62 protein-coding genes (1 of these 62 only partly in view) are annotated in these 54,204 nt (G+C 59.0%); 38 read left to right on the forward strand and 24 right to left on the reverse strand.

Features of this window, described 5'->3' with window-relative positions; all coding sequences use genetic code 11:
- The 8 genes from JQF37_RS22275 to JQF37_RS22310 form a co-directional block, all read left to right on the forward strand.
- The coding region (locus JQF37_RS22275) for an NAD(P)(+) transhydrogenase (Re/Si-specific) subunit beta (protein ID WP_204149763.1) at positions 1-315 on the forward strand (315 nt) is incomplete at its 5' end.
- Between the two features lie 213 nt (positions 316-528).
- Positions 529-2,022 (forward strand): acetyl-CoA hydrolase/transferase family protein, encoded by a 1,494-nt coding sequence (locus tag JQF37_RS22280; RefSeq protein WP_130207918.1) that lies wholly within the window; start codon positions 529-531, stop codon positions 2,020-2,022.
- A 319-nt stretch (positions 2,023-2,341) separates the two neighbouring features.
- On the forward strand, positions 2,342-2,557 hold the full coding sequence (locus tag JQF37_RS22285; RefSeq protein WP_130207920.1) for a DUF1127 domain-containing protein: 216 nt from the start codon (positions 2,342-2,344) through the stop codon (positions 2,555-2,557).
- A gap of 256 nt (positions 2,558-2,813) precedes the next feature.
- Positions 2,814-3,023: a DUF1127 domain-containing protein gene (locus tag JQF37_RS22290; protein ID WP_130207922.1), complete on the forward strand. Its 210-nt coding sequence runs from the start codon at positions 2,814-2,816 to the stop codon at positions 3,021-3,023.
- Positions 3,024-3,168: 145 nt separating this feature from the next.
- Positions 3,169-3,489, forward strand: coding sequence for a DUF2388 domain-containing protein (locus tag JQF37_RS22295; protein WP_130207924.1), 321 nt, complete (start codon positions 3,169-3,171; stop codon positions 3,487-3,489).
- Positions 3,490-3,588: 99 nt separating this feature from the next.
- On the forward strand, positions 3,589-3,906 hold the full coding sequence (locus JQF37_RS22300; protein WP_130207926.1) for a DUF2388 domain-containing protein: 318 nt from the start codon (positions 3,589-3,591) through the stop codon (positions 3,904-3,906).
- A gap of 28 nt (positions 3,907-3,934) precedes the next feature.
- Positions 3,935-4,255: a DUF2388 domain-containing protein gene (locus JQF37_RS22305; protein ID WP_047535930.1), complete on the forward strand. Its 321-nt coding sequence runs from the start codon at positions 3,935-3,937 to the stop codon at positions 4,253-4,255.
- A complete protein-coding gene (locus tag JQF37_RS22310; protein WP_204149764.1) occupies positions 4,252-6,213 on the forward strand; it encodes a DUF4105 domain-containing protein in 1,962 nt (653 codons plus the stop codon). Before JQF37_RS22305 ends, JQF37_RS22310 begins: the two co-directional genes overlap by 4 nt.
- Before the next feature lie 74 nt (positions 6,214-6,287).
- Here the strand turns inward: JQF37_RS22310 and JQF37_RS22315 are convergent, their stop codons facing one another.
- From JQF37_RS22315 to trpB, 3 genes are all read right to left on the reverse strand, one after another.
- The gene (locus tag JQF37_RS22315) at positions 6,288-6,722 is read right to left on the reverse strand and encodes an anti-virulence regulator CigR family protein (protein ID WP_130207930.1); all 435 of its coding nucleotides are present in this window, start codon (positions 6,720-6,722) and stop codon (positions 6,288-6,290) included.
- A 121-nt stretch (positions 6,723-6,843) separates the two neighbouring features.
- On the reverse strand, positions 6,844-7,656 hold the full coding sequence (gene trpA / locus JQF37_RS22320) for a tryptophan synthase subunit alpha (RefSeq protein WP_130207932.1): 813 nt from the start codon (positions 7,654-7,656) through the stop codon (positions 6,844-6,846).
- Positions 7,656-8,876, reverse strand: coding sequence for a tryptophan synthase subunit beta (gene trpB, locus JQF37_RS22325; RefSeq protein WP_047535921.1), 1,221 nt, complete (start codon positions 8,874-8,876; stop codon positions 7,656-7,658). The genes trpA and trpB overlap by 1 nt, the downstream gene beginning before the upstream one ends.
- Before the next feature lie 123 nt (positions 8,877-8,999).
- Between trpB and JQF37_RS22330 the strand changes: the two genes are divergently transcribed.
- A complete protein-coding gene (locus tag JQF37_RS22330; protein WP_130207934.1) occupies positions 9,000-9,893 on the forward strand; it encodes a LysR family transcriptional regulator in 894 nt (297 codons plus the stop codon).
- Here JQF37_RS22330 and JQF37_RS22335 read toward each other — a convergent pair.
- The gene (locus JQF37_RS22335) at positions 9,890-10,216 is read right to left on the reverse strand and encodes a DUF883 family protein (RefSeq protein WP_047535917.1); all 327 of its coding nucleotides are present in this window, start codon (positions 10,214-10,216) and stop codon (positions 9,890-9,892) included. The genes JQF37_RS22330 and JQF37_RS22335 overlap by 4 nt on opposite strands.
- Before the next feature lie 157 nt (positions 10,217-10,373).
- On the opposite strand from JQF37_RS22335, the gene JQF37_RS22340 reads away from it, so the two are divergent.
- Together JQF37_RS22340 and JQF37_RS22345 are read left to right on the forward strand one after the other, a co-directional pair.
- On the forward strand, positions 10,374-10,589 hold the full coding sequence (locus JQF37_RS22340) for a dodecin (RefSeq protein WP_047535914.1): 216 nt from the start codon (positions 10,374-10,376) through the stop codon (positions 10,587-10,589).
- 121 nt (positions 10,590-10,710) lie between these two features.
- Positions 10,711-10,932, forward strand: coding sequence for a DUF1161 domain-containing protein (locus JQF37_RS22345; protein WP_130207936.1), 222 nt, complete (start codon positions 10,711-10,713; stop codon positions 10,930-10,932).
- Between the two features lie 62 nt (positions 10,933-10,994).
- Here the strand turns inward: JQF37_RS22345 and JQF37_RS22350 are convergent, their stop codons facing one another.
- The gene (locus JQF37_RS22350; RefSeq protein ID WP_103405394.1) at positions 10,995-11,996 is read right to left on the reverse strand and encodes an LLM class flavin-dependent oxidoreductase; all 1,002 of its coding nucleotides are present in this window, start codon (positions 11,994-11,996) and stop codon (positions 10,995-10,997) included.
- A gap of 240 nt (positions 11,997-12,236) precedes the next feature.
- On the opposite strand from JQF37_RS22350, the gene JQF37_RS22355 reads away from it, so the two are divergent.
- On the forward strand, positions 12,237-12,668 hold the full coding sequence (locus JQF37_RS22355) for an OsmC family protein (protein ID WP_103405393.1): 432 nt from the start codon (positions 12,237-12,239) through the stop codon (positions 12,666-12,668).
- A gap of 155 nt (positions 12,669-12,823) precedes the next feature.
- Positions 12,824-13,057, forward strand: coding sequence for a DUF1161 domain-containing protein (locus JQF37_RS22360; RefSeq protein WP_103405392.1), 234 nt, complete (start codon positions 12,824-12,826; stop codon positions 13,055-13,057).
- 6 nt (positions 13,058-13,063) lie between these two features.
- Here the strand turns inward: JQF37_RS22360 and JQF37_RS22365 are convergent, their stop codons facing one another.
- Together JQF37_RS22365 and JQF37_RS22370 are read right to left on the reverse strand one after the other, a co-directional pair.
- Complete coding sequence (locus tag JQF37_RS22365; protein WP_130207938.1) at positions 13,064-13,483, reverse strand: hypothetical protein; 420 nt, start codon at positions 13,481-13,483, stop codon at positions 13,064-13,066.
- 40 nt (positions 13,484-13,523) lie between these two features.
- Positions 13,524-13,946, reverse strand: a complete 423-nt coding sequence (locus tag JQF37_RS22370) for a hypothetical protein (protein ID WP_130207940.1) — start codon at positions 13,944-13,946, stop codon at positions 13,524-13,526.
- A 59-nt stretch (positions 13,947-14,005) separates the two neighbouring features.
- Here JQF37_RS22370 and JQF37_RS22375 point away from each other — a divergent pair, with 59 nt between their 5' ends.
- Entirely contained in the window at positions 14,006-15,097 is a 1,092-nt protein-coding gene (locus tag JQF37_RS22375; RefSeq protein ID WP_130207942.1) for an aminopeptidase, read from the forward strand.
- 39 nt (positions 15,098-15,136) lie between these two features.
- Here JQF37_RS22375 and JQF37_RS22380 read toward each other — a convergent pair whose 3' ends face one another.
- Both JQF37_RS22380 and JQF37_RS22385 read right to left on the reverse strand, forming a co-directional pair.
- A complete protein-coding gene (locus tag JQF37_RS22380) occupies positions 15,137-15,787 on the reverse strand; it encodes an HAD family hydrolase (protein WP_130207944.1) in 651 nt (216 codons plus the stop codon).
- A gap of 44 nt (positions 15,788-15,831) precedes the next feature.
- Complete coding sequence (locus JQF37_RS22385; protein ID WP_130207946.1) at positions 15,832-16,377, reverse strand: gamma carbonic anhydrase family protein; 546 nt, start codon at positions 16,375-16,377, stop codon at positions 15,832-15,834.
- An 88-nt stretch (positions 16,378-16,465) separates the two neighbouring features.
- On the opposite strand from JQF37_RS22385, the gene prlC reads away from it, so the two are divergent.
- Positions 16,466-18,517 carry an oligopeptidase A gene (prlC, locus tag JQF37_RS22390; RefSeq protein WP_130207948.1) on the forward strand — a complete coding sequence of 684 codons (2,052 nt, stop codon included), beginning with the start codon at positions 16,466-16,468 and terminating at the stop codon, positions 18,515-18,517.
- Positions 18,514-18,801, forward strand: coding sequence for a YheV family putative zinc ribbon protein (locus JQF37_RS22395; protein WP_130207950.1), 288 nt, complete (start codon positions 18,514-18,516; stop codon positions 18,799-18,801). Before prlC ends, JQF37_RS22395 begins: the two co-directional genes overlap by 4 nt.
- 45 nt (positions 18,802-18,846) lie before the next feature.
- Here JQF37_RS22395 and JQF37_RS22400 read toward each other — a convergent pair whose 3' ends face one another.
- From JQF37_RS22400 to JQF37_RS22410, 3 genes are all read right to left on the reverse strand, one after another.
- Positions 18,847-19,491 (reverse strand): tyrosine-protein phosphatase, encoded by a 645-nt coding sequence (locus JQF37_RS22400; protein ID WP_103405385.1) that lies wholly within the window; start codon positions 19,489-19,491, stop codon positions 18,847-18,849.
- Positions 19,492-19,609: 118 nt separating this feature from the next.
- Positions 19,610-20,140: a hypothetical protein gene (locus JQF37_RS22405; protein WP_130207952.1), complete on the reverse strand. Its 531-nt coding sequence runs from the start codon at positions 20,138-20,140 to the stop codon at positions 19,610-19,612.
- Between the two features lie 98 nt (positions 20,141-20,238).
- Positions 20,239-20,538, reverse strand: coding sequence for a hypothetical protein (locus tag JQF37_RS22410; RefSeq protein WP_130207954.1), 300 nt, complete (start codon positions 20,536-20,538; stop codon positions 20,239-20,241).
- A 205-nt stretch (positions 20,539-20,743) separates the two neighbouring features.
- On the opposite strand from JQF37_RS22410, the gene JQF37_RS22415 reads away from it, so the two are divergent.
- The 3 genes from JQF37_RS22415 to JQF37_RS22425 all read left to right on the forward strand — a co-directional run bounded on the left by JQF37_RS22415 (position 20,744) and on the right by JQF37_RS22425 (position 24,392).
- Positions 20,744-21,802, forward strand: a complete 1,059-nt coding sequence (locus JQF37_RS22415) for a PA0069 family radical SAM protein (RefSeq protein WP_130207956.1) — start codon at positions 20,744-20,746, stop codon at positions 21,800-21,802.
- Between the two features lie 242 nt (positions 21,803-22,044).
- On the forward strand, positions 22,045-22,776 hold the full coding sequence (locus tag JQF37_RS22420; RefSeq protein WP_130207958.1) for a carbonic anhydrase: 732 nt from the start codon (positions 22,045-22,047) through the stop codon (positions 22,774-22,776).
- 89 nt (positions 22,777-22,865) lie between these two features.
- A complete protein-coding gene (locus tag JQF37_RS22425; protein ID WP_130207960.1) occupies positions 22,866-24,392 on the forward strand; it encodes a SulP family inorganic anion transporter in 1,527 nt (508 codons plus the stop codon).
- Between the two features lie 118 nt (positions 24,393-24,510).
- On the opposite strand, the gene JQF37_RS22430 is transcribed toward JQF37_RS22425, so the two are convergent.
- Positions 24,511-25,152, reverse strand: coding sequence for a hypothetical protein (locus JQF37_RS22430; RefSeq protein WP_130207962.1), 642 nt, complete (start codon positions 25,150-25,152; stop codon positions 24,511-24,513).
- A 370-nt stretch (positions 25,153-25,522) separates the two neighbouring features.
- Between JQF37_RS22430 and coxB the strand changes: the two genes are divergently transcribed.
- The 4 genes from coxB (at position 25,523) to JQF37_RS22450 (ending at position 29,916) form a co-directional block, all read left to right on the forward strand.
- Positions 25,523-26,650: a cytochrome c oxidase subunit II gene (gene coxB / locus JQF37_RS22435; protein ID WP_130207964.1), complete on the forward strand. Its 1,128-nt coding sequence runs from the start codon at positions 25,523-25,525 to the stop codon at positions 26,648-26,650.
- 82 nt (positions 26,651-26,732) lie between these two features.
- Positions 26,733-28,319, forward strand: a complete 1,587-nt coding sequence (gene ctaD / locus JQF37_RS22440) for a cytochrome c oxidase subunit I (RefSeq protein WP_047535857.1) — start codon at positions 26,733-26,735, stop codon at positions 28,317-28,319.
- 129 nt (positions 28,320-28,448) lie between these two features.
- Positions 28,449-29,003, forward strand: a complete 555-nt coding sequence (locus JQF37_RS22445; protein ID WP_047535851.1) for a cytochrome c oxidase assembly protein — start codon at positions 28,449-28,451, stop codon at positions 29,001-29,003.
- Between the two features lie 25 nt (positions 29,004-29,028).
- Positions 29,029-29,916 carry a cytochrome c oxidase subunit 3 gene (locus tag JQF37_RS22450; protein WP_130207966.1) on the forward strand — a complete coding sequence of 296 codons (888 nt, stop codon included), beginning with the start codon at positions 29,029-29,031 and terminating at the stop codon, positions 29,914-29,916.
- 3 nt (positions 29,917-29,919) lie between these two features.
- Here the strand turns inward: JQF37_RS22450 and JQF37_RS22455 are convergent, their stop codons facing one another.
- The gene (locus JQF37_RS22455; protein WP_008064738.1) at positions 29,920-30,123 is read right to left on the reverse strand and encodes a twin transmembrane helix small protein; all 204 of its coding nucleotides are present in this window, start codon (positions 30,121-30,123) and stop codon (positions 29,920-29,922) included.
- 70 nt (positions 30,124-30,193) lie between these two features.
- On the opposite strand from JQF37_RS22455, the gene JQF37_RS22460 reads away from it, so the two are divergent.
- From JQF37_RS22460 to JQF37_RS22480, 5 genes are read left to right on the forward strand one after another with little or no spacing between them, the layout of a single operon-like run.
- Positions 30,194-30,934 carry an SURF1 family protein gene (locus tag JQF37_RS22460; RefSeq protein WP_130207968.1) on the forward strand — a complete coding sequence of 247 codons (741 nt, stop codon included), beginning with the start codon at positions 30,194-30,196 and terminating at the stop codon, positions 30,932-30,934.
- Positions 30,900-31,493, forward strand: coding sequence for a hypothetical protein (locus JQF37_RS22465; protein WP_130207970.1), 594 nt, complete (start codon positions 30,900-30,902; stop codon positions 31,491-31,493). The genes JQF37_RS22460 and JQF37_RS22465 overlap by 35 nt, the downstream gene beginning before the upstream one ends.
- Before the next feature lie 10 nt (positions 31,494-31,503).
- Positions 31,504-32,577, forward strand: a complete 1,074-nt coding sequence (locus JQF37_RS22470) for a COX15/CtaA family protein (RefSeq protein ID WP_130207972.1) — start codon at positions 31,504-31,506, stop codon at positions 32,575-32,577.
- Entirely contained in the window at positions 32,565-33,464 is a 900-nt protein-coding gene (gene cyoE, locus JQF37_RS22475) for a heme o synthase (RefSeq protein ID WP_130207974.1), read from the forward strand. The genes JQF37_RS22470 and cyoE overlap by 13 nt, the downstream gene beginning before the upstream one ends.
- The gene (locus tag JQF37_RS22480; RefSeq protein WP_130207976.1) at positions 33,461-34,096 is read left to right on the forward strand and encodes an SCO family protein; all 636 of its coding nucleotides are present in this window, start codon (positions 33,461-33,463) and stop codon (positions 34,094-34,096) included. Before cyoE ends, JQF37_RS22480 begins: the two co-directional genes overlap by 4 nt.
- Positions 34,097-34,290: 194 nt before the next feature.
- Here JQF37_RS22480 and JQF37_RS22485 read toward each other — a convergent pair whose 3' ends face one another.
- The 3 genes from JQF37_RS22485 to JQF37_RS22495 all read right to left on the reverse strand — a co-directional run bounded on the left by JQF37_RS22485 (position 34,291) and on the right by JQF37_RS22495 (position 36,820).
- Complete coding sequence (locus JQF37_RS22485) at positions 34,291-35,064, reverse strand: MetQ/NlpA family ABC transporter substrate-binding protein (RefSeq protein WP_130207978.1); 774 nt, start codon at positions 35,062-35,064, stop codon at positions 34,291-34,293.
- Positions 35,065-35,138: 74 nt separating this feature from the next.
- Positions 35,139-35,813: a methionine ABC transporter permease gene (locus tag JQF37_RS22490; RefSeq protein WP_047535826.1), complete on the reverse strand. Its 675-nt coding sequence runs from the start codon at positions 35,811-35,813 to the stop codon at positions 35,139-35,141.
- Positions 35,813-36,820, reverse strand: a complete 1,008-nt coding sequence (locus tag JQF37_RS22495; protein WP_103405375.1) for a methionine ABC transporter ATP-binding protein — start codon at positions 36,818-36,820, stop codon at positions 35,813-35,815. Before JQF37_RS22495 ends, JQF37_RS22490 begins: the two co-directional genes overlap by 1 nt.
- 209 nt (positions 36,821-37,029) lie before the next feature.
- On the opposite strand from JQF37_RS22495, the gene katE reads away from it, so the two are divergent.
- Positions 37,030-39,168 carry a catalase HPII gene (gene katE / locus JQF37_RS22500; RefSeq protein WP_130207980.1) on the forward strand — a complete coding sequence of 713 codons (2,139 nt, stop codon included), beginning with the start codon at positions 37,030-37,032 and terminating at the stop codon, positions 39,166-39,168.
- Positions 39,169-39,272: 104 nt separating this feature from the next.
- Here the strand turns inward: katE and JQF37_RS22505 are convergent, their stop codons facing one another.
- Genes JQF37_RS22505 through zur form a run of 4 tightly spaced genes read right to left on the reverse strand, consistent with a single transcriptional unit; the run spans position 39,273 to position 42,078 of the window.
- Positions 39,273-39,992, reverse strand: a complete 720-nt coding sequence (locus JQF37_RS22505; RefSeq protein ID WP_130207982.1) for a PA5502 family lipoprotein — start codon at positions 39,990-39,992, stop codon at positions 39,273-39,275.
- 37 nt (positions 39,993-40,029) lie between these two features.
- Positions 40,030-40,818, reverse strand: a complete 789-nt coding sequence (gene znuB, locus JQF37_RS22510) for a zinc ABC transporter permease subunit ZnuB (protein WP_090327107.1) — start codon at positions 40,816-40,818, stop codon at positions 40,030-40,032.
- On the reverse strand, positions 40,811-41,596 hold the full coding sequence (gene znuC, locus JQF37_RS22515) for a zinc ABC transporter ATP-binding protein ZnuC (RefSeq protein ID WP_090327104.1): 786 nt from the start codon (positions 41,594-41,596) through the stop codon (positions 40,811-40,813). The genes znuB and znuC overlap by 8 nt, the downstream gene beginning before the upstream one ends.
- Positions 41,596-42,078 carry a zinc uptake transcriptional repressor Zur gene (gene zur / locus JQF37_RS22520; protein WP_130207984.1) on the reverse strand — a complete coding sequence of 161 codons (483 nt, stop codon included), beginning with the start codon at positions 42,076-42,078 and terminating at the stop codon, positions 41,596-41,598. Before zur ends, znuC begins: the two co-directional genes overlap by 1 nt.
- A 57-nt stretch (positions 42,079-42,135) precedes the next feature.
- On the opposite strand from zur, the gene JQF37_RS22525 reads away from it, so the two are divergent.
- On the forward strand, positions 42,136-43,065 hold the full coding sequence (locus tag JQF37_RS22525; RefSeq protein WP_130207986.1) for a zinc ABC transporter substrate-binding protein: 930 nt from the start codon (positions 42,136-42,138) through the stop codon (positions 43,063-43,065).
- A gap of 46 nt (positions 43,066-43,111) precedes the next feature.
- Here the strand turns inward: JQF37_RS22525 and JQF37_RS22530 are convergent, their stop codons facing one another.
- A complete protein-coding gene (locus JQF37_RS22530) occupies positions 43,112-44,062 on the reverse strand; it encodes a homoserine kinase (protein WP_130207988.1) in 951 nt (316 codons plus the stop codon).
- A gap of 57 nt (positions 44,063-44,119) precedes the next feature.
- Positions 44,120-44,410, reverse strand: a complete 291-nt coding sequence (locus JQF37_RS22535; protein WP_130207990.1) for a DUF2782 domain-containing protein — start codon at positions 44,408-44,410, stop codon at positions 44,120-44,122.
- Positions 44,411-44,484: 74 nt separating this feature from the next.
- Here JQF37_RS22535 and polA point away from each other — a divergent pair, with 74 nt between their 5' ends.
- Positions 44,485-47,289, forward strand: coding sequence for a DNA polymerase I (gene polA, locus JQF37_RS22540; protein ID WP_130207992.1), 2,805 nt, complete (start codon positions 44,485-44,487; stop codon positions 47,287-47,289).
- 291 nt (positions 47,290-47,580) lie between these two features.
- On the opposite strand, the gene yihA is transcribed toward polA, so the two are convergent.
- Entirely contained in the window at positions 47,581-48,222 is a 642-nt protein-coding gene (gene yihA, locus JQF37_RS22545; protein ID WP_047535804.1) for a ribosome biogenesis GTP-binding protein YihA/YsxC, read from the reverse strand.
- A 191-nt stretch (positions 48,223-48,413) separates the two neighbouring features.
- Between yihA and JQF37_RS22550 the strand changes: the two genes are divergently transcribed.
- From JQF37_RS22550 to JQF37_RS22580, 7 genes are all read left to right on the forward strand, one after another.
- Positions 48,414-48,704, forward strand: a complete 291-nt coding sequence (locus tag JQF37_RS22550) for a cytochrome c5 family protein (protein WP_103405366.1) — start codon at positions 48,414-48,416, stop codon at positions 48,702-48,704.
- A 46-nt stretch (positions 48,705-48,750) separates the two neighbouring features.
- Complete coding sequence (locus tag JQF37_RS22555) at positions 48,751-49,374, forward strand: c-type cytochrome (protein ID WP_198132148.1); 624 nt, start codon at positions 48,751-48,753, stop codon at positions 49,372-49,374.
- Between the two features lie 199 nt (positions 49,375-49,573).
- Entirely contained in the window at positions 49,574-50,215 is a 642-nt protein-coding gene (gene dsbA / locus JQF37_RS22560) for a thiol:disulfide interchange protein DsbA (protein WP_130207998.1), read from the forward strand.
- Positions 50,216-50,229: 14 nt separating this feature from the next.
- On the forward strand, positions 50,230-51,108 hold the full coding sequence (locus JQF37_RS22565; RefSeq protein WP_103405363.1) for an endonuclease/exonuclease/phosphatase family protein: 879 nt from the start codon (positions 50,230-50,232) through the stop codon (positions 51,106-51,108).
- Complete coding sequence (locus JQF37_RS22570; protein WP_130208000.1) at positions 51,105-53,165, forward strand: diguanylate cyclase; 2,061 nt, start codon at positions 51,105-51,107, stop codon at positions 53,163-53,165. The genes JQF37_RS22565 and JQF37_RS22570 overlap by 4 nt, the downstream gene beginning before the upstream one ends.
- Positions 53,166-53,268: 103 nt before the next feature.
- Positions 53,269-54,048, forward strand: coding sequence for an N-acetylmuramoyl-L-alanine amidase (locus JQF37_RS22575; RefSeq protein ID WP_130208002.1), 780 nt, complete (start codon positions 53,269-53,271; stop codon positions 54,046-54,048).
- A 76-nt stretch (positions 54,049-54,124) separates the two neighbouring features.
- A protein-coding gene (locus tag JQF37_RS22580) for an EAL domain-containing protein (RefSeq protein ID WP_130208004.1) crosses the window boundary here: on the forward strand, positions 54,125-54,204 show its 5' end (the start). Its footprint extends 1,534 nt past the window's final position; only the first 80 of its 1,614 coding nucleotides appear in the window; the start codon lies at positions 54,125-54,127; the stop codon falls past the right edge of the window.

Raw genomic sequence — 54,204 nt, forward strand, 5'->3', positions numbered from 1 at the left:
GCCGAGGCCGAAGTGCCTTACGACCAGGTGTTCGAGATGGAAGACATCAACTCCGAGTTCGGTCAGGCCGACGTGGTCCTGGTGTTGGGCGCCAACGACGTGGTCAACCCGGCCGCGAAGAACGATCCGAAATCGCCGATTGCCGGCATGCCGATCCTCGAAGCGTTCAAGGCCAAGACCATCATCGTCAACAAACGCTCGATGGCCAGCGGCTATGCCGGCCTGGACAATGAACTGTTCTACTTGGACAAGACCATGATGGTGTTCGGCGACGCTAAGAAGGTCATCGAAGACATGGTGAAGGCTGTCGAGTAATCCTCTCCGGCAACGCAAACGCCCCGACTTGTCGGGGCGTTTTCATTGGTGAAGATCGTCGGACAAACCGTCGCTTTGTTACCGATTCAGTAACAGTGTTTTGTTTAAAGCATCCGGAATGGACGGCCCTTTTGCGACCTTGGTAGCGGGACGTGAACCTTCAAAATTCACTAGACTGCACATCCTGCTACCCGTTTCCCGAGATAACAATCCATGTACCGTGACCGTATTCGCCTGCCTTCGTTGTTGGATAAAGTGATGAGCGCCGCCGACGCCGCCGCTCTGATTCAGGACGGCATGACCGTCGGCATGAGCGGCTTCACCCGCGCCGGCGAAGCCAAAGCCGTACCCCACGCATTGGCCGAACGGGCCAAGGTCACGCCGCTGAAAATCAGCCTGATGACCGGCGCCAGCCTGGGCAACGACCTCGATAAACAGCTTACCGAAGCCGGCGTATTGGCGCGGCGCATGCCGTTTCAGGTGGACAGCACCCTGCGCAAGGCGATCAACGCCGGCGAAGTGATGTTCATTGACCAACACCTCTCGGAAACCGTCGAACAGCTGCGCAACCAGCAACTGAAGCTGCCGGACATTGCCGTGATCGAGGCGGTGGCGATCACTGAACAAGGGCATATCGTGCCGACCACCTCGGTGGGCAACTCGGCCAGCTTCGCGATTTTCGCCAAACACGTGATCGTCGAGATCAACATGGCGCACCACTCGAATCTCGAAGGCCTGCACGACATTTATATCCCGACTTATCGTCCGACCCGCACGCCGATTCCGCTGGTCAAGGTCGACGATCGCATTGGCAGCACCGCCATTCCGATCCCGCCGGAAAAAATCGTCGCGATCGTGATCACCAACCAGCCCGACTCGCCATCCACCGTGCTGGCGCCGGACGCTGAAACCCAGGCCATCGCCGACCATCTGATCAGCTTCTTCAAGCAGGAAGTCGACGCCGGGCGCATGACCAACAAGCTCGGCCCGCTGCAGGCCGGCATCGGCACCATCGCCAACTCGGTGATGTGTGGCTTGATCGACTCACCCTTCGAAGACCTGACGATGTACTCCGAAGTGCTGCAGGATTCGACGTTCGACCTGATCGATGCCGGCAAACTGAGCTTTGCTTCGGGCAGCTCGATCACCTTGTCGAGCCGTCGCAACGCCGATGTGTTCGGCAATCTGGAACGCTACAAGGACAAACTGGTGCTGCGCCCCCAGGAGATCTCCAACCACCCTGAAGTGGTGCGTCGACTCGGCATCATCGGTATCAACACCGCGCTCGAATTCGACATCTACGGCAACGTCAACTCCACCCACGTCTGCGGCACGCGGATGATGAACGGCATTGGCGGCTCGGGCGATTTCGCGCGCAACGCGCACCTGGCCATCTTCGTGACCAAGTCGATTGCCAAGGGCGGAGCCATTTCCAGCGTAGTGCCGATGGTCAGCCACGTTGACCACACCGAACATGACGTCGACATTCTCGTCACCGAAGTCGGCCTGGCGGACTTGCGCGGCCTGGCGCCTCGGGAGCGAGCTCGCGTGATCATCGATAACTGTGTGCATCCGGACTATCGCGAAGCGCTCAATAACTACTTTTCTGCCGCTTGCGCCCTTGGCGGCCACACGCCACACATCCTGCGTGATGCCCTGAGCTGGCACATCAACCTGGAAGAAACCGGGAAAATGCTCCCGGCGTAATGGATACAGATAGCCGCTGACGCAAACACAGTTTCGTCAGCGGACTACCTTCACGCACTATCCCTTCAAAAACTGTACTGCTGTACCGGTCATTTCCTACCGAATCGGCCTACTCCCCCGCTCAAAATCAGCAAAATCGCGCCACAATGGTGCAGACAAGTACAGTTGCCTCAATTTAGACCAGTACACCCCCCTTAAACAGTTAACTGAGCCATCACAATACAGGTGAACTGTATCTACAGAGACTAGGCAAACGAGAGGATCATGGGCACCAGTTAAACCACTACCTAATGCCGCCACAAGCGGAAGGATGAGCACCATGGAACGTACAATCAGTTCCGATCTGTTTCTCGAAAACACTGCTGCAAAAACCCAGGCTTCCATGCCTCTGCGCGTTATCGCCAACCTGATGCTGTGGCAGCGCCGCATCTCCAGCCGCCATCAACTGGCTCGTCTGGATTCGCGTCTGCTGGCCGATGCCGGGATCAGCGAAGCACAACGCTACGAAGAGCTGAGCAAGCCGTTCTGGCGCTAAGTTAGCGTCGCTGGCTCTGACCTGCAGGGTCCACCGCCAGCAACCCGAATTGAAAAAACAAAACCCGTCGTGGGAAACCACGACGGGTTTTGTCGTTTAGGGTCATTAAATACGGCCACACAGTAGAGGTAGCGTCAGACAAGTACAGTTATGTAAAAACCAAAACTGAACCAGTACAATTTAGGCGCATTGTGTCTGTCATGGAAGCAGCCTCGGTATCACGCTAGGGCCTCTATTCAGCACAAGGGACTGCGCCATGAATCACTTGGTAGATGCGCCTGCTTCCACGCTTCAATCAACCCCACGTTCACACGGGTTTCGTAGACTCTTGAGAGGGCTCTGCAATAGCCTTGAAAGGGCCAGAACCCGGCGATTACTCGGCCAACTCGATGATCGGCAACTCTCGGACGCGGGGATCAGCCATGCCGATCGTGTCAGCGAACTGGACAAACCGTTCTGGCGCTAATGCTCCACTCGAACGGACAGCACTGTGCTAACTGCCCCTCGCGGGCCTAATATCAAACCAGAACGTGGCGAACGCCGAATGCCTGGCGTCTGACTATTCAGGCACCGCGCCATCTTTCAATCGATTTACCCAAAGGAGTTACACCATGTCCCGTCTTCGTCTGCTCAGCGCTGCAGCCCTGCTTGCCGTGGCTGCCAATTCCCACGCCACCAGCTTCATCGTGACCACCGATGCGGTCGTCAACGCGCTCAAGGCCACGTCCGATGCGACCACCGATGTCGTCTCGTCGTCGTTCAAGGATAACAAGATCGTCCTCGCTGCCCGTGACGACGCGGCGAGCTTTGTTGCCACTGAAGGCGCGATCCGCGGCGTAAAACTGGAAAGCGCACTCGACTACATTCGTCATCAGGCGCCACAACTGAATGCAACCGACGCGCAACTGGCGCAAGCGATTCTGACTATCTAAGCGGGAGCGGGACACGCCAGTCGTGTCCCAATATTTCGAAGCTGGCTCTGGACCGGGGCTTACGCTAGCCTTGGGACTCACATTCGACTGTCGAGTCTCATGCGTTTTCTTTCAAATCTGTTTATCTCTCCGGTACTTCTCGCGGCCATCTACTCAGGTTCGGCCCAGGCTTTTGACGCCTTTAACCTGTCTACGCAAGGCACGGTCGCCAGCGGTTACGCCACAAGCATGGTGACCTCCGCGCCCTTCGACCATAAACTGCTGCTCGCCGCCCGGGATGACGCTGCAGCATTCATCGCCAGTGACGGCCAACTGAGAGGCGCACAGCTGGAATCGGCCCTGAATTACCTGCGCCGGACCCAGCCAAAACTTCATGCCAGCGACCTTGAACTGGCACAAGCAATTCTCGTCCAATAGCTATCCCAAGTTTCTCCGGAGTCGTTCCATGCGTAACCCGCTGATTGCCGCCACCCTTGGCCTGCTGCTGCTCGCCGACGTGGCCCAGGCCCATACCCTGGTTGCCACCAGTAACATGCTGATTCGTGCCACCCAGCGCACACTAGATTTCACATCCGATACCACCACCTCCATCCGGGATTCGAAAATCGTCCGCGATGCCCAGGACGATGCCGCCAGTTTCGTTGCCAGCAACGGCGACATTCGGGGTGCACACCTGGAAGCAGCCCTGGGTATGTTGCGCACCCGCGTACCGGAGGCCCGTGACGCCAGTGATCAGGTTCTCGCCGAAGCCATTCTCGCGCTGTGAGGTTTCCAGCTGCCTGGCTGTGGGCCGGGGCGTTGTTGCTGTTCGGCAACGCCGCCCATGCCGGCCTTGAATTACATCTCAAGAGCGACGGCCTGAGTCCCGCCCAACAGCAAGCCAGCCAAGCCTTGCTCGATGAAGCCATACAGGCTCTGCCGCCGCGCTTCATCGAGCAACTCGACCGGCGCATCGACGTCGGCTGGACTGACGACATGCCCGGCAACGCCTACGGCCAGGCGTCTCTGGTGTCGGAACTCGACCTGAATCGCAACCTGCTGGCCAGCCTCACCGACGGCAGCGCCGCAAGCAAAAAGACCTATCGCCCCCATGGCACCGTGCGCCGCGAGATGCTGGCGACGGTGCTGCACGAACTGACTCACATCTATGACCGTTCACGCCTGTGGTCGAAGGCGGAACGCCAACTGATTCAGCGCTGCACCCGGCACCAAAACAGCTCGGGGCTGATCGGTATCCCGGACGAATGCCGCGGTCAGTCCGATCGCCGTTTTACCCTCAGCGATGACCCACGCCTGCTCGACCTCGCCGGATGGCAGCAATACGTCGGCCGTCGTGGCGAACGCGAACAGCACAACCGCCAGATCGCCCGCAGTCCGGATATTTACGAGACCAGCAGCCCCAAGGAGTTCGTCGCGGTCAACATGGAGTATTTCCTCCTTGACCCGAGCTATGCCTGTCGCCGCCCGGCGCTGTACCGCTACTACAAAGAGCACTTCGGCTGGGACCCCAATACCAAGGGTGCTTGCAGCAAAACCTTCGCCTTCCTGAATGCCGGTAACGACTTCGCCAAAACACCCCTGGGGCAGGTCGATCCGGAGCGGGTCTATGCCGTCGACTACCTGCTGGCGGAGGCCAACCAGAACTGGGTCAGCCGCTGGGGCCATAGCATGTTGCGGCTGGTGATCTGTGCACCAGGCCGACCGCGCGGGCCGGACTGTCGACTGGACCTGGATCAGCACCTGGTACTGTCCTACCGCGCCTTCGTCGGCGACGTTCAGCTGTCGAGTTGGGACGGCCTGGTCGGTAAATACCCGTCGCGCCTGTTTGTCCTGCCGTTGGCTCAAGTGATCGACGAATACACCAAGACTGAATTGCGCAGCCTGGCCTCGGTCCCCCTGAACCTGTCGCGCCGCGAGATTGAAGATGTCGTGGAACGCGCCGCTGAAATGCACTGGAGCTACGACGGCAACTACTTCTTCCTTTCAAACAACTGCGCGGTGGAGGAGTTGAAGTTACTGCGTGGCGGCACCAACAATCCCAAGTTGGTCGCTCTGGACAACATCATGCCAAACGGTCTGCTGGAAGTGCTCAAAGGGCGCGGACTGGCGGATACCAGCGTGCTGGACGACCCTCGGGAAGCATTGCGTCTGGGCTATCGCTTCGACTCCTTCCGCGATCGTTATCAAGCCATGTTCGAAGTGTTGAAAAAACACTTGCCGGTCAAACAGGAAACCGTAGAGGACTGGCTGGACTTGAAAGCCGAAGAGCGCCGCAAATGGTTCGAACAGGCTGATTTGCGTACAAGCGCAGCGTTGCTCCTGCTGGAACAAGCCAGCTTTCGCCGCCAGTTGCTGTTGGCCCAGGACGAGGTCAAACAGCGTTATCTGGGCGCCAGAGAACTGAAAAACGGCGGAATGGACAAGGCGAACGAAACGCTGAGGCAAATTCTCGATAACAGCGGCTTTCTCAGCCGACCGGCAGAATTGCTCGGCACCGGCGGATATGGCTTGCCACAGCCTAGTGAATCGCAACATCTGGAATCGGAAAGCAGCCAGCGACAGAAACAACTGCTGGCATTGTCCGGCGATCTGGATAAGGAAGTCAGAGCGCTGCTTGAACCGAGCCGTGCAGCCGAAATGGCGGCCAATGAAGCCAACGTGAAACAGATTGGCGAGCACCTGCGCAAGTTGCACAAGGCAGCGGGCGGCCTGGAGTTACCATAAGGCCAAAACCTGTAGGAGCGAGCTTGCTCGCTCCTACAAGGGTCAGGACGTTCGCCCATCAGCCTACAAACCTGTCAGTACAGAACCCCCTCCAATACCTCATAGACAATCCCCGTTCCCACAGCGATCAGCACAACATCCGCACCCGCCCGGCGCCATTCGTAACCGGGGTAATAGGGCAAGTGGCTCAAGGCCCGGTTATCCAGGCGCTCGCCGTAATAACCTCGGGGCAGCGGCCGCCCACGCACCACAATGACGCCCGGCGGCGGCGGTGCACCCCGCACGAAGTAGCCGTGATTGTCGTGAATTGTCTGGCGCACCGGTCCGAAGTCCCGTGGTGGAGGACCACCGCGATGGTTGTCATGGTCGCGATGATCATCGCCATGATAGTCACCACGGTTATCGTAATGACCGCGATCGTCGTGCTGATCTGCACTGGCCGGCAACAGCGGGGTGGCACTGAGCATCAGAACGCCCAGGCTGGCAATCAGACGCTTCGACATTTTCATCAGGTTTTTCCTCACGACACACGCAACAAAAAGGGCTTCAGAACGAGGTCCTGAAGCCCTGGGTCTTGCTCATTAGTCTGTGCCGGACGGCGCTAATTCCTCTGTATCAGGAACTTTACCCTCAGCTGACGCGCGCTTTACGCACACCTTCGGCCAGCGCCGAACAAAGGCTCAGCACGCCATCCACCGCCTGCTCCGGCGTCGTGGCATTGGCGATGTGATCGATCAACGCCGACCCCACCACCACACCATCAGCCAGACGCGCGATGTTCGCTGCCTGTTCCGGGGTGCGGATGCCGAAACCGATGCTGATCGGTAGATCGGTATGACGACGCAGACGCGCGACCGCTTCTTCGACGTGCTCCAGAGTCGCCGCGCCGGCACCGGTCACACCGGCCACCGACACGTAATACACAAAGCCGGAGCTGCCATTGAGCACGGTTGGCAGACGCACATCGTCAGTGGTCGGCGTGGTCAGACGGATGAAGTCGATGCCCGCTGCCTGCGCCGGGTCGCACAGTTCGCCGTTATGCTCGGGCGGAATGTCGACCACGATCAGACCATCGACGCCTGCCTCTTTCGCTTCCGCAATGAAACGCGGCACGCCGTACTTGTGGATAGGGTTGAAGTAGCCCATCAACACCAGCGGCGTTTCGTTGTTGTCCTTGCGGAACTCACGAACCATTTCCAGGGTTTTCGCCAGGTTTTGCTTGGCAGCTAACGCACGGATGTTGGCGAGCTGGATCGCCGGGCCATCGGCCATCGGATCGGTGAAGGGCATGCCCAATTCGATCACATCGGCACCCGCCGCCGGCAAGCCTTTGAGGATCGCCAGGGAGGTGTCGTAGCTCGGGTCGCCTGCGGTCACGAAGGTCACCAGGGCGGCGCGGTTCTGTTCCTTGAGTTCGGCAAAGCGCGTTTGCAGGCGGCTCATCAGTGTTTCTCCTGCTTCGATTGTTCCATGTGGTGCATAACGGTTTGCATATCTTTGTCGCCACGGCCCGACAGGTTGACCACCATCAGGTGATCTTTCGGCAGGCTCGGCGCGCGCTTGAACACTTCAGCCAGGGCGTGGGCACTTTCCAGGGCAGGAATAATCCCTTCCAGGCGGCAGCATTGGTGGAACGCCGCAAGGGCTTCGTCGTCGGTCACCGAGGTGTACTGAACGCGACCGATGTCATGCAACCAGGCGTGTTCGGGGCCGATACCCGGGTAATCCAGGCCAGCGGAGATCGAGTGAGCGTCGATGATCTGGCCATCGTCGTCCTGCAGCAGGAAGGTGCGATTGCCGTGCAGCACGCCCGGTACGCCGCCGTTCAGGCTGGCCGCATGCTTGCCGGTTTCGATGCCATAACCGGCCGCTTCGACACCGATGATCTCGATGCTCTTGTCGTCGAGGAACGGATGGAACAGGCCCATGGCGTTGGAGCCACCGCCGATGCACGCCACCAGACTGTCCGGCAGACGGCCTTCATGGGCCTGCATCTGCTCACGGGTTTCCTTGCCGATCACGGACTGGAAGTCGCGAACCATCGCGGGATAAGGATGCGGACCGGCCACGGTGCCGATCAGGTAGAAGGTATTGTCGACGTTGGTCACCCAGTCACGCAGGGCTTCGTTCATGGCGTCTTTCAATGTACCGGTGCCGGATACCACCGGGATCACTTCGGCGCCCAACAGCTTCATGCGGAACACGTTGGCTTGCTGACGTTCGATGTCAGTGGTGCCCATGTAGATCACGCAATCCAGACCAAAACGCGCAGCCACGGTGGCGGTCGCCACGCCGTGCATGCCGGCGCCGGTTTCGGCGATGATGCGTTTTTTACCCATGCGTCGAGCCAACAGGATCTGGCCGATGCAGTTGTTGATCTTGTGAGCGCCAGTGTGGTTCAGCTCTTCACGCTTGAGATAGATCTTCGCGCCGCCGCAGAACTCTGTCAGACGCTCAGCGTAATAAAGCGGACTTGGACGTCCGACATAGTCACGCTGGAAGTAGGCTAATTCTTCTTTGAATGCAGGATCTTCCTTGGCAGCTTCGTACTCGCGGGCCAGATCGAGGATCAACGGCATCAGGGTTTCGGCGACGTAACGGCCGCCAAACGTACCGAACAGGCCGTTGGCGTCAGGGCCGTTGCGCAGATTTGTCTGAGTCATTTGGCGCTCCAGTTGAATGCGTGAAGTGACGTGTAAAGAGAGAGTGGGCTTCACTCTACCCCTGACGCCCCGGACTGAAAACCGATAAGATCGCCACAACCTGTCAGGAAAACTCACAGATCAATGAGCCACGACCTCCCACCGCTCAACGCCCTGCGCGCCTTTGAAGCCACTGCTCGCTTGAACAGCGTCAGTCAGGCGGCCGAACAGCTGCACGTCACACACGGCGCGGTCAGCCGACAACTGAAGGTGCTCGAAGAACACCTTGGCGTGAGCCTGTTCATCAAGGACGGGCGTGGCCTGAAACTCACAGATGCCGGTATACGTTTACGCGACGCCAGTACTGAGGCCTTTGAGCGCCTGCGTACGGTGTGCGTCGAACTCACGCAGAGCACTGCCGATGCACCGTTCGTCCTTGGCTGCTCGGGAAGCCTGCTGGCGCGCTGGTTCATTCCGCGACTGGGGCGGTTGAATGCCGATCTGCCGGACCTGCGCCTGCATTTGTCTGCCGGGGAAGGCGATCTTGATCCCCGTCGCCCGGGTCTGGATGCCTTACTGGTCTTTGCCGAACCGCCGTGGCCGGCGGACATGCAGGTGTTCGAACTGGCCAGCGAGCGGATCGGGCCGGTCTTGAGCCCGCGATTCGTCGGCTATGAACGGCTGAAAGATGCACCGGCCACAGCATTGCTGCAGGAATCCGTGCTGCACACCACCTCGCGCCCACAAGCCTGGCCCAGCTGGGCAGAGCAAAGCGGCCTCGACGTGAAGGCGTTGAAATACGGGCAGGGGTTCGAGCATTTGTATTACTTGCTGGAAGCAGCCGTGGCCGGATTGGGCGTGGCGATTGCCCCGCAGCCATTGGTCGCCGAGGACTTGAAGGCTGGTCGCCTGGTCGCACCCTGGGGTTTCAGCGAAACCCCGGCACAACTGGCATTGTGGCTGCCCAAGCGCGCTGCGGACGGGCGCGCCCGGCAACTGGCGCAATGGCTCAAAAACGAGCTGCGCCAGACAAATTAGTCACCGCGTTTGCACAACAGATAGGCCGCCAGCAGCCCCAGCGCCCCCACGGCGACACCGGCTGTAGTCCAAGGGTGTTCCTGGGCGTAGTCCCGGGTAGCGATCCCCGTTTCCCGGGTTTTGACCTTGACCTCCTCATAGGCATCGGCCAGTAGATGGCGCGAATGCCTCAATGCGTTCTCGGCGTTGCCTTTGAGCACCTTGAGGGTTTTACGCGACTCGTCCGAGGCATCGTCCTTCAGGTTTTCCAGGGATTTGAGCAGACTCTCGATTTCCGCTTCCATACTTTGCAATGAGGCTTTACGTAACGAGCTGTTGGCCATGGTGGCTCTCCTGCATTGTTGATGAGTGGCGTGTGTTGGTTGGGACTCCAGAGGCTCGAGAAAGTGCAGTAAATGTGAACCTCTCTGTCAAACCGAGCGACAAAAGTAAGACAGAAAATCACTGCTAGGCTGTATTTCACACCCTAAGGAGATCGCCATGACTGACCATCACACCTATAAAAAAGTCGAACTGGTAGGCTCGTCCACCAGCAGTATCGAAGATGCGATCAACAACGCATTGACCGAGGCCAGTAAAAGTCTCAAGTACATGGAATGGTTTGAAGTGACGGAAACCCGTGGGCATATCAAGGACGGCAAGGCTGCGCATTTCCAGGTGACACTCAAAGTCGGGTTCCGGATCGCCAGTAGCTGAGTTTGATCCTGTCTTCTGAATGTGTGCGCTGGCCGCGTGCCGCATGAAGTGGCAAAGCGCTATATGACTGCGTCCGGCGGCTGACTGGACGCTCCTTTGATCCGACCAGGGAATGCGACCAATGAAGAAGTTTATTTTGGCGGTAGGTTTATTGAGCCTTGCGGGCAGCGCATTGGCGGCCGGCAAACCGTGTGAAGAGCTCAAAGCCGAAATCGCCGCAAAACTCGATGCCAAGGGCGTTTCCGGATACTCGCTGGAGATCGTCGATAAAGGCGCTGCAGCCGGCGGGAAAATCGTCGGTAAATGTGAAGGTGGCGCAAAGGTCATCGTCTACAAACGGTAGGCGATGCCTTTACTCATTAAAAAGCCGACGCCATGGCGTCGGCTTTTTTGTAGCTTTAAACCTCAGCCCTTCATGACTTGCGCCAGCAATTCATAGGAATGCACACGATCGGAATGTTCATACAGGTCGCAGGTAAAAATCAGCTCATCGGCTTGAGTCTGCTCGATCAGCACCTCCAGCCTGGCGCGGATCTTCTGCGGGCTGCCGATCATTGCCAGGCCCAGGAAATCACTGACGGCTTCTCTCTCATGGGGCAACCACAGACCGTCCATGGTTTTCACCGGTGGGCGCTGTACCAGGCTCTGGCCACGCATCAGGGCAAGAATGCGCTGGAACACCGAAGTAGCCAGATAGTCGGCCTGCTCATCGGTATCGGCAGCCACCAGTGGCACACCGAGCATCACATAGGGCTTGTCCAGCACCGCTGAAGGTTTGAAATGGTTGCGATAGACGCGAATCGCCTCATGCATGTAACGCGGTGCGAAATGTGAGGCGAACGCGTAGGGCAAACCACGCTCACCGGCCAATTGCGCACTGAACAGGCTTGAGCCCAGCAGCCAGACCGGCACCTGGGTACCAGTGCCCGGCATTGCGATGACTCGCTGATCCGGAGTGCGCGGCCCGAGGTAACGCATCAGTTCTGCGACGTCTTCGGGGAAATCATCGGCGCTGCCGGAGCGTTCACGGCGCAATGCGCGAGCAGTCATCTGATCGGAACCGGGAGCACGCCCCAGGCCCAGGTCGATCCGGCCGGGATACAGGCTTTCAAGGGTGCCGAACTGCTCGGCGATCACCAGCGGTGCGTGGTTGGGCAACATCACCCCGCCCGAACCGACGCGAATGGTCGAAGTACCACCGGCCAGGTAGCCCAGCAATACCGAGGTGGCCGAACTGGCGATGCCGTCCATGTTGTGGTGTTCAGCGACCCAGAAGCGGTTGTAGCCGAACTTTTCGACGTGTTGCGCCAGGTCCAGCGAGTTGCGCAACGACTGGGCTGCACTGCCGTTCTCCCGCACAGGCACCAGATCGAGGGTCGAAAACTTGATATCGGACAGTCGTTTCATAAACCTGCTTCTCCAATTGAGGGCGCAGGTTTTTTCTTGCGAACGAAAACCTGCCGAATCCAAAAGCATGTTTCATGCAATGAGGGCATATACCCGAGTTTCAATAGCACAGCGAAAATTCCTGCCGAACAGGCGGAGTGATCAGATCAGGTGAACTTTGCACCGCGGTCTATCCTCAGAACCCTAGCGAGGCAAATCACGTAGGCGCGACGCTCCGCGCCGGCTCTTGAGGAGACAAGCATGGCTATCATCAAAAAAGCATCGGCTCATTGGGAAGGTGACCTGAAAACCGGCATCGGTTCGATATCCACGGAAACCGGCGTCCTCAGGGAAGCGCCCTACGGCTTCAAGGCACGTTTCGAAGGCGGCAAGGGCACCAACCCCGAGGAACTGATTGGCGCGGCCCACGCCGGTTGTTTCTCCATGGCGTTCTCCATGATTCTCGGTGACGCCGGTCTCAAAGCCGACAGCATCGATACCAACGCCGAAGTGACCCTGGACCAAGTGGACGGCGGCTTTGCGATCACGGCGGTGAAACTGATCCTCAAGGCGAAAATCCCCGGAGCGAGCCAGGCTCAGTTCGAGGAGTTGAGCAACAAGGCCAAAGAAGGTTGCCCGGTGTCCAAAGTGTTGAATGCCAGGATCAGTCTGGATGCGACTTTGGTCAGCTAGCGCATAAAACATCGCAGCTTCGGCAGCTCAAAGAACCTGCCGAAGCTGCGATCTTTTTTTGCGTGGCCAGAGATTTGCCAGATAAAACTGTGGTCGAATAAATGACAGCAGCCGAATCGCATGATCATCCGCGCTGCCTCAAGGGAGCTTCAACCATGAAACGTTTTACCTTGGCGGTTATCTGTTGCGCACTGGCCACTTCGGCCCTGGCGGCGCCGAAACCCTGTGAAGAACTCAAGGCCGAAATCGAAGCCAAGATCCAGGCCCGAGGGGTTACGTCCTACACACTGGAGATCGTCAAAAACGAAGAAGTGCACGATCAGAATATGGTCGTTGGCTCGTGCGAATACGGCACCAAGAAAATCATCTACCAGAAGAACGATCGCTGATCGGCCTCACGGCACGCAGTTGATCTGCCTTGCTTCGGCGACGATTTCACGTTTGGCGTTGAACAAACGTGCTTCGGGAGTAAATGCCATGGAACGGGCCTCCAGCAGATAGCGCTGACCGGCGTCGAAATGATCGTACTTGATGATCATGTAGCACAGCCGCTCCGTACCGCCGTCGAACAAGTCAGAGCCCCCGCCGGGCACCTCGAAATCAAAGCGCACAGTCAGCTCGTGACTACCGGGCGTCACCTGGAAAAAGCGCCCGTCGCGTGATCGCACGTTGTCCAGCCGTTCGGCCATCAGCAATTTGTCATTGGGGTAGGGCGTAGAGAAATCGACCCACGCCATCTGCGGATTGACCGCCGGCAGAGGACTCGAACAACCGGCGACCACACTTGCAGCGAGTAATAGCATCAACCTGCGCATGATGAATGTCCCGAAAATCAGGTATTCAGCATAGCGCCGATCAGGTGCGTTGGCAGCCCGCCGGTGTGCCCTTGCCGATCACTTTTCGCTGTTGATCGTAAAGCCTGGCCCACGGCCTGAAACCAATATTCCCCGCTTGCAGCTGATAACGCTCACCCGCGTTGAAGTCATCGAATTTCACGTTTATCTGGCAATCACGCCACAGTGTCTCCGCGTTGGGGCCGATGTTGCTGGGTTGAACCGGGAACTGGTAGCGAACCTTCAGCTCATGACTGCCGGGTTGCACCTCAAAATAGCGTTTATCGTTGGCCGCCTGTTTATCCACTTCCAACGCTTGCAACGCCGTATCTTCCTGCTGCGAATCCAGATCGATCCACGCCTGTGACGGATCCTGGCGTGGTATTCCGAATCCAGCACAACCGGCCAGCATCAGCAGGCCTCCCGTCAGCATCAACTTGCGCATAGCGGAGCTCCAGTCAAGCGGGATAGTCTTGCGAGCAGACTTTCCAGGGATTTTTTATTTTGATCAGGCCGCGTCCAAGCCTTGGGTTACTTGATCGCGTTTTGCGCGTTTTGTTTCCGGGCATGTTGTTTTTGTTGCTCAACGGTTGTGCCAGCGTCAGCTACTACAGCCAGCTGGCCAGCGGTCAACTGCAGTTGCTGCGGGCACGGGAGCCGGTTTCCAGTGTGATTGCCGATCCCGATCGCGATCAAAAACTGCGTGCGCACCTGATCCAATCACAAAAAGCCCGCACATTTGCCAGCCAACAGCTGCATCTGCCGGATAACCAGAGCTACCGCTTGTATGCCGACATCGGTCGGCCCTATGTGGTCTGGAATGTGTTCGTCACGCCGGAATTTTCCCTGAAGCCTCAGAACCATTGCTTCCCCATCGCCGGTTGCGTGGCCTACCGCGGTTACTACAGCCAGAGTGATGCGCGGGGCGAGGCGGCGCTGCAACGCCTGCAAGGCATGGACGTGTCGATCGGCGGTGTCGAGGCCTACTCGACCCTGGGCTGGTTCAACGATCCGATCATGAATTCGATGATGGGCTGGGGCGATGAGCGCCTGGCCACGCTGATCTTTCACGAACTGGCGCATCAACGCGTGTATGTGAAAGACGACACGGAGTTCAACGAGTCATTCGCCACCTTCGTCGAACAGGAAGGCACCCGCCAATGGCGCGCATTCCGTAGCCTTCCCCCGGACGATAATAAACAGGCACGGCATCGGGACCAGTTCATTCAATTGGTTCTGGACACCCGGACACAACTGGAAGCGCTCTACGCCCTGCCGCTGCCGCCCGAGCGAATGCGCCAGCGTAAAGTCGCAGCGTTCGAGCAGTTACGCGCCGAATACCGTCAGTTGCGCGATGACCAATGGGCTGGAGACAAACGTTACGACGCCTGGATCAACGCACCGTTGAACAATGCACGGTTGCTGCCGTTTGGCCTGTACGACCAGTGGGTGCCGGCGTTTGCGGCGCTGTTCAAGCAACAGGGAGGCGATTGGGTGAGGTTTTATGCGCAGGTCGAGAAGCTTGGGGCTTTGCCGGTTGAGCAACGCAAGGTGGTGCTCAAGGCAATGGCGGAACCCAAGAGTGCCGGTGGCTGAACAGGCCTCTTCGCGGGCAAGCCCGCGCAGGCGGTTTGCCTAACGCCGCAAAAACGCCTGATGCATCTCATCCAGCGTTTCAAAATGATAGGCCGGCGCTTCGGCGCTCAGTTCTTCCCGACTGCCAAAGCCATAACCGACAGCCGCCGCATCCATCCCATTGCTTCGCGCACCGATCAAATCGTGCTTGCGGTCGCCGATCATCAGGGTATTGGCCGGGTCCAGGCCTTCTTCGGCGATCAAGTGAGCGATCAGCTCGACTTTGTTGGTACGGGTGCCATCCAGTTCGCTGCCGTAAATCACCTTGAAGTGCCTGGCAAAATCGAAATGCCGGGCGATTTCCCGGGCGAACACCCAGGGTTTGGACGTCGCAATGTAAAGCTGACGCCCTTGTCCGCCGAGGGTTTCCAGTAGCGGCGTGACGCCGTCGAAAACGCGATTCTCGTAAAGCCCGGTCACTTTGAAGCGCTCCCGGTAAAAATTGACCGCTTCCCAGGCCCTGGCCTCATCGAAGTCGTAGAACTGCATGAACGCTTGCAACAACGGCGGACCGATGAAATGTTCGAGTTTGCTCAGGTCGGGCTCATCGATGCCCAGTTTGCCCAGGGCAAACTGAATTGAACGGGTGATGCCCTCACGGGGGTCGGTCAAGGTGCCATCGAGGTCGAACAAAACGGTCTGGTAATGCATGAAAATTCCTGGGCAATCGTGGGACGCTGTCCGTTATCCGGGGCTCAGAGCGGGTCGTAGCCTTCGGCCAGATGCAGATCCTTGAGCTTCACGTAGTTCGCCGCGCTGTAGGTGAAAAAGGCTTGCTCCTTGTCAGTCAGCGGCCGGATTTGCTTCACCGGGCTGCCCACATAAAGGAAACCGCTTTCCAGGCATTTGCCCGGTGGCACCAGGCTGCCGGCACCGATGATCACATCGTCGGCGACCACCGCACCGTCCATGACAATACTGCCCATGCCGATCAACACCCTGCTGCCCACGGTGCAACCGTGCAGCATGACCTTGTGGGCGATGGTCACGTCATCACCGATCAGCAATGGGAAACCCTCGGGGTTGAACGGCCCGGCATGGGTGATGTGCAGTACGCAGCCGTCCTGCACGCTGGTGCGCGCACCGATGCGGATGCGGTGCATGTCGCCACGGATCACCGTCAGTGGCCAGACGGAGCTGTCTTCACCGATTTCGACGTCGCCAATCACCACCGCCGAACGGTCGACAAAAGCGCCTTTGCCAAGCAGCGGCGTGTGGTTCTGATACTTGCGAAGGGACACGATAGGTTCTCTCTCTGTCGCTGATAGCTGCGGTGAGTGTCGATTGTAATTAAGATGGCTGCATGTTTCTCCAGCCAAGGTATCAACCGTGAGCGTGAACAACCCTCTCTTGCAGCCCTACGACCTGCCGCCATTCTCCGCGATCCGTGCCGAACACGTGCAACCGGCCATTGAACAGATCCTGGCTGACAACCGTGCCGCCATTATCGAGATCCTCAAAACCCAGGGCAAACAGCCGACCTGGGCTGGTCTGGTACTGGCGATGGACGAGCTCAACGACCGCCTCGGCGCTGCCTGGAGCCCGGTCAGCCACCTCAATGCCGTGTGCAACAGTGCCGAACTGCGCGAGGCCTACGAGTCCTGCCTGCCGGCCCTGAGCGCCTACGCCACCGAATTGGGCCAGAACCGCGAACTGTTCCAGGCCTATGAAGCCCTGGCCAGCAACCCGGAAGCCGCCGGTTTCGATGTGGCGCAGAAAACCATTCTGGAACACTCCCTGCGCGATTTCCGCCTGTCGGGTATCGACCTGCCGGAAGCCGAGCAAAAGCGTTATGCCGAAGTGCAGAGCAAGCTGTCCGAACTGGGCAGCCGCTTCTCCAACCAGTTGCTCGACGCCACTCAGGCCTGGACCAAGCACATCACCGATGAAGCCGCCCTCGCCGGCCTGACCGACTCGGCCAAGGCGCAAATGGCTGCTGCAGCCCAGGCCAAAGACCTGGACGGCTGGCTGATCACCCTCGAGTTCCCGAGCTACTACGCGGTAATGACCTACGCCCAAGACCGAAAATTGCGCGAAGAAGTCTACGCCGCCTACTGCACACGTGCGTCGGACCAAGGCCCGAACGCCGGTCAGAACGATAACGGCCCGGTGATGGAACAAATCCTCGATCTGCGTCAGGAGCTGGCAAAGCTGCTGGGCTTCACCAGTTTCGCGGAACTGAGCCTGGCCACCAAAATGGCCGAATCCAGCGATCAGGTCCTGAGCTTCCTGCGTGATCTGGCCAAGCGCAGCAAACCGTTTGCCGTCCAGGACCTGGAGCAGCTCAAGGCTTACGCGGCGGAACAAGGCTGCCCGGACCTGCAAAGCTGGGACAGCGGTTTCTACGGCGAAAAACTCCGCGAGCAGCGCTACAGCGTTGCCCAGGAAGCCCTGCGTGCCTACTTCCCGATCGATAAAGTGCTGAGCGGGCTGTTCGCCATCGTGCAACGCCTGTACGGCATCGAAATCGCCGAACTCAAAGGTTTCGACACCTGGCACCCGGACGTGCGCCTGTTCGAGATCAAGGAAAATGGTCAGCACGTCGGCCGCTTCTTCTTCGACCTCTATGCCCGAGCCAACAAGCGCGGCGGCGCCTGGATGGATGGTGCGCGCGATCGTCGTCGTACTGCTGGTGGCGCTCTGCAAAGCCCGGTGGCCAATCTGGTGTGCAACTTCACCCCGGCCGACAGCGGCAAACCTGCCCTGCTGACCCACGATGAAGTGACCACCCTGTTCCACGAATTCGGTCATGGCCTGCATCACCTGCTGACCCGGGTCGAGCACGCTGGCGTATCCGGCATCAATGGCGTGGCGTGGGATGCGGTCGAGTTGCCAAGTCAGTTCATGGAAAACTGGTGCTGGGAGCCTGAAGGCCTGGCGCTGATTTCCGGCCACTATGAAACCGGCGAGCCACTGCCTCAGGACCTGTTGGGCAAAATGCTCGCGGCGAAAAACTTCCAGTCCGGCCTGATGATGGTGCGTCAACTGGAGTTCTCGCTGTTCGACTTCGAACTGCACGCCACCCACGGCGACGGTCGTGGCGTGCTGCAAGTACTCGAAGGCGTGCGCGACGAGGTGTCCGTCATGCGTCCACCCGCCTACAACCGCTTCCCCAACAGCTTTGCGCACATTTTTGCCGGGGGTTACGCAGCGGGGTACTACAGCTACAAGTGGGCTGAAGTGCTCTCGGCCGACGCCTTCTCGAAATTTGAAGAAGAAGGCGTGCTCAACGCCGACACCGGCCGCGCGTTCCGCGAGGCCATTCTGGCGCGTGGCGGATCCCAGGAGCCGATGGTGTTGTTCATCGATTTCCGTGGTCGAGAGCCATCGATTGACGCACTCTTGCGTCACAGCGGCCTGAGTGAGGACGCAGCAGCATGAGTGAGGGTCCAGTGGTGACAAAACGACGCTTTATCGCCGGTGCAGTTTGTCCGGCTTGCAGCGAGCCGGACAAATTGATGATGTGGAACGAGGATGGCGTGCCGCACCGCGAATGCGTGGCCTGCGGTTACTCCGACACACTGAATGAACAAGGCTTGTCGGTACCCAAGGAGTTGGGCACCCGGGTCAACACCACCGCCTTGAAAGCACCGGATGCCAAGGTTCAGGCAGTGCAGTTCTTCCCGAACCCGAAGCTGAAGAAAAAGTTAGACGAGCAACACTGAGTGACATGAACCGCCTTCCACTGCGCAACGCAGTGGAGGGCATGGTTACTCGACATGTGCCGACTTGAACCAACTTTTCATCGAACACGCCGCGAACGGGCTAGTGCTGCAATCGCCGTTAGCCAGCGCGGTGCGAAGCTTGTCGACATCGGCCTGCATCATGTAACGAATGCCGTCCTTGAAGTGGGTGCTGTCACCAAAGCCACCATGGGTCATTTCGTTCAGAGCGTCTTCCTTGCTCCAGCCCTGCACCACAACCCGATACATGGCCGCGATCAAACCGGTTCGGTCAGATCCATGCTTGCAGTGCATCAAAACCGGGCCCTTGGCTTCGGCGGTTTGAATGGTGCGCAGGGCCTTGATTATGTCCGCATCATCCACATGATTTGTGCGATAGGGCAGTTGTACCTGGGCGATACCGGGTGTCGACAACCAGCTTGAATCCGGTTCAGGGAGAAAACTGATCACTGTGCCGATCTTGAGTTTTTCCAGAAGCGAAACAGCGCCACTGTCGGGCAGTGCGCTGCGATAGAGCGTCGGGCTCATCTGAAAGAGGTTGTACTGCACCTCGACCGGTTGCGCCCACTCTGGCGGACGAGGCAAAGCCGTGTCGTCTGCGAAGACCGGTGTAAGGTTGAAAAGTGCAACAAGCGATAGGCACATCGCCGGAAAAATGCGCGGTAGGGGCATGCTCGGTTGACCGTTCAGGGAGAGACTGGATGTTGATGTCCCATGTTCAGCCCTGAGCGGTCAAAGGCCCGTGAGGCAGGTGTCAATGAAATGTGAAACGTGCGCGGATCAGCTGAATTTACAATCTCAACTTGGTGAAAGCTTTTATCAGGTTTTCCAGGCCGGGGATTTCTTCGACAGCCGGGCTAGAATGGGGATCAACTCTTTTTACTGAAAAACTTTTACCCCCATCAAAAGAGACAGCGCTTAAACGATCACCGTATTTCGGTTGTTCATCTTCTTCCAGGTCCAATAATCTGATTTGCACCACAAGCCTTTTATCAACGACAGGAAAGACTGAAAGAAACACTCCGTAATCGGAGCTTATCGCTGTCTGATCGCGAAACTCCAGCGCAAGCTGAGTGATTGCACTAATATCTTTCTCATCAACGCTACCATCCGGAACAACATTTATGTCTGACCATGGATCAAACTGAAGAGTATAATCTTCATTGTCGCCCGGATTAAAATGCAAAACCGTGGTTGTTTCATCAGCATGATCTCCGTCACCAGCGCTAGATGACTTCCTCAGAATTTTTAGAATTATTTTATTACTTTCCGGTGTTTCTATTCGCTGTAAGAACACACCTGTGCTTGCGGGTTTCCACATGATAGACATCCTTATTTACTGCTGCGCACAGGTCATATGCGCAGCACGCCACTCCCCCTCCGACAGTTGAAATGTCCAAGGTGACCGGCAAACATCACTCAGGGACTTACGATATTTGCATATGCTTTGGCGAGTGCCAGCAATCTTGCGTTGTCATCAGCATCAATATCTCCATCACCATCCACATCTTTGGTAGTGCCAATACTGAAAGATTGACCACCATCATAAGAGGATGCAATGAAAGTTGTAGTATCAAGCAGTTTTTCGGTTATTGCTCCTGCTTCATCTTGTACCGACTCCTTCAAAGCGAACTGCATGGAAACCAGCACTTCATCTGGATCGACTACGGTTGGACCAAGCTTCTGAAGAAAAATGCCTCGACGATTGAAATACGACATTATTAAATCCTTTAAATGATATCCATAGTTAAGTTGCTGCGAAAAAAATAATACCGACACCTATTACATATAAACCAGACCGCATATGTATCTATTAATGACCTCACCTTGTTATAAAGACTAAAAACAAGAAAGTGCCGAACGGCACTGGTCGGCCGTTGCGCAGCGATGTACTGTATATGCATACAGCAATCAGGGCCAACCCATGCAAACGCCATTGCCCCCCCGTGGCCGCGGCACCGCGACCAACCCACACAATCGTTTCGCCCCCAATCGTTCGGTGGTCGAGGACGACGGCTGGTATCAGGAAGTGCCGGTCACGCAAGGCACCGAAGTGCGAATCGAGACGGCGAAAACCATCATCACCCGCAACAATTCGCCAGATCTGCCCTTTGATCGTTCGATCAATCCTTACCGCGGATGCGAGCATGGTTGCATTTATTGCTATGCACGACCGAGCCATGCCTATTGGGACATGTCCCCGGGACTGGATTTCGAAACGCGCCTGATCGCCAAGACCAACGCCGCTCAGGTGCTGGAGGAACAACTTTCCAAGCGTGGCTATCAATGCGCGCCGATCAATCTTGGCTCCAACACCGACCCGTATCAGCCGATCGAGCGTGAACACAAGATCACCCGCCAAACCCTGGAAGTGCTGCTGCGTTATCGCCACCCGGTGACCATCATCACAAAAGGTTCGTTGATCCTGCGCGATCTGGACCTTCTGGCCGAACTCGCCCGGCAGAGACTGGTGGCGGTGATGATCAGCCTGACCACCCTGGATGACGAACTCAAACGCATCCTTGAACCCCGAGCGGCGGCGCCCAAGGCCCGACTTCGCGCGATCAGGGTCATGCGCAAAGCGGGAATTCCGGTGGGAGTGCTGTGCTCACCGATGATTCCCATGATCAACGACAGCGAACTCGAAAGCCTGCTGACCGAGGCCCATGCGGCCGGAGCACAGAGTGCGGCGTATATGATGCTGCGCTTGCCGCTGGAGGTTGCACCGCTGTTCGAGGAATGGCTGGGCGCTCATTACCCGCAACGGGCGGCTCATGTCCTGAGCCTGATTCGCCAGAGCCGTGGTGGTGAGTTGTACGACAGCCGTTTTGGCGCACGGATGCGCGGCGAAGGTCCCTTTGCCGACCTGTTGGCACAGCGCTTTTCCAAAACCATCAGGCGCCTGGGGCTTAATCAACGGGAAGGGTTTAACCTGGATTGCGAATCCTTTTGTCCGCCAGGTCGCCAAATGTCATTGATATAAGAACAATTGACCTGTTGCCGAGTATTGGGCAGCGCTTGCAGGCATTAGGCTGGTCACGTTTTTTGTGACCTGGAACACACGTTCTAGAGCGCTTGATTCAGTTTGAATTAAGATTCGGCGACTACCTTGTTCATCGAGTGACTGACGGGTCGGAATTTTTTGGCCTGGATGTTTTTAAACAGCCACTGGCTTCACACCGGATAAAAAGGGAAATTCCCTGATTCCGCAAAAGAGGATGAATCATGAGTGACAAGGATAAACAGCCGCTGGCTGCGTCGGCGTCTGCCCAACCGGAGGCGGAAACCGCCGATGCAGCGCTGCATCATATCGTTGACGGCTTTTTGCATTTTCATCATGAGATCTTTCCGCAACAGGAAGCACTCTTCAAAAAACTCGCTACCGCCCAACGACCGCGAGCAATGTTCATCGCCTGTGCGGATTCGCGCATCGTTCCTGAATTAATCACTCAAAGCTCTCCCGGCGATCTGTTCGTCACTCGCAATGTGGGTAACGTCGTACCGCCTTACGGGCAAATGAACGGTGGTGTTTCCACGGCCATCGAGTACGCCGTGCTGGCTCTTGGCGTGCATCACATCATTATCTGCGGACACTCCGACTGTGGCGCGATGCGCGCGGTGCTCAACCCGCAGAGCCTGGAAAAAATGCCGACGGTCAAAGCCTGGCTGCGACATGCCGAAGTGGCGAAAAACATGGTTCAGGAGAACTGCAACTGCGCCAATGAAAGCGAAAGCATGCACGTCCTCACCGAGGAAAATGTGATCGCCCAGTTACAGCACTTGCGCACGCACCCGTCAGTGGCTTCGCGCATGGCCAATGGTCAGTTGTTTATCCACGGCTGGGTTTACAACATCGAAACCAGCGAAATCAAAGCCTACGATGCCGATCAGGGCTGTTTCCTGCCGCTTAATGGCAGCCTGCCGATTCCTGTGGCGACGCCCAAAGCGCGCTTCTAAATACTCCTAAATCCCCGCGTGGTTAAGCCGAGGCTGCCGATCAGGCGCCTGGCTTTGCCATGCCTGAAGAAAACTACGGGAGAATCAACATGCGTGCTGCGCAACTCAAAGCTGTTCTGCCACGTGAGCTACTGGCTTCGGTGGTCGTGTTCCTGGTCGCCCTGCCCTTGTGCATGGGCATTGCCATTGCTTCGGGACTTCCCCCAGCCAAAGGCCTGATCACCGGGATCATCGGTGGTTTGGTGGTGGGCTGGTTGGCCGGTTCCCCCTTGCAGGTCAGCGGCCCCGCGGCAGGCTTGGCGGTGCTGGTGTTCGAACTCGTGCGCCAGCATGGTGTGGCCATGCTCGGGCCGATCCTGTTGTTGGCGGGTTTTCTGCAACTGGTGGCCGGTCGATTGAAACTGGGCTGCTGGTTCAGGGTGACGGCGCCTGCCGTTGTGTATGGCATGCTCGCCGGCATCGGGGTATTGATCGTCCTGTCCCAGGTGCATGTGATGCTCGATGCCGCGCCCAGGCCTTCGGGACTGGATAACCTGGCGACGCTCCCCGCTGCCGTGGCCCAGGCCTTGCCTTCTGTTGGCTGGCAGGCCGGTTTGCTCGGGTTGGGAACCATCGCGGTGATGTGGCTGTGGGAAAAACTACGCCCGCAATCCCTGCGCTTCATTCCAGGCGCGTTGCTCGGCGTTGGTCTTGCCACGGTCACCAGCCTGGTGATGGCATTGCAGGTCAAGCGCGTGGAAGTCCCGGCCAACCTGGCCGAAGCCATTGATTGGTTGCGGCCGGCCGACCTGCTTAACCTGGCTGATCCCACCCTGCTGATCGCCGCGTTTGCCGTGGCCTTTATCGCCAGCGCCGAAACCCTGCTGTCCGCCGCCGCAGTAGACCGCATGCACAGTGGTCAGCGCTCCGATTTCGATCGCGAACTGTCGGCACAAGGTATCGGCAACATGCTCTGCGGTCTGCTTGGCGCGCTGCCGATGACCGGCGTGATCGTTCGCAGCTCAGCCAATGTGCAAGCCGGAGCCACCACACGGTACTCGACGATTTTCCACGGGCTGTGGCTGCTGGCGTTCGTGATGCTGCTGTCGAGTGTGCTGCAAAGCATTCCCGTGGCAAGTCTGGCCGGCGTGTTGGTTTATACGGGTTTCAAACTGGTCGACCTCAAAGCGTTTCGCAGCCTGGGACGTTATGGCCGCATGCCGATGTTCACTTACGCCGCGACCGCGCTGTCGATCGTTTTCACCGATCTGCTGACCGGTGTGCTGATCGGCTTCGGCTTGACCCTGGCCAAACTGGCCTGGAAAGCCTCACGCTTGAAGGTCAGCCTGATCGACCTGCCCAAAGAGGGTGAGATGGAGTTGCGGCTGGTGGGCGCGGCCACGTTTCTCAAAGTGCCGGCGCTGACCCGGATACTCGCCAGCATTCCTGACGGCGCAACGGTGCATGTGCCGCTCAATAATCTGAGCTACATCGATCATGCGTGTCTGGAGTTACTGGAGGAATGGGGTCGGGCGAATGCGTCGAAGGGCTCGAAGCTCTTGATCGAGTCCCGGGGATTGAAGCGCCGGCTGGAGGGACGGGTGCGAACCAACATCGGTATAGGTGCATCTGGCTGAATACCCCTGTAGGAGCGAGCTCGCGATGGGCAAAAGAACACCGCGGGGTGTCAGGATACCCGCGTAATCGTTGTCGACCATCGCGAGCAGGCTCGCTCCTACAGTGGACGGAGGTGGATCAGGCCTCCAGCTCCAGGCCCACGCCCAGGCGGCGGGACATGCACGGCCAACGCTTCCACGCGGCGCCGGTGTCCGGGCTGCTGAGCTTCTCGCGGTAGGCCTCTACCGACTCCAGAGCGAAACTCTCTTCGTTGAGCATCTCGTCGAAAGCGTGATGCACCGCCTCGTCCAGTTGGTTGGCGAACTCCTCACCGATCAATTGGTGGGCAATCAGGTTGGCGACAGTCATGTCCAGGGGGATCAGTGGCTGGCCGAAATGCTTGATGTACAGGTCATTGACCTCTTCGACAAACCGATGCGCCAGGTAGGCCTCGTCCAGCAGGCTGTCGAGCCCGACGTGCCCGGCCATGATCGCCGGTGGCTGGAGGAAATACTGCTCGGCGATTTTCAGCACCGGTTTGATCTGTGACTCGATACCCGCTTCCCTGGCGACTTCATTGGCTGCGTCCAGCAGATCAGGCACTTCGTCGATGTAGGCGGCGACAAAACGTGTCAGTACGCCATTGGCATCCGCCTCCGGCAATTGGATCGCCGGGTGCAAGCGAGGCAGTTTGCTTTCCAGCTGACGCGTCAGCAGGCCGGTTTCGGCTTCGTGTTGTTGGGCTTTTTGGATCTGCTCGCGCAATGCGGCGGTGTTCATGAAAACTCCAGGAAACAAGGCAATGAAATAGGGAAGACATAACTTAGCTGGCTTACGAAAAATGCTAAGACGCATTTGTCATAATTATTTCATCCTTGAGACACCTGCGTTATATCGATTTGCCACCACTCGTCTGCATCCTTCTCCAATCGTGGCCTGCAACGCAAGTTAATGCTGTTTCAGATCATTTACGCCTTCGCATTGCGAGGTGAGAGTCGCTGTCTATACTCGGACTTGAATGGAGTTAGCTGATGACGCCCGACTGCAAATGCAGCAAGGCCCGGCGATTCAAGTTCGTAGTCTGATGCAGCCGCTCCCTTGCCGCAGGTGAAAGCCGGCGGGATAACAAGAACGATAAGGGGAACCCGCAATGATGCGACATCCACATGTCTGGATGGGCCTCCTGTTGTGGTCGATTTTCAGCCAGGCGCAAGCCGCCTGGACTGTGAATATGGCGCCTGGAGCGACTGAAATCAGTCACGCTGTATTTGACCTGCACATGACCATTTTCTGGATCTGTGTAGTGATCGGCATCATCGTCTTTGGCGCCATGTTCTGGTCGATGATTCTGCACCGCCGCTCGACCGGGCAGGTGGCCGCAAAATTCCATGAAAGCACCACCGTCGAAATCCTCTGGACCATCGTGCCCTTCATCATTCTGGTGGCCATGGCGGTTCCCGCGACGGCGACCCTGATCAAGATGTACGACCCCAGTGAGCCGGATATCGATATCCAGATCACCGGTTATCAGTGGAAATGGCATTACAAATACCTGGGCCAGGACGTCGAGTTTTTCAGCAACCTGACCACCCCCGCCAACCAGATCCACAACAAGGAAGCCAAGGGCGAGCACTACCTGCTTGAGGTCGACAAGCCGTTGGTGCTGCCGATTGGTGCCAAGGTGCGCTTCCTGGTGACATCCGCCGACGTGATCCACTCCTGGTGGGTGCCGGCCTTTGCGGTCAAGCGCGATGCGATCCCGGGGTTCGTCAACGAAGCCTGGACCCGTGTCGACAAACCCGGCATCTACCGTGGCCAGTGCGCCGAGCTGTGCGGCAAGGATCACGGCTTCATGCCGATCGTTGTGGAGGTCAAGGAAAAGGCCGATTACGACAAGTGGCTGGCCGATCGCAAAGCCGAAGCCGCTCAGCTTAAAGAACTGACCAGCAAGGAATGGACCCTCGACGAGCTCAAGGAGCGCGGCGACAAGATCTATCACACCACCTGCGTAGCCTGTCACCAGGCCGAAGGCCAGGGACTGCCGCCCATGTTCCCGGCGCTCAAGGGCTCGAAAATCGCCACCGGACCGAAAGAGGCTCACCTGAGCCTGGTCTTCCACGGCAAGCCAGGCACCGCCATGGCGGCGTTCGGCAAGCAGCTCTCGGAAGTCGATATCGCGGCGGTCGTGACCTACGAACGTAACGCCTGGGGCAACAACAAGGGCGACATGGTCACTCCTAAAGAAGTGCTGGAGCTGAAACAGGCGGAAAGCAAATGACCCGGTCTATTGCGCATGTAAGGAACCGGTCGGGGCACGGCGCCCCGGCCTGCCCAGCCCATCTGTTGACAGGAGACAGGCCATGAGCGCCGTTATCGATGACCACGGTCATGCCGACCACGCCCACGGCCCCGCCAAAGGCCTGATGCGCTGGGTACTGACCACCAACCACAAGGACATCGGCACGCTGTACCTGTGGTTTGCATTCACCATGTTCCTGCTCGGCGGTTCGTTCGCGATGGTGATCCGCGCCGAATTGTTCCAGCCGGGCCTGCAAATCGTCGAACCGGCGTTCTTCAACCAGATGACCACCATGCACGGTCTGGTGATGGTGTTCGGTGCCGTGATGCCGGCGTTCGTCGGCCTCGCCAACTGGATGATCCCGCTGATGATCGGCGCACCGGACATGGCCCTGCCACGGATGAACAACTTCAGCTTCTGGCTGTTGCCGGCGGCGTTCATCCTGCTGGTCTCGACCCTGTTCACACCGGGTGGCGGACCGAACTTCGGCTGGACCTTCTACGCCCCGCTGTCGACGACCTATGCACCGGAAAGCGTGACGTTCTTCATCTTCGCCATCCACTTGATGGGGATCAGTTCGATCATGGGCGCGATCAACGTGATCGCCACCATCCTCAACCTGCGCGCCCCCGGCATGACGTTGATGAAAATGCCGCTGTTCGTCTGGACCTGGCTGATCACCGCGTTTCTGCTGATTGCGGTGATGCCGGTACTGGCCGGTTGCGTGACGATGATGCTGATGGACATCCATTTCGGCACCAGCTTCTTCAGCGCCGCCGGTGGCGGTGACCCGGTACTGTTCCAGCACGTGTTCTGGTTCTTCGGCCACCCCGAGGTGTACATCATGATTCTGCCGGCCTTCGGCGCCGTCAGTTCGATCATCCCGACCTTCTCGCGCAAGCCGCTGTTCGGCTACACCTCGATGGTCTACGCCACGGCGAGCATCGCGTTCCTGTCGTTCATCGTCTGGGCGCACCACATGTTCGTGGTCGGCATTCCGCTGGTGGGCGAGCTGTTCTTCATGTACGCCACGCTGTTGATCGCGGTGCCGACGGGCGTGAAGGTGTTCAACTGGGCCAGCACCATGTGGCAGGGCTCGCTGACCTTCGAGACACCCATGCTGTTTGCCGTGGCGTTCGTGATCCTGTTCACCATCGGCGGTTTTTCCGGGTTGATGCTGGCCATCGCCCCGGCGGACTTCCAGTACCAGGACACCTACTTCGTGGTCGCGCACTTCCACTATGTGCTGGTGCCAGGGGCGATCTTCGGGATCTTCGCCTCGGCCTACTACTGGATGCCGAAATGGACCGGCCACATGTACGACGAAACCCTCGGCAAGCTGCATTTCTGGCTGTCGTTCATCGGCATGAACATGGCCTTCTTCCCGATGCACTTCGTGGGGCTGGCCGGCATGCCGCGTCGGATTCCGGACTACAACCTGCAATTCGCCGACTTCAACATGGTGTCGTCGATCGGCGCGTTCATGTTCGGCGCCACGCAGATCTTCTTCCTGTTCATCGTGATCAAAACCATTCGCGGCGGCCCGCCTGCACCGGCCAAACCGTGGGATGGGGCCGAAGGCCTGGAGTGGAGCATCCCGTCGCCGGCGCCGTATCACACCTTCACCACGCCGCCGGAAGTGAAATGAACCATTTCAGCCTTGTGGATAATCCTGTGGGAGCTGGCTTGCCAGCGATGGCTGCATGTCTGACACACCGCGGTGATCCCATCGCTGGCAAGCCAGCTCCCACAGGGTTCTCGGTAGAGGGCACAGGCCATGGCTGACTCGATTTCGATGAAGAAACTGGTCACCCGCCTGTTATTGGTGGTGGTAGCGATGTTTGTCTTCGGCTTTGCCCTGGTGCCTATCTACGACGTGATGTGCAAGGCATTCGGCATCAATGGCAAGACCGCCGGGCAGTATGAGGGCGAGCAAACGGTCGACACCTCGCGGCAGGTACGCGTGCAGTTTCTGTCGATGAACAACGCCGACATGCCGTGGGAGTTCTATCCCAAGGGTGATGATCTGGTGGCCCATCCGGGGGCGGTGAACGAGATGATTTTCATCGCGCACAACCCCACTGACCGCCCGATGAGCGCCCAGGCCGTCCCGAGCATCGCGCCCAGCACCGCGGCGGCGTATTTCCACAAGACCGAATGTTTTTGCTTTACCCAGCAAGTGCTGCAGCCCGGTCAACGGATCGAGATGCCGGTACGTTTCATCGTTGACCGTGACATGCCCAAGGATGTGAAGCACCTGACGCTGTCCTACACGCTGTTCGATATCACCGCCCGACATCCACCGGTAGTCGTTGCAAACACTGGCGGTTGAGCGTGCCCGATAAGGAGAACAATCAATGGCAACTCATGAACATTATTACGTTCCTGCCCAGAGCAAATGGCCGATCATCGCCACGGTCGGGATGTTCGTCACGGTATTTGGCCTGGCCACCTGGTTCAACGACCTGAAAGCCGCGCGGCCGGAATCCCACGGCCCGCTGATCTTTTTCGTCGGTGGCCTGCTGTTGGCCTACATGCTGTTCGGCTGGTTCGGCACGGTGATCAAGGAAAGTCGCGGCGGACTGTACAGCGCGCAGATGGATCGTTCGTTCCGCTGGGGCATGAGCTGGTTCATCTTCTCGGAGGTCATGTTCTTCATCGCCTTTTTCGGCGCGCTGTTTTATGTGCGCCACGTCTCCGGCCCGGCTCTGGGTGGCGAAGGCGCCAAAGGCATCGCCCATATGCTGTGGCCGAACTTCCAGTTCACCTGGCCACTGCTGAACAATCCGGACTCCAAACTCTTCCCGCCGCCCAAGGAGGTCATCAGTCCCTGGGGCCTGCCGCTGCTCAATACCGTGTTGCTGGTGAGCTCCAGCGTGACGGTGACCATCGCCCACCACGCCTTGAAGAAAGGCCATCGCGGCGCGCTGAAACTCTGGCTGGCGATCACCGTGCTGCTCGGTTGCGCGTTCCTGACCTTCCAGGCCGAAGAGTACATGCACGCCTACCACGAACTGGGCCTGACCCTGGGCTCGGGCATCTATGGCGCGACGTTCTTCATGCTCACCGGCTTCCACGGTGCCCACGTGACCATCGGCACCATCATCCTGTTCGTGATGTTGATGCGGATCATGCGCGGGCACTTCGACGCCGATCATCAGTTCGGCTTCGAGGCGGCGAGTTGGTATTGGCACTTCGTGGACGTGGTGTGGATCGGACTGTTCGTTTTCGTCTACGTGCTCTAGGCCTTACCACGGCGCATGCGACACCAACTGGCCGCTGAAGAAGCCCCAGGCGATCAAGCCGACGGTGATGGCGGCCAGTGCAACACGGACACTCAAGGCAATGACGAGGCGGTTCGAGCTGCTGTCGTCCTTGACCAGAAAAAACAGGCCGCTGAACAGGCTGACAACCGTGGCAATCAGCATCAGGACGATGGCTGCTTTGAGCATGGTGGAACTCCGGGGGACAGGCGATGCATTTGAGTATAGCTATCGCGATGACCGACTTTCTGGCGACGCCATGAAGCGCTTCCGGCCAGGCATCGTGCCGACACTGGTGGTGGCGCTGTTGCTGCCGCTGCTGGTGTCCCTGGGGTTCTGGCAGTTGAGCCGGGGCGCCCAGAAAAGCGCGCTGCTGCAAAGCTACACCGAGCGCCGGGCCGCCGAGCCAATGGCCAGCACCGAGCTGCAACATACCGCAGACCCGGCCTTTCGCCGAGTACGCCTGCACGGCCAGTTCGATGCCGCCCACAGCCTGCTGCTGGATAACCGCCAGCGCGATGGAAAGGTCGGGATCGAGTTGCTGCAACCGTTTCAGGATCAGGCAACAGGGCTCTGGCTGCTGGTCAATCGCGGCTGGCTGCCATGGCCGGACCGGCGCACACCGCCTCAATTCACCACCCCTGCCGAGGCCTTGAGCCTCGACGCCTGGGTCTACGTCTCCCCCGGCGCGACCTTCCAGCTCCACGCCGACCCCAACTCAACGACCTGGCCTCAACTGGTGACGGCGATTGACCCGGCAAAACTCTGGTCAGCCCTCGACCGCGAAGGGTTCGCCTACGAATTACGCGAGGAAAGCGGCCCCGCGTCCTACCAGGCTGACTGGCCGGTGGTCGCCATGGGCCCGGAAAAACACATCGCTTACGCCGTGCAGTGGTTCGCCATGGCGATCGCCCTGTTCGGCCTTTATCTCTACCTCGGCTGGCACAACGCAAAGGAGAAACACCATGGGAGCGGCCATGAATCCACCCAGCATGTCTGAGGCGAAAACGCCGGCGAGTCGGCGCAAGGGTCGCTTGCAGTTACTGTTGATCCTGCTCGGGGTGATCGGTCCGATGATCCTCGCCACCGGCATGTACAAACTGCAGTTCTGGGTGCCGGAGGGCCGCAGTTATCACGGCGAACTGATCGGCAACGGCCAGACCCGCGCCGACATCGGCGTGCAGGCGCAGGAGGACCGCTGGCAGATGCTGGTCACCGCGCCGAAGGATTGCGCGGTGGACTGCCAGCAGTTGGTGTATCTGGCACGGCAAATCCAGATCGGCCTCGGTCGCGATGCCTCTCGCGCCAGCCACGCACTCGCCGCCGCCCAGCCCCTGACGTCCGAGTACGACGCCAAACTGACCCGGGAATATCCGCAGCTGCAGCGCTATCCGCTGGATTTGAGCACTTTCAGTCAATCGAACGGCGACAAGACCACGCCGCAACTGTGGATCATCGATCCTCACGGCAATCTGGTGCTGCGCTACGACCCGTCGGTCAAGGGCAAGGACTTGCTCAACGACCTGCGCCACCTGCTGAAACTGTCGAACATCGGATAAGGGCATCGTCATGGCCAAACCTGGATTTCGCCTCGCGCTGTTTGCCACCCTGCTGGCACTGATTGTGGTGTTGCTCGGCGCCTATACCCGCCTGACCCACGCCGGCCTCGGCTGCCCGGACTGGCCCGGCTGCTACGGCTTTATCAGTGTGCCGAAAAGCGAAGCCCAACTGGCCCATGCCGAATTGCATTTCCCTGACGCTCCAGTCGAGGTCCACAAGGGCTGGAACGAGATGATCCATCGCTACTTTGCCGGCACCCTCGGCATGCTGATCTCGGTACTGGCCGGACGTGCCTGGATCAATCGCCGGCATCCGGGACAACCGCTGAAGCTGCCGTTGTTCCTGCTGGCGGTGGTGTTTGGCCAAGCGGCATTCGGCATGTGGACGGTGACGCTCAAGCTCTGGCCGCAAGTGGTCACCGGGCATTTGCTTGGCGGCTTTGCCACGCTGAGCCTGTTGTTTCTGCTGACCTTGCGCCTGTCCGGCGTACTGCCGGCGCTGACCGTGCCACGACGCTTGCAACACTGGGCGACGGCCGGGTTACTGCTGGTGATCCTGCAAATTGCCCTCGGCGGCTGGGTCAGTTCCAACTACGCCGCCGTGGCCTGCATCGACTTCCCGACCTGCCACGGCCAATGGCTGCCCCCCGCCGACTTCGCCAACGGCTTTCACCTGACCCAACACATCGGCCCGAATTACCTCGGCGGGCAACTGGACAGCGATGCCCGCACCGCGATTCACCTGACGCATCGCATCGGCGCGTTGCTGGTGACCCTCGTGCTACTGGGTCTGGCGTGGCAACTGAAGGCAGTCGGCATGACACGCCTGGCGGGCCTGGTACTGATCGCTCTCGCCGCACAAATCACCCTCGGTATCAGCAACGTGCTGTTTCATCTGCCGCTGCCAGTGGCCGTCGCGCATAACGCCGGGGGCGCTGCGCTGCTGCTGACGATGGTGTTGGTCAATTATCACGCCCGCACCAGCCTGATTCGGGTCAAGCAACCGGCTCGCTGGCGCTTCAGTCCGCGTAAACAAACAGCCGGGCTCATAACAATAAAAGGAGAGATGCCATGGCGATTCTGATCGGCGAACGTCCCAGTCAGGCGATCTGGCGTGACTACCTGGAGCTGACCAAACCGAAAGTGGTGGTGCTGATGCTCATCACCTCACTGGTGGGGATGTTCCTCGCGACCCGTGCCGGTGTGCCATGGACCGTGTTGCTGTTCGGCAATCTGGGAATCGCCCTGTGCGCGGGCGGTGCGGCAGCGGTCAACCATGTGGTGGACCGGCGCATCGATGCGGTGATGGCCCGCACGCACAAACGGCCACTGGCCGAAGGCCGGGTTTCACCGGCCGCCGCGCTGACCTTTGCCCTGGCGCTGGCGGTGCTCGGCCAGGCCTTGCTGCTGGCCTTTACCAATCCGCTGACCGCCTGGCTGACCCTCGCCTCCCTGCTCGGCTATGCCGTGGTGTACACCGGTTTCCTCAAGCGCGCGACGCCGCAGAACATCGTCATTGGCGGGCTGGCCGGTGCCGCTCCGCCCTTGCTCGGCTGGACCGCCGCCACCGGTCATGTCAGCGCCGAACCGCTGTTGCTGGTCCTGATCATCTTCGCCTGGACCCCGCCACACTTCTGGGCCCTGGCCATTCACCGCAAAGAGGAATACGCCAAGGCCGATATTCCGATGCTGCCGGTGACCCACGGTGAGCATTACACCAAGGTGCATATCCTGCTTTATACCGGCGCGCTGCTGGCCGTCAGCCTGATGCCGTACGTGATACATATGAGTGGCCTGCTCTACCTGATTTGCGCCATCGGCCTGGGCGCCAGATTTCTGCAATGGGCGGTGGTGCTGTACCGTGGCACTCGGCCGCACGCGGCGATCAACACCTTCAAGTACTCTATTTACTACTTGTTCCTGCTGTTCATCGCCCTGCTCGTTGACCACTACTTATTGTTGAATCTATGACTCGAACCCAGAAAACCGTCTTCATCCTCGTCGCCCTGATCGCGCTGGTCCTGGGCCTGACCATCAACAAAGTGCTCTCGGGCAAAGGCCAGGGCGACCCGACGGCGCTGATCGATGCGGGGATTATCCTGCTACCGCAAAGCCGCAGTCTGCCGAGCGTGACGATGACCAATCAGGACGGCCAACCGGTCACGATCAACGAGTTGAAAGGCAAATGGAGCCTGCTGTTCTTCGGCTACACCTTCTGCCCGGACATCTGCCCGACCACCCTCGCCCAACTGCGCCAGATCAAAAGCGAACTGCCGCCCGAGGCGGTGGACAAGTTGCAGATCATACTGGTCAGCGTCGACCCGAATCGCGACACGCCCAAGCAGCTCAAGCAGTACCTGGGCTACTTCGATCCACAGTTCATCGGCCTGGCCCCGGCATCGGTCGAAGAACTGCAAAAAGTCGCCAATGCCGTGAGCATCCCGTTCATTCCGGCGGACACCAGCAAACCGAACTACACCGTCGACCACAGCGGCAACCTGGCGGTGATCGGACCGGACGGGACGCAGCGCGGGTTCATTCGTGCGCCGTTGAACAATCAGAAACTGGTGGTGCAGTTGCCGGTGATGCTCAAACGTCAGTGAAAACACCACGAAACCTGTGGGAGCGAGCTTGCTTCGGGCGGCGCTCCGACGATGGTCGTGAACGTTAACGCGTAAATCCAGATGCCCAGCGGCGTCCTTTTGTTTTTCGCGAGCAAGCTCGCTCCTACAGAGGGCGGTGCTGGGCACAAAAAAGGGGACGCATCTGGCGTCCCCTTTTCATTGCTTTCAGCCAATCAGAACGCTGGCACGACCGCGCCTTTGTACTTCTCGAGAATGAACGCTTTCACTTCCGGGCTGTGCAGTGCAGCAACCAGTTTCTTCATCGCCTCGCTGTCCTTGTCGTCCGGACGGGCAACGAGGATGTTCACGTAAGGCGAGTCGCTGCCTTCGATGACCAGTGCATCCTTGGAGGGATCGAGCTTGGCCTCCAGCGCGTAGTTGGTGTTGATCAGCGCCAGGTCGACCTGGGTCAGCACGCGCGGGATGGTCGCGGCTTCCAGTTCACGGATTTTCAGGTCCTTGGTGTTTTCGGTGATGTCCTTGACGGTCGACAGGATGTTGTTCGAATCCTTCAACTTGATCAGGCCCGCCTTCGCCAGCAGCAGCAAGGCACGGCCGCCGTTGGTGGCATCGTTCGGGATCACCACGTTGGCGCCGCCTGGCAGGTCTTCCAGTTTTTTATGCTTGCTGGAGTAGGCGCCCAGCGGCTCCAGGTGCACGCCGACGACCGAAACCAGGTGGGTGCCCTTGGCCTTGTTGAATTCATCGAGGTACGGCTGGTGCTGGAAGAAGTTGGCGTCCAGGCGTTTTTCCGCAACCTGCACGTTCGGCTGGATGTAGTCGGTGAAGACCTTGACCTTCAGGTCCACGCCTTCTTTGGCCAGGGCCGGTTTAACGAATTCGAGGATTTCCGCGTGGGGAACCGGGGTCGCCGCGACCGTCAGGGTGTCGGCGGCGTGAGCGGAAAAGGCTGCAACGGCAGCGAATGCGACGAGTAGTTTTTTCATTCAGCTAACTCCTTGTGGGTACTCGCTTGCGACGCCTGAAACCAGCGCCTGCCAGCCAATGGCCAGTTCATTGATCATTTACGGGAAAAGTGGACAACCAGTTTGTCGCCGACGGTTTGCAGTACCTGAACCAGTACCAGCAGCAAAATCACGGTGACCACCATCACATCAGTTTGAAAACGCTGGTAACCGAAACGAATCGCCAGGTCACCCAAGCCACCCGCGCCGACCACACCCGCCATCGCCGTGTAGGACACCAGTGTAATAGCTGTCACCGTAATCGCCGCGAAGATGCCCGGACGGGCTTCAGGCAGCAACGCATTGGTGATGATCTGCCGCGTCGTCGCGCCCATCGACTGGGTCGCTTCGATGATGCCGCGATCCACTTCACGCAACGCGGTTTCCACCAGTCGCGCGAAGAACGGCGTGGCGCCCACCACCAATGGCGGAATCGCCCCGGCGACACCGAGGGAGGTACCGGTGATCAACACGGTGAACGGAATCATCACGATCAGCAAAATGATGAACGGCAGCGAGCGCAGGATGTTCACCACCAGCGACAACATCGCGTAGATGCCTTTGGCTTCCAGCAACTGACGCGGGCTGCAGAGGAACAACAACACACCCAGCGGCAGACCCAACAATACGGTGAACAACAGCGAACCACCGAGCATCAGCAAGGTGTCACCGGTGGCCAGCCAGATTTCGAACCAGTCAATATTGGCGAAGAAACTCGTCAGGGCTTCCATTAACGCAGCACCTCCATGTGGACGTCGGCAGCGCTGAAGCGGGCGAAGGCCGCCTCCATGTCACCACCGGTCACGGCCAGGGTCAGTTGCCCGTAGGGAATGTCTTTGATGCGATCGATGCGACCGGCGAGGATGCTGTAGTCCACACCCGTTTCCCGCGCGACGGTACCCAGCAGCGGCGCGTAGGTCGCTTCGCCCTGGAAGGTCAGACGCAGGATGCGCCCCGGTACGTGAGCGAAATCATCGCGCTGTTCGCTTTCGTCGATTTGCTCGTCTTCTTGCACGAAGCGCTTGGTGGTCGGGTGCTTCGGATGCAGGAACACCTCGGCCACCGAGCCTTGCTCGACGATCACGCCAGCGTCCATCACCGCCACCTGGTCACAGACACGACGGATCACATCCATCTCGTGGGTAATCAGCACAATGGTCAGCTTCAGCTCGCGATTGATTTCGGCCAGCAATTGCAGAACCGAGGCTGTGGTCTGTGGGTCCAGGGCACTGGTGGCTTCGTCGCACAGCAGGATTTTCGGCTTGGTCGCCAGGGCGCGGGCGATGCCGACACGCTGCTTTTGACCGCCAGACAATTGCGCCGGGTACTTTTTGGCGTGGTCGGACAAACCGACCCGGGCCAGCAATTCGGCCACACGCCGATCGATATCAGCACGCGACAGCTCACCGGCCAGGGTCAGTGGCAGCGCGACGTTGTCGGCAACGGTCTTGGACGCCAGCAAATTGAAATGCTGGAAGATCATCCCGACCTGTTGACGGAAACGGCGCAAACCGTTGGCGTCGAGCGCGGTGACTTCTTCGCCGTCGACGATGATCTTGCCGCCACTGGAGTTTTCCAGTCGATTGATCAGGCGCAGCAGGGTACTTTTTCCCGCACCGGAATGGCCGATCAGGCCAAAGACCTGACCGTTCTCAATCGTCAGACTGGTCGGGTGCAGGGCGGGAATTTCCTTACCGGCGACGCGGTAGGTTTTATGGACGTTTTGAAACTCGATCACGTAGCGAACCTTGTGGGGCGCGTTAGAAAAGGATCAGCGGTTAGCCGGGCGCGCATTTTAGCCTGTCCGTATAGAGGTTCTTAGCATTTATTTCGCATTCAACCAGCCATTTGGCAATAACGCGATCAAAGGTCAGATAAAAGGAACGGTCAAAAACGTCATCAGTCACTAATTAGGCCACTCGAAAAAAGCCCGAGGAGTTATGCCTGATGAGTACCAAAAAGCCTGCCGCCACCAAAAGCGCACTGGCCGGGACCGATACCCTGGACCGCAGCAATACCAACGCCAAACTCGATAGCCTGGAAAAATTCCGCTCCGACGCCACCGATCAGGCCCTGCGCACCAATCAGGGCGTGAAGGTGGCGGACAATCAAAACACCCTGAAGGCCGGGGCCCGCGGGCCTTCGCTGCTGGAAGACTTCATCATGCGTGAAAAAATCACGCACTTTGACCATGAACGCATTCCCGAGCGCATCGTTCACGCTCGGGGCACGGGTGCCCATGGCTACTTTCAGTCCTACGAAAACCATAGCGTGCTGACCAAGGCGGGTTTCCTGCAGGACCCAAGCCAAAAAACGCCGGTATTCGTTCGTTTTTCCACCGTGCAAGGCCCTCGTGGATCGGGCGACACGGTCCGGGATGTACGAGGCTTCGCGGTGAAGTTCTTCACCGACGAAGGCAACTTCGATCTGGTGGGCAACAACATGCCGGTGTTTTTCATTCAGGACGCCATCAAGTTTCCTGACTTCGTGCATGCGGTGAAACCCGAACCGCATAACGAGATACCCACCGGCGGCTCGGCCCACGATACGTTCTGGGACTTTGTCTCGTTGCAACCGGAATCGGCACACATGGTGATCTGGGCCATGTCCGACCGGGCCATCCCGAAAAGCCTGCGCAGCATGCAGGGGTTCGGCGTTCACACTTTCCGCCTGATCAATGCCGAAGGAAAATCACGCTTCGTCAAATTCCACTGGCGCCCCACCGCCGGAACTTGCTCGCTGGTGTGGGATGAAGCGCAGAAACTCGCGGGCAAGGACACCGACTACCACCGTCGCGACCTCTGGGAATCCATCGAGATGGGGGACTACCCGGAATGGGAACTCGGTGTTCAGGTCATCGAGGAAGAAAACGAACATGCCTTCGATTTCGACATTCTCGACCCCACCAAGCTGATTCCGGAAGAGCTGGTGCCCATCACACCGCTGGGCAAAATGGTGCTCAACCGCAACCCCGACAACTTCTTTGCCGAAACCGAACAGGTAGCTTTCTGTCCGGGCCATATCGTGCCGGGAATCGACTTCTCCAACGATCCGCTGCTGCAAGGTCGGCTGTTTTCCTACACCGATACGCAGATCAGCCGACTCGGCGGACCGAACTTTCACGAGATTCCCATCAACCGTCCGGTCTCGCCGTTCCACAACGGCCAGCGGGATGCGTTGCACCGCACCACGATTGATAAGGGCCGCGCATCCTACGAACCAAACTCAATCGACGGCGGCTGGCCGAAAGAGACCCCACCCGCCGCGCAGGACGGCGGTTTCGAGACGTATGCCGAACGCATCGACGCCAACAAGATCCGTCAGCGCAGCGAGTCGTTCAGCGACCACTTCTCCCAGGCACGGCTGTTTTTCCACAGCATGAGCCAGCATGAGCAGGAGCACATCATCTCGGCGTACAGCTTCGAACTGGGCAAGGTTGAACGGGAGTTCATCCGCGCACGGCAAGTAAACGAGATCCTCGCCAACATCGACCTGGAACTGGCCAAGCGCGTGGCGCAGAACCTGGGCTTGCCGGCACCGAAGGCCGGAACGGTCGATGTGCCGAAAATTTCTCTGGAACGTTCGCCCGCCCTTAGCCAGGCCAATCTGCTACCGGGCCATATCAAGACGCGAAAAGTCGCCATCCTTGCAGCCAACGGTGTCGATGGCTCGGCCATTGATGCCATGAAGAAAGCGCTGGAAGCCGAAGGTGCGCACGCCAAACTGCTTGGCCCGACTTCCGCTCCTGTGACGACCGCCGATGGCAAGGCATTACCAGTGGATGCATCCATGGAAGGTTTGCCTTCCGTAGCGTTCGACGCGGTGTTCGTGCCCGGCGGTGCAGCATCGATCAAGGCCTTGAGCACGGACGGCGTGGCCCTGCATTACCTGCTCGAAGCCTACAAACACTTGAAAGCGATCGCGCTGCATGGCGAGGCGAAGCAGTTACTGGATGTGTTGAAGCTGGAGGCGGATACAGGGTTAATCGTCGGAGCGGATGCCAAGCTGATCAAGCCGTTTTTCGCGGCCATCGGGCAGCATCGGGTTTGGGACAGGGAGCCGAAGGCCAAGGCTGTTCCGGCCTGAAAGTTTTGAGCGATGAAAGGCCACCATCGCGAGCAAGCTCGCTCCCACAGTTGATTTGCAGTGAACACAAATCGAACGTGGGAGCGAGCCTGCTCGCGATGCTTTTAAGGTTTTTTGCGAGGGCTGAGCACCATCTGCGCCGGAACGCTGCGCAGGATCTGCCGCTCCAGCTTCAGGTCAAACTCCGGATCGAGCTTTTTCACCCGCTTGCTCAGCAAATTCGCCAACCACGGATAATCTTCAGTACGCGGAGCCTGAATGCTCACATCACACTGAAAATTCACCACATCGGCGGCGATAGCGTCCAGTTGTCGACGCAACTTGGCCATATCGTTGATATTCAGTGCAACCGTGGTGCTTTCAGCCGTCGGGTCGATGACCTTGGCTTTTGGCTGGGCTTCGGCTGCCTTGAGAGCGGCTTCGGCCTTTTCCAGTTCAGCCTTGCGCGCCTGGGCGATGGCGCCATTGACCCCACCGGTCAGTGCCGGCGCCTTGGGCATCAACGCACGGGCACGACTCAGGGCGGTGGCTGCGGCGTTTACATCACCTTTTTGCAACACGATCTGACTGCGCATCAAATAGGCTTCAGCCAGTTGACGCTGGTATTGCTCAAGGGATTGATCGTTGGGCGATTCGGCCTGCAAGGCAGCCAGTTGATCTTCCGCCGTGGCCAGTTCGCTGCTGGCCAGACTTTGCTCAAGCTGTGCAATGGCCGCGGCCCGCGCATCGGGGGCTTCGGTGGCCGCCGGTGGCGTGCTTTGGCAAGCGCCCAGCAGCACGGAAAATGCGACAAGGAGCAGATAACGGGAGGCGAACGACTTCATTCCTGCGACTCTCTATTTGCGCAAAAAACGAGCAAGTCTACACCCCTCGACGGGGCAGAACAAAACTCAGCAGAAACAGCGCGGCGGCCGCCACCACAATTGACGGGCCGGCCGGGGTGTCCTTGAACCAGGACAACGCCAATCCGCCACACACGGCGAGTATGCCCAGCAGGCTCGCACCCAGTGCCATCTGCTCCGGCGAGCGGGCGTGACGTTGTGCCGCAGCCGCCGGGATGATCAGCAACGAAGTGATCAGCAACACACCGACGATTTTCATCGCCACGGCAATTACCACGGCGATCAACAGCATCAGCGCCATGCGTAATCCGGCTACGGGCAAGCCCTCGACCCTGGCCAACTCCTCGTGCACAGTGATGGCCAGCAACGGCCGCCACAAGGCCACCAACAGCGCCAGAACGGCCGCGCTACCACCCAGGATCCAGGCCAGATCGGTCGGGCTGATCGCCAGCAGGTCGCCGAACAGATACGCCATCAGGTCGATCCGCACTTCGTGCATGAAGCTTAGTACCACCAGGCCCAGAGAGAGCGTGCTGGGTGCGAGAATTCCCAAAAGCGTGTCAGACGCCAGCGGCTGACGCTGTTGCAAAGTCACCAGCAACACCGCCAACAGCAAGCAGCCCACGGTCACCGCTACGGTCGGACTGACATCCAGCAAAAAGCCCAACGCCACGCCCAGCAGGGCCGCGTGGGACAAGGTGTCGCCAAAATAAGCCATGCGGCGCCAGACCACGAAGGAACCCAAAGGCCCCGCGACTACCGCCAGGGCCAGACCTGCAAGCAGGGCGTAGAGCAGAAAATCAGCCATGCTTGCAGCTATCTCCATGGACGTGGGTATGGCCCGATCCGGGCGCCTTGACCACCGAGCCATGCAGATCGTGGGCGTGGTCGTGATGGTGGTGATAAATCGCCAGGCTTTGTGCGTTTTTTCCGAACAGCTCGACGAAGGCCGGATCGCCGCTGACCTGCTCAGGGTGACCGGAACAGCAAACGTGGCGATTGAGGCAAACCACCTGGTCAGTGGTGCTCATCACCAAGTGCAGGTCGTGCGACACCATCAATACCCCGCAACCGTGACGGTCACGCAGACGGGTAATCAAACTGTAGAGTTCGGCCTGACCGGCCACATCGACACCTTGCACCGGTTCGTCGAGCACCAGCAGTTCCGGCTCGCGCAACAAGGCCCGGGCCAACAAGACACGCTGCATTTCACCGCCGGAAACACTTTGCACCGGGCTGTCGATCACCTGCTCGGCACCGACTTCCTTGAGGGCCGCCAGGGCCATCGCCCGGTCCACGCCCGGCACCAGACGCAAGAAGCGCAGAACCGAGAGCGGCAGTGTCGGATCGACGTGAAGTTTTTGCGGCATGTAACCGATGCGCAGTTTCGGCTTGCGCCAGACGCTGCCACTGTCCGGTTTCAACAGACCGAGCACAGCGCGCACCAACGTCGTCTTGCCTGCGCCATTGGGGCCGATCAATGTGACGATCTGGCCCGGTTCGACGCTCAACTCGATGTTATCCAGCACACTTTGCCCGGCAAACGTGACGGCAACCTGCTCGAGGCGGATCAGCGCGTTGCTCATCAAGCCCCCTGACAACCTGAGCAAAGACCAATCACTTCGACGGTCTGGCCTTCGACGACGAACCCGACATCCTGAGCGCTGGCGATGATCGCGTCGCTGATGGACTTCTGTTCGAGCTCGATGGCCGCGTGACATTGGCGGCAAATCAGGAACTGGCCCTGATGCGCGTGCTCCGGGTGATTGCAGCCGATGAAGGCGTTGAGCGAGGAGATCCGGTGAACCAGGCCGTTCTCCAATAGAAAATCCAGCGCCCGGTACACGGTCGGTGGCGCGGCGCGGCGGCCGTCCTGCTCACTCAGCACCGCGAGAATGTCGTACGCGCCCAGCGGTTTGTGGCTTTGCCACACCAGTTCCAGCACCCGGCGACGCAAGGCGGTCAAACGCAGGCCCTGGCGCGCGCAAAGTGCATCGGCCTCGGACAAAGCGCTGTGAACGCAATGAGAGTGGTCGTGGGGACGGCTGGCAATCGGTGTTTTAGGCATGAGCGGCGACGCGTATGGTGAGAGACGTTATTATGTTACCCGTTCTCGCCTCTTCGAGTGGTCATCGTGTCCCGACTTTTTTCTGTTTTTGTCGCATTTGTCGCCAGTTTTCTGCTGATCGGCTCGGCCCACGCCGAAGTCAAAGTCCTTACCAGCATCAAGCCGCTGCAATTGATAGCCGCGGCGGTGCAGGACGGCGTGGCGATTCCGGAAGTGCTGCTGCCGCCGGGAGCCTCACCGCATAACTATGCCTTGCGCCCTTCCGATGTACGGAAAGTGCAATCGGTGGATCTGCTGTACTGGATCGGCCCGGACATGGAAGGTTTCCTGCCACGCGTGCTGAACGGTCGTACGCTGCCGAGCGTCGCCGTGCAGGATCTGCCGGGCATGAAGCTGCGCCGTTTCGCCGAAGATAGCCACTCCCACGCCGAAGAGGCCGATGAGCATGACCACGATCATCGCCCGGGTAGCCTGGACGCACATTTGTGGCTGTCGCCGATCAACGCCCGTGTCATCGCGGCGAAAATGGCGGCTGACCTCAGTGCAGCCGATCCCGCCAATGCCACGCGCTATCAAAGCAATCTCAAGGCGTTCGATGAGCGTCTCGATGCGCTGGATCTGCGCCTAAAGAAACGTCTGGCCGGTATTGAAGGCAAACCTTACTTCGTGTTCCACGAAGCCTTCGATTACTTCGAGGACGCTTATGGGCTCAAGCACACCGGCGTTTTCAGTGTTGCAGCCGAAGTGCAGCCCGGCGCCCAGCATGTCGCGGCGATGCGCGCGCGGCTGCAGGAAGTGGGCAAGACCTGCGTGTTCAGCGAACCGCCCCTGCGTCCGCGCCTGGCGGAAACCCTGGTGGCCGGGCTGCCGGTGAAACTGGCGGAACTGGATGCGCTGGGCGGATACACACCAGCGACTGCCCAGGGGTATGAGCAGGTACTGGAAAAATTGGGAAATGACCTGGCAGGGTGCCTTGAGTCGCTGTAACTGACACAAAACCTGTGGTGAGGGGGCTTGCCCCCCTCACCAAAACTTAGAGCGCGAAAGGCAGCGGCGTATTGACCTTCTGCCGCTGCGCCAACCGCAGTTGGAACTCCATCGGATCGTGAATCAACACGTCCTGCCCGGCGAACGACTCCGCTGCGATCAGGCGTGACAGCCAGAAGCGCACGCAAGCCACACGCAGCATGGTCGGCCATAGCTCGGCTTCGGCAGCAGTGAATGGCCGCAGGGCCGCATAGGCCCCCAACAAAGCCCGGGCACGTGGCCCATCGATCAGCCCCTCTTCGTCCGAACACCAGTCATTCAAGGCAATCGCCACGTCGTAGAGCATCGGCCCCGAGCAGGCGTTGTAGAAGTCGATCAGCCCGGTCAGGTGCGTTCCTTCGAACATCGCGTTATCGCGGAACAGATCGGCGTGGATGTTGGCTCGCGGCAGTGCCAGAATTTTCTCTTTTTGCCGAGTGATTTCTTCCAGTGCCCGTTGCAGCAGGTCTTTCTGCTCGGCGTTCAGGTGCGACAGAAACTGCGTACCCTCTTCCAGCATCCAGTCGAGGCCGCGATCGGTTTTGCGCTTGATCATGTTGGCTTGAGTCGCCAGGTGCAGATGGCCGAGCAACTCGCCGACTTGCGCGCAATGTTGCGCATTGGCTTGCTTGATGTGCTTGCCGGCCAGGCGCGGTTGCAACAGCGCTGGCTTGCCGGCCAGTTCGCGCAGGGCAACACCGTCGGTGGTGCGCAAGGCGTAAGGCACCGGCAGATCGGCTTCGTGCAGCACGTCGAGCAGTTCAATGAAGAACGGCATCTCCTGGACCGGACCACGCTCGACCAGGGTCAGGACGAATTCGCCCTGCTCCAGGCTGATAAAGAAATTGGTGTTTTCGCTACCGGCGGCAATCCCCTGGAAATCAAGCAGGCGGCCGAGGCCATAAGGGGCGAGAAAAGCTTCCAGCTCGGGCCGAGCCAGGGGAGTGAACACAGACATGTTTAAACTGCCAGTACGGGCGCCGCCAGCAGGCCAGCGCCGATTGAAATTAAGAAACTATTTCCACTCAAAGATCTTCCACGACGGTATCAGCATATCCGGCTGATCCGAGCGGATGTAGTTTGCATCGGTGCCATCGGCACGCACAAGAAAGTACGGCTTACCTATTTTCGGCGTGACCTTGATGGCATACAAAAAACCATTCTGCCGATACTCCTGAATGGTTTTATCGCCTTCCGTGCGAATGGTTACTTCCGGATCTGCGGAAGGCGCATCGTCCGCCGCCATGGCGGCTAATGGAGCGATCGCAAACAAGCCAGCCAGCAACAGGCGATTTAGTGTGCACATGATAACCTTGTCCCTTTGTCGTCAACGGTCCCGCTATTCTAGCGCCGGACCCGCCGAAAAGGTTGATCCTGCTCATGAGCCAAGCTCCCCTCGTCCTGGTGGACGGTTCTTCTTACCTGTACCGCGCCTTTCACGCGCTGCCGCCACTGACCACGTCCAAAGGCCTGCCGACCGGTGCGGTCAAGGGCGTACTGAACATGCTCAAGAGCCTGCGCAAGCAATATCCGGACAGTCCGTTCGCCGTGGTGTTCGATGCCAAGGGTGGGACATTTCGCGATGACCTGTACGCCGAATACAAGGCCAACCGTCCGAGCATGCCCGACGACATGCGCGTGCAGATCGAGCCGCTGCACCAGAGCGTGATCGCTCTGGGCTTCCCGCTCCTGTGCGTTGATGGCGTCGAAGCCGATGACGTGATTGGCACTCTGGCCCGCAGCAGCGCAGCCGCCAACCGTCCGGTGATCATCTCCACCGGCGATAAGGACATGGCACAACTGGTCGACGGCCACATTACCTTGGTCAACACCATGACCGGTAGCAGCATGGACGTGGAGGGCGTGAAGGAGAAATTCGGCGTCGCTCCCGAGCAGATCATCGATTATCTGGCGCTCATGGGCGATTCTTCCGACAACATTCCGGGAGTTCCGGGCATCGGTCCGAAGACCGCTTCCGGCCTGCTGGTCGGGGTCAATGGCGGGCTGACCGAGCTCTACGCGCAGCTCGATATCGTGCCGACCCTGCCGATCCGGGGCGCCAAGACCCTGCCGGCCAAGCTCGAAGAGCACAAGGAAATGGCGTTCCTGTCCTATCAGCTGGCGACCATCAAGGTCGACGTGCCGCTGGATATCGGCCTCGAAGACCTGCAAATGGGTGCCGAAGATCCGGAAAAACTTTACGAGCTCTACAGCCTGCTGGAATTCAAGAGCTGGTTGAACGATCTGCAACGCGACGCCAAGCGTATCGAACTGAGCGCTGCCGCCGAGCCAGAGCCGCTCGCCGACCTGTTCAGCGCCGCCGACGCCGAAGCGCCCGCGGTCACCTCCGAAACCCGATACGAAACCGTTCTTGATCAAGCACGGTTCGACGTCTGGCTGGAGAAACTGCACAACGCCAAACTGTTCGCCTTCGACACCGAAACCACCGGCATCGACGCGCAACAGGCGCAACTGGTGGGCCTGTCATTCGCCGTGCAGGCCAACGAAGCGGCCTACATCCCGCTGACCCATTCCTACATCGGTGTGCCCGAGCAACTGGACCGCGACACCGTCCTGCGCGCCCTCAAGCCGATCCTGGAAGACCCGAACAAACTCAAGGTCGGCCAACACGCCAAGTTCGACATGAACATCCTGGCCAACTGCGCCATCGGTGGCGATCAGGCCAACGGCATCACTGTGCGCGGCATTGCCTTCGACACCATGCTTGAGTCCTACGTGCTCAACTCCACCGCGACCCGCCATGACATGGACAGCCTGGCGCTGAAGTACCTGGATCACACCACAGTGAGTTTCCAGGACATCGCCGGTAAAGGAGCCAAGCAGCTGACGTTCGACCAGATTGCCCTCGAGCAGGCCGGGCCTTACGCCGCCGAGGACGCCGACATCACTTTGCGCCTGCACCAGGCGCTGTTCGAGAAACTCACCGCTATCCCGAGCCTGGCCAGCGTGCTGACCGACATCGAAATTCCGTTGGTGCCGGTGCTGGCGCGCATCGAACGCCAAGGGGCTTTTGTCGATGCTGCTCTGCTGGGCCTACAAAGCATCGAACTGGGCGACAAGATGGTCGCGCTGGAGCGCGAAGCCTTTGAGATCGCCGGCGAAGAGTTCAACCTCGGTTCGCCCAAGCAGCTGGGGACCATCCTCTACGAGAAACTCGGTCTGCCGGTGCTGAAGAAAACCGCCAAGGGCCAGCCATCCACTGCCGAGGAAGTGCTGGCCAAACTGGCCGAGGACGACTATCGCCTGCCGAAAGTGCTCATGGAATACCGTTCCATGAGCAAGCTGAAAAGCACCTACACCGACCGCTTGCCGGAGCAGATCAACCCGCGTACCGGGCGCATCCACACGTCTTACCATCAGGCGGTGGCGTCCACTGGACGCCTGTCCTCCAGCGATCCGAACCTGCAGAACATTCCGGTGCGCACCGCTGAAGGGCGTCGCATCCGCCAGGCTTTCGTGGCCCCGGCCGGTTACAAGTTGCTGGCGGCGGACTACTCGCAGATCGAGTTGCGGATCATGGCTCACCTGTCCCGCGATGAAGGCTTGATGAACGCCTTCCGTCACAATCTGGACGTGCACACCGCGACCGCCGCCGAGGTGTTCAAGGTCGAACTGGCCGACGTCACTTCCGACCAGCGCCGCAGCGCCAAGGCGATCAACTTCGGTCTGATCTACGGCATGGGCGCACAAAAGCTCGGCAAGGACATTGGCGTGGACACCAAGACCGCCAAGGCCTACATCGACACTTACTTTGCCCGTTACCCCGGCGTTCGCCAATACATGGACCGCACCCGCGCACAGGCGGCGGATCAAGGGTATGTGGAGACGTTCTTCGGGCGGCGGCTGTACCTGCCGGAGATCAACTCCAACAAGCCGCAGGAACGCGCCGCCGCTGAACGCACGGCGATCAACGCACCGATGCAAGGCACGGCGGCGGACATCATCAAGAAAGCCATGGTCGCGGTGGATAACTGGCTCGCCACATCCGGCCTCGATGCCAAAGTCATCCTGCAAGTGCACGATGAACTGGTGCTTGAGGTGCGTGAAGACCTGGTCGATCAGGTCAGCGAGGAAATTCGCCTGCACATGAGTGGCGCGGCGAAACTGGACGTTCCGTTGCTGGTGGAAGTGGGCGTAGGCAACAACTGGGATGAGGCTCACTGAGCCTTCTGACCAGACACTGCTCTCCTGCTGCGGCGTAGTGCCGCAGCAGAGCAAGCGAAGGGTGATTATTCCGGAAGGCGCTTAGGGTTATTCCAAAGGCATTCGAAAAAAATCTGAACTAATCCGCCAAAACACCACTCAGAGTTACTGAATGGCTGGTGAAGCCCTTCGATGCTCCTATGTTGTGTTAAGTGTTGGCAGATATCTGGACCCCGCCCTAGCGGTCTGGAACTTGAACCCCGGACCTTCCCCCTCCCCATAGAAGTCCGGGGTTTTTTTTGCCTGCAGCTTTTACTCGGCCGCTTCGGCGCCCTTGTCCGCCAGCTCCATCCAGTCCGCCAGTACAGTGTAGGCGTCTTCCAGGCCCATGCGTTTTGGCGCCGAAAAAAGCTGAATGGTCACGGCATCGCCCCAACCCTTGCGAATTTCCGACTGCACTTTGAGCAGCGTGTTCTTGGCTGCACCGTAGGTGAGCTTGTCCGCTTTGGTCAGCAGGATATGCATGGGCATGCCGCTGGCGACGGCCCAATCGAGCATCAGCAGGTCGAAGTCGGTCATTGGATGACGGATATCCATCATCAGAATCAGACCCTTCAGGCTTTCGCGACTGCCCAGGTACGCTTCAAGGTGACGCTGCCAGTGTTGTTTGAGCGGAATGGGTACTTTTGCGTATCCGTAACCTGGCAGGTCGACCAGACGGCGTTCATCGTCTAGCTTGAAGAAGTTCAACAACTGTGTGCGACCCGGCGTTTTCGAGGTTCGCGCCAGGCTCGCGTGAGTCAGGGTGTTAAGCGCACTGGACTTGCCGGCGTTGGAACGACCGGCGAAGGCCACTTCAAAGCCTTCGTCATCCGGACATTGGTCGACTTTGGCGGCGCTGAGCATGAAGGTGGACTGTTGGCACAGACCGAGGATGGGGTTCTTGAGTTGCATGGGATTTCCGATGTGGGCGGCGCCTGGAATGGGCGCGGCAAGCGGTGTCGCTTCCGTTTCACTGACGCCAGTATATAATGCCGCAGATTTTGTGTGCGCTTTGTCCCAGCGTAGGATGAAGTTCATGAGAGCGATAGACCTTGATTGCGCATTAGAACGCAACACGCTCTCAACCCTGAAAAGGTCGTTTTATGACGAAATGGCTGCTAGTTGCCGGTGTCTTGATGCCGCTTTACAGCGCTCAGGCTACACAGGATCCGGAAGCTGTGTACAACCGTGTTTGTGGTGCCTGTCATTCCGGCCAACTACCCATGGCGCCCCGCAAGGGCGATCAGGCAGCTTGGACGCCGAGGTTGGCGAAAGGTATGGAGACGCTGGTGCAACACGTGACCCAGGGTTTCAAGGCGATGCCGCCGCGTGGTTTGTGCATGGACTGCAGTGCCGAGGATTACCAGGCCATCATCCAGTGGATGAGCGAGTAATCCCGGTCCATAACTCTTTAACCCTTAGCCGTAGTTGGATTAGCTGATGAACAAATTGATCGTGAGTCTGCTGTTGACCGTGGGGATCTCCGGCATTGCCCATGCTGCAGGTGAGCCAGCAAAACCTGGTGACGCCACTGCAGGCCAGGCAAAAGCCGCCGTATGTGGTGCCTGTCATGGCCCGGATGGCAACAGCATGGCGCCTAACTTTCCAAAACTGGCCGGCCAGGGTGAACGCTACCTGACCAAGCAACTGCACGACATCAAGTCGGGCAAGCGCACGGTTCTGGAAATGACAGGCCTGCTGACCAACCTGAGCGATCAGGACCTGGCCGATATCGCTGCCTATTTCTCCAGCCAGAAAGGCAGTGTCGGTGCCGCCGATGAGAAGCTTGTGGCTCGCGGTCAGGATTTGTTCCGTGGCGGCAAAGTGGATCAGGGCATGCCTGCGTGCACCGGTTGCCACTCGCCCAATGGCGCGGGTAACGCGGCAGCCGGCTTCCCGCACTTGGGTGGTCAGCATGCTCAATACGTGACCAAGCAACTGACTGACTTCCGTGAAGGTAACCGTACGAACGACGGTGACACCATGGTCATGCGCAGTATTGCCGCGAAGCTCAGCAACAAAGACATCGAAGCGGTGTCCAGCTACATTCAGGGCCTGCACTAAGGCCGGCGAATCGGGCGTTGCGCAGGGTGTCTATCGCCTGCCACGTTAACGCTCGATTAATCCATCGCAGCAAGTATAAAAAGGGTGGCTTTGGCCGCCCTTTTTTGTGGCCGCTGCCGTTACACTACAGAACTCAAGCCCGCCAGGACCTGTCTGAAAACAGGTCGCGCGTGGCGATAAATTTGTCCAGGAGTAAAGCATGCGTAATCTGATCATCAGCGCCGCACTCGTCGCTGCCAGCCTGTTCGGCATGACTGCCCAGGCCGCCGAAGCCCCCGCTACCCCTTATGTCGAACTGACTAATCCGGTTCCGGTTGCCGTGCCTGGCAAGATCGAAGTGGTGGAGCTGTTCTGGTACGGCTGCCCGCATTGCTATGCCTTCGAGCCAGTGATCAATCCGTGGGTTGAAAAATTGCCGTCCGACGTGAATTTCGTACGCATCCCCGCCATGTTTGGTGGTCCATGGGACGCCCACGGCCAAATGTTCCTGACCCTTGAAGCCATGGGCGTCGAGCACAAGGTGCACGCTGCGGTGTTCAACGCCATCCAGAAAGAACACAAAAAGCTGACCGACAAGAATGACATGGCGGACTTCCTGGCCACCCAGGGCGTAGACAAGGACAAGTTCCTGGCCACCTTCGACTCCTTCGCCATCAAGGGCCAGATCAACAAGGCCAAAGAACTGGCCAAGAAATATGAAATCTCCGGCGTTCCAACCATGATCGTCAACGGCAAGTATCGTTTTGACGTCGGTTCTGCCGGCGGTGCCGAACAGGCCCTGCAACTGGCCGACAAACTGGTAGACAAAGAGCGAGCGGCTAACAAGGCTGCCGCCAACTAAGCGCGGTACTCACCATGCGCCGCTGGGGAACCGAACGCGTCGTTGGCCTGCATGATCCGCAGGTCAACGAACACCATCTGGAGTCTACGGGCTTGCCGGCGGACAGCCGTCTGCGCTTGCTCAGCTTCAACATTCAGGTCGGCATCAGCACCGAGCGCTATAGGCACTACCTGACCCGAGGCTGGCAACATCTGTTGCCGCACCCCGGGCGTGCCGACAATCTGCAGAAAATCGGCAATCTGCTCGGCGACTTCGACCTGGTCGCGTTGCAGGAAGCCGATGGCGGCAGCCTGCGTTCAGGCTACGTCAATCAAGTCGAACACCTGGCCCAGCTCGGCGCCTTCCCCTACTGGTATCAACAACTCAATCGAAATCTCGGGCGTCTCGCTCAGCACAGCAACGGCGTGCTGAGCCGCCTGCGCCCGTGGGCGATTGAAGATCATCCGCTGCCGGGGCCGAAAGGCCGCGGGGCGATTCTGGTGCGCTTCGGCGAAGGCCCGGAGGCGTTGGTGGTGGTCATGATGCACCTGGCACTGGGCGCCCGTGCTCGCAGCCTGCAACTGGCCTATATCCGTGATCTGATCGGCGATTACAAGCACCAGGTACTGATGGGCGACATGAACACCCATGCCAGCGACTTGCTGCAAAACTCGCCATTGCGTGACCTCGGCCTGCTGGCCCCGCAACTGGAAGCGACCTTCCCCAGCTGGCGTCCGCAGCGCTGTCTGGACCATATTCTGTTGAGCCCGACCCTGACCCTTGAAAAGGTCGAAGTGCTGGCCCAGCCCATTTCCGATCACCTGCCGGTCGCGGTAGAGATTCGTCTGCCGGGTTCGCTCACGGCCGATGCATTGCCCGCGTTGAGTCCTGCCCCTCGCGGATCCCTTGAATGAGCGACGAAACACAGCGCTGGAAAGAGAAATACCTCAAAAGCATCGAACAACAGGAAAAGCTCGAACGTCGCTGGGACGCACGCCTCGACTTGCTGCGTCGCGGCCTGGTACGCAGCACTCTGGCGGCGGAAGGCACCGACCGCGCCGTCGACCAGTGCATGAAGGAAATGCGCGAAGTGGTGCGCACCGACGACATGGACGCCGGCCTGGCCGCCCTGCTCCCGCGCCTGGAAAAAGCCGTGCTCGAGTCCGAGCAGCGCCGGGAGACACGTGTCAACCAGACCAGCGCCGCACTGACCGCACTGGTCACTCAACTGCAAAAATTGCCGCTGCCCCGAGAAGTCCGGCGACCACTGAAGCATTTCGCCAAACAACTGGATAGTCGGGTCAGCCAGGCCCGCGAGATCCCTTTGCTCCTGAGTGAGCTCAGCGGTCTGCAGGGCAAGGCCCTGAGTCAGCTGGATAGCCCGACAGAACCCGATCGACCGGGGCTGCTGCAGCGGCTGTTCGGTCACCGCGAAACCGAGGAAGCGGCCGTCGCCCTGGAACAGGCCCCCATCGCGCCGTCCGCCGAAGCCGTTTGCGCACCGGTTGCCGCGACACCCTCAGTACCTGTGGATCTCGCGCCCGCCCTCGATGAACCGCCGAAGGCGCTTCCGGTCTCTCCCGAAGCGGTTTCCACCCCACCGGCCATCGAAACTTCATCGCAAACGACAGAGTCGTCAGCCGTACACGCAGTTGTTCCGCCAACCCCGGAACCTCAACAAGAGCCCGAATCGCCCATCGAGACGACGGCCCCACCTGCTTCAGAGGCACCCAGGGAGGCGGAATTCTCCTCCATCGTACCGCTGGCGCAGACTGACCTGGGGACCAACCCTGACGAACTGACCCCGGTGGTGTTTCTCGACACCCTGCCACTCCCGGCGCCCATGGCCCAGGCACTGGCGGCCATCGATCCGGAGCAATCCGAGGACGACATACTCTATGCCCTGCCGGACTCGCCCGAGCCGTCGTACAGCTCGGTAGCCAAACACATCGAAGACACCTTGCTGGGCCTGCTCGACGACCTGACGCTACCTGAACGTCACCGCCCGCAAGCCGAATCGATGCGTGACCGCTTGAAAAATGGTTTGAACTGGTACGAGTTGCTACCGATCCTCGACGATCTCGCCACCTTGATGCTGGCGATCTCCGACAGCGGTCAGCACGAATTCGAGACTTACCTGCAACGACTCAATGAACGACTCGAATCGTTCCAGAGCAATCTGCAGGCTGCCAGCGACGGTCATGCCGACAACCGGTCTGCCGCGCAAGCCATGGACACGCAGATCCGCGAACAAGTCGACGGCTTGCAGAACAGCATGCATGAAGCGGCAGACCTGGATGACCTCAAGCAAGTACTGGAGAACCAACTCGAAGGTCTGCTGGGCACCATGGACCAGCACCGCAAGCAACGCGACGAGCGTGAGCAGGAGGTGGCGGGCCGCCTGAAAAGCCTGGCCGAACGGGTGGCCCTCATGGAGCAGGAGGCCCTGGGCTTTCGCGAACACCTCGAAGAGCAACGCCAGAAAGCCTTGATCGACCCGCTGACCGGTCTGCCCAACCGCGCCGCCTGGAGCGAACGCCTGGACCACGAAATCAGCGAGTGGCAGCAACACGGCAACACGCTGATGCTGGCGATGCTCGACCTCGATCACTTCAAGCGCATCAACGATAACTACGGTCACCTGGCGGGCGACAAAGTGCTGAAACTCATCGCCAGCGTGCTGCGCAAGCGCCTGCGTGACACGGATTTCATTGCACGCTTCGGCGGTGAAGAGTTTGTCCTGTTGATGCCCTCCACCGTGCCGGCGGCCGGCATGAAGCTGCTGGAATACCTGCGCGCATCCATTGAAGCCTGCCCTTTCCACTTCAAGGGTGAGCGGGTGACGATCACTATTTCCATGGGCCTGACGGCGTTCAAACCGGGGGAACATAGCGACCTGGTGCTTAAGAGAGCCGATCAGGCGCTATACCGGGCAAAAAATGCAGGACGAAACCGGGTGGAACTGGGCTGACGGGCAATTGTTCCATTTTGTTTAAAACTGCGCGATTGGCGTCCACGCGCAAGGCAGTACGTTACACTGTTGCATTACTGTCTTGCGCGTATCGCCCTCCACCATGAAATATTTCGCTCTTATCGTGTCGCTGATTCTGCTGGCCGGCTGCGCCAGCGGCCCCCGTTTCGACACCAGCCACCCCTCCGCCAACCACGACAGCCGCATTCAGTTCGTGGTGCTGCATTACACCAATGCATCCCAGGAGCGCTCTCTGCAACTGCTCACCCACGGTGAAGTCAGTAGCCACTACCTGATCGGCGACGACAAGAACGCGACCATCTTCAAACTGATGGACGAAAACCAGCGCGCCTGGCACGCCGGGGACAGCCAATGGCAAGGACGGACCTGGCTCAACTCCAGTTCCATCGGCATCGAAATCGTCAATCCGGGATTCAAGGACACTCCGACCGGACGTCTCTGGTATCCCTACAGCGAAGCCCAGGTCCAGTCGCTGATCGTCCTGCTCAAGGACATCAGCAAGCGCCACGCCATCAACCCTCACAGCATCATCGGCCACAGCGACATCGCACCGCTGCGCAAACTCGATCCCGGGCCGTTGTTTCCCTGGAAACGCCTGGCGAGCGAAGGCATCGGCATTTGGCCGAACGAGCAAGCCGTGGCGAGGCAACAAGCGATATTCGAGGCACAGTTGCCGAGCATCACCTGGTTTCAGACACAGCTGGCCCGCGTCGGTTACGACACGCCGCAAACCGGCGAACTGGACGTGGCAACCCGCCACGTGCTCGCCGCCTTTCAAATGCACTTCCGGCCGTCACGCTACGACGGAACCCCGGACGCGCAGACGGCAGCCCTCCTTCAGGTGCTTAATCAGACAAAATAATGACGCCCGCCCGGCGGTCAACGCACTTTCTCAATCAGCAGCTATAACTCATTGGTAATCCGTCGGATATTCCAAAATGACTGCTGCTCGAGACATGCTCCGTAGCTGGTTCTATCGCCCCTGGTTCTTGGCGATGCTCGCTGCTGTCTTAAGTGC

It is taken from the genome of Pseudomonas sp. MIL9 (assembly GCF_016887925.1).
Lineage (GTDB): Bacteria > Pseudomonadota > Gammaproteobacteria > Pseudomonadales > Pseudomonadaceae > Aquipseudomonas > Aquipseudomonas mohnii.

What these genes read in the sequence shown, in the direction of transcription:
- JQF37_RS22280 (WP_130207918.1), top strand. Translation starts at nt 529, where the DNA reads ATGTACCGTGACCGTATTCGCCTGCCTTCGTTGTTGGATAAAGTGATG.
- JQF37_RS22285 (WP_130207920.1), top strand. Translation starts at nt 2,342, where the DNA reads ATGGAACGTACAATCAGTTCCGATCTGTTTCTCGAAAACACTGCTGCA.
- JQF37_RS22290 (WP_130207922.1), top strand. Translation starts at nt 2,814, where the DNA reads ATGAATCACTTGGTAGATGCGCCTGCTTCCACGCTTCAATCAACCCCA.
- JQF37_RS22295 (WP_130207924.1), top strand. Translation starts at nt 3,169, where the DNA reads ATGTCCCGTCTTCGTCTGCTCAGCGCTGCAGCCCTGCTTGCCGTGGCT.
- JQF37_RS22300 (WP_130207926.1), top strand. Translation starts at nt 3,589, where the DNA reads ATGCGTTTTCTTTCAAATCTGTTTATCTCTCCGGTACTTCTCGCGGCC.
- JQF37_RS22305 (WP_047535930.1), top strand. Translation starts at nt 3,935, where the DNA reads ATGCGTAACCCGCTGATTGCCGCCACCCTTGGCCTGCTGCTGCTCGCC.
- JQF37_RS22315 (WP_130207930.1), bottom strand. Translation starts at nt 6,722, where the DNA reads ATGAAAATGTCGAAGCGTCTGATTGCCAGCCTGGGCGTTCTGATGCTC.
- trpA (WP_130207932.1), bottom strand. Translation starts at nt 7,656, where the DNA reads ATGAGCCGCCTGCAAACGCGCTTTGCCGAACTCAAGGAACAGAACCGC.
- trpB (WP_047535921.1), bottom strand. Translation starts at nt 8,876, where the DNA reads ATGACTCAGACAAATCTGCGCAACGGCCCTGACGCCAACGGCCTGTTC.
- JQF37_RS22330 (WP_130207934.1), top strand. Translation starts at nt 9,000, where the DNA reads ATGAGCCACGACCTCCCACCGCTCAACGCCCTGCGCGCCTTTGAAGCC.
- JQF37_RS22335 (WP_047535917.1), bottom strand. Translation starts at nt 10,216, where the DNA reads ATGGCCAACAGCTCGTTACGTAAAGCCTCATTGCAAAGTATGGAAGCG.
- JQF37_RS22340 (WP_047535914.1), top strand. Translation starts at nt 10,374, where the DNA reads ATGACTGACCATCACACCTATAAAAAAGTCGAACTGGTAGGCTCGTCC.
- JQF37_RS22345 (WP_130207936.1), top strand. Translation starts at nt 10,711, where the DNA reads ATGAAGAAGTTTATTTTGGCGGTAGGTTTATTGAGCCTTGCGGGCAGC.
- JQF37_RS22350 (WP_103405394.1), bottom strand. Translation starts at nt 11,996, where the DNA reads ATGAAACGACTGTCCGATATCAAGTTTTCGACCCTCGATCTGGTGCCT.
- JQF37_RS22355 (WP_103405393.1), top strand. Translation starts at nt 12,237, where the DNA reads ATGGCTATCATCAAAAAAGCATCGGCTCATTGGGAAGGTGACCTGAAA.
- JQF37_RS22360 (WP_103405392.1), top strand. Translation starts at nt 12,824, where the DNA reads ATGAAACGTTTTACCTTGGCGGTTATCTGTTGCGCACTGGCCACTTCG.
- JQF37_RS22365 (WP_130207938.1), bottom strand. Translation starts at nt 13,483, where the DNA reads ATGCGCAGGTTGATGCTATTACTCGCTGCAAGTGTGGTCGCCGGTTGT.
- JQF37_RS22370 (WP_130207940.1), bottom strand. Translation starts at nt 13,946, where the DNA reads ATGCGCAAGTTGATGCTGACGGGAGGCCTGCTGATGCTGGCCGGTTGT.
- JQF37_RS22380 (WP_130207944.1), bottom strand. Translation starts at nt 15,787, where the DNA reads ATGCATTACCAGACCGTTTTGTTCGACCTCGATGGCACCTTGACCGAC.
- JQF37_RS22395 (WP_130207950.1), top strand. Translation starts at nt 18,514, where the DNA reads ATGAGTGAGGGTCCAGTGGTGACAAAACGACGCTTTATCGCCGGTGCA.
- JQF37_RS22400 (WP_103405385.1), bottom strand. Translation starts at nt 19,491, where the DNA reads ATGCCCCTACCGCGCATTTTTCCGGCGATGTGCCTATCGCTTGTTGCA.
- JQF37_RS22405 (WP_130207952.1), bottom strand. Translation starts at nt 20,140, where the DNA reads ATGTGGAAACCCGCAAGCACAGGTGTGTTCTTACAGCGAATAGAAACA.
- JQF37_RS22410 (WP_130207954.1), bottom strand. Translation starts at nt 20,538, where the DNA reads ATGTCGTATTTCAATCGTCGAGGCATTTTTCTTCAGAAGCTTGGTCCA.
- JQF37_RS22415 (WP_130207956.1), top strand. Translation starts at nt 20,744, where the DNA reads ATGCAAACGCCATTGCCCCCCCGTGGCCGCGGCACCGCGACCAACCCA.
- JQF37_RS22420 (WP_130207958.1), top strand. Translation starts at nt 22,045, where the DNA reads ATGAGTGACAAGGATAAACAGCCGCTGGCTGCGTCGGCGTCTGCCCAA.
- JQF37_RS22425 (WP_130207960.1), top strand. Translation starts at nt 22,866, where the DNA reads ATGCGTGCTGCGCAACTCAAAGCTGTTCTGCCACGTGAGCTACTGGCT.
- JQF37_RS22430 (WP_130207962.1), bottom strand. Translation starts at nt 25,152, where the DNA reads ATGAACACCGCCGCATTGCGCGAGCAGATCCAAAAAGCCCAACAACAC.
- coxB (WP_130207964.1), top strand. Translation starts at nt 25,523, where the DNA reads ATGATGCGACATCCACATGTCTGGATGGGCCTCCTGTTGTGGTCGATT.
- ctaD (WP_047535857.1), top strand. Translation starts at nt 26,733, where the DNA reads ATGAGCGCCGTTATCGATGACCACGGTCATGCCGACCACGCCCACGGC.
- JQF37_RS22445 (WP_047535851.1), top strand. Translation starts at nt 28,449, where the DNA reads ATGGCTGACTCGATTTCGATGAAGAAACTGGTCACCCGCCTGTTATTG.
- JQF37_RS22450 (WP_130207966.1), top strand. Translation starts at nt 29,029, where the DNA reads ATGGCAACTCATGAACATTATTACGTTCCTGCCCAGAGCAAATGGCCG.
- JQF37_RS22455 (WP_008064738.1), bottom strand. Translation starts at nt 30,123, where the DNA reads ATGCTCAAAGCAGCCATCGTCCTGATGCTGATTGCCACGGTTGTCAGC.
- JQF37_RS22460 (WP_130207968.1), top strand. Translation starts at nt 30,194, where the DNA reads ATGAAGCGCTTCCGGCCAGGCATCGTGCCGACACTGGTGGTGGCGCTG.
- JQF37_RS22465 (WP_130207970.1), top strand. Translation starts at nt 30,900, where the DNA reads ATGGGAGCGGCCATGAATCCACCCAGCATGTCTGAGGCGAAAACGCCG.
- JQF37_RS22470 (WP_130207972.1), top strand. Translation starts at nt 31,504, where the DNA reads ATGGCCAAACCTGGATTTCGCCTCGCGCTGTTTGCCACCCTGCTGGCA.
- cyoE (WP_130207974.1), top strand. Translation starts at nt 32,565, where the DNA reads ATGGCGATTCTGATCGGCGAACGTCCCAGTCAGGCGATCTGGCGTGAC.
- JQF37_RS22480 (WP_130207976.1), top strand. Translation starts at nt 33,461, where the DNA reads ATGACTCGAACCCAGAAAACCGTCTTCATCCTCGTCGCCCTGATCGCG.
- JQF37_RS22485 (WP_130207978.1), bottom strand. Translation starts at nt 35,064, where the DNA reads ATGAAAAAACTACTCGTCGCATTCGCTGCCGTTGCAGCCTTTTCCGCT.
- JQF37_RS22490 (WP_047535826.1), bottom strand. Translation starts at nt 35,813, where the DNA reads ATGGAAGCCCTGACGAGTTTCTTCGCCAATATTGACTGGTTCGAAATC.
- katE (WP_130207980.1), top strand. Translation starts at nt 37,030, where the DNA reads ATGAGTACCAAAAAGCCTGCCGCCACCAAAAGCGCACTGGCCGGGACC.
- JQF37_RS22505 (WP_130207982.1), bottom strand. Translation starts at nt 39,992, where the DNA reads ATGAAGTCGTTCGCCTCCCGTTATCTGCTCCTTGTCGCATTTTCCGTG.
- znuB (WP_090327107.1), bottom strand. Translation starts at nt 40,818, where the DNA reads ATGGCTGATTTTCTGCTCTACGCCCTGCTTGCAGGTCTGGCCCTGGCG.
- znuC (WP_090327104.1), bottom strand. Translation starts at nt 41,596, where the DNA reads ATGAGCAACGCGCTGATCCGCCTCGAGCAGGTTGCCGTCACGTTTGCC.
- zur (WP_130207984.1), bottom strand. Translation starts at nt 42,078, where the DNA reads ATGCCTAAAACACCGATTGCCAGCCGTCCCCACGACCACTCTCATTGC.
- JQF37_RS22530 (WP_130207988.1), bottom strand. Translation starts at nt 44,062, where the DNA reads ATGTCTGTGTTCACTCCCCTGGCTCGGCCCGAGCTGGAAGCTTTTCTC.
- JQF37_RS22535 (WP_130207990.1), bottom strand. Translation starts at nt 44,410, where the DNA reads ATGTGCACACTAAATCGCCTGTTGCTGGCTGGCTTGTTTGCGATCGCT.
- polA (WP_130207992.1), top strand. Translation starts at nt 44,485, where the DNA reads ATGAGCCAAGCTCCCCTCGTCCTGGTGGACGGTTCTTCTTACCTGTAC.
- yihA (WP_047535804.1), bottom strand. Translation starts at nt 48,222, where the DNA reads ATGCAACTCAAGAACCCCATCCTCGGTCTGTGCCAACAGTCCACCTTC.
- JQF37_RS22550 (WP_103405366.1), top strand. Translation starts at nt 48,414, where the DNA reads ATGACGAAATGGCTGCTAGTTGCCGGTGTCTTGATGCCGCTTTACAGC.
- JQF37_RS22555 (WP_198132148.1), top strand. Translation starts at nt 48,751, where the DNA reads ATGAACAAATTGATCGTGAGTCTGCTGTTGACCGTGGGGATCTCCGGC.
- dsbA (WP_130207998.1), top strand. Translation starts at nt 49,574, where the DNA reads ATGCGTAATCTGATCATCAGCGCCGCACTCGTCGCTGCCAGCCTGTTC.
- JQF37_RS22565 (WP_103405363.1), top strand. Translation starts at nt 50,230, where the DNA reads ATGCGCCGCTGGGGAACCGAACGCGTCGTTGGCCTGCATGATCCGCAG.
- JQF37_RS22570 (WP_130208000.1), top strand. Translation starts at nt 51,105, where the DNA reads ATGAGCGACGAAACACAGCGCTGGAAAGAGAAATACCTCAAAAGCATC.
- JQF37_RS22575 (WP_130208002.1), top strand. Translation starts at nt 53,269, where the DNA reads ATGAAATATTTCGCTCTTATCGTGTCGCTGATTCTGCTGGCCGGCTGC.